Origin of the sequence: Hungatella hathewayi WAL-18680 (genome assembly GCF_000235505.1) — a bacterium.
In the GTDB taxonomy this organism is placed as follows: domain Bacteria; phylum Bacillota; class Clostridia; order Lachnospirales; family Lachnospiraceae; genus Hungatella_A; species Hungatella_A hathewayi_A.
Genome location: NZ_JH379029.1, coordinates 53,788 through 111,458, shown reverse-complemented (window position 1 = coordinate 111,458; position 57,671 = coordinate 53,788). Strand labels below are relative to the sequence as shown.

The following is a 57,671-nucleotide window of genomic DNA, read 5'->3' as shown; positions in this document are numbered from 1 at the left end:
GTTATGGGTATCAAGACCGGTCTGATGGGACCGTTCGCCGGAGTGGGCGATACGCTGTTTATCGCTATCTACCGCGCAATTGTGTTCTCCATCGCGGCTTACATTGCGCTGGAAGGCAATCCGGTGGGACTTCTGGTTCCGTTGATTGCATGTGCCGGAGTCTTATGGGTTCGCTATAAATTTACAACCGTTGGTTACAATTCCGGGCGGAAGCTGGCAACTGGGTTTGCAGACAAGATTGCACCTATCACGGAAGCGGCCAGTATTTTGGGCCTGACGGTAGTGGGCGCGTTGATTCCGTCCGTTATCAAGTACAATACGGATTTACAATTTACATTTAATGAGGTAACATTTACTTTACAGGAAATGTTAGACAAGATTCTTCCGTGCATGCTGCCGTTAGGCATTGTAATGCTTTCCTACTGGCTGCTGGGCAAGAAGAAAATTGACTCTACCAAGTTGATATTTATTCTGATTGGTCTGGGAATGATTCTCGGCAACCTTCAGAGCATGCTGACATTTGTGGCAGGATTGTTTTAAATAAGGCGGGGACTTTGAGTTCCCTGGTGTTCAAGTGGAAAGAGGTATGATATGATAGGAATAATCGTTACAGGACATGGATTTTTCGCCACCGGAATCACAAGCGCGTTAAAGCTTCTGGTGGGGGAGCCGGAGCAGTTTGAGGCGGTGGATTTTGAGCCGGAGGATTCCATAGATATGCTGACAGACAAACTGAAGGCGGCTGTGGAGCGGTTAAAGGACTGTGAAGGAATCCTGCTTCTGACGGACCTTCGCGGCGGTTCTCCCTACAATGTGGCTTCCCGTCTGTGCATGTCAGGGAAGGAAGGGATGGAAGTCCTTGCGGGAACCAATCTGCCCATGCTGATTGAGGTTTATATGACACGGGGCATGGCGGCGGATGTGGTGGCGCTGGCGGATACGGCATTGAAGGCCGGAAGCAGCCAGGTGCTCCGCTTTGAGAGGGCGGCCGCATTCATGCCGGATGATGACGACGAGATTGAGATGGATTAAGGAAGATTGGTTTGATACCGATTAGAGGATAGCGCGGGATAGCGCATAAAACAGGAGGTGCTGATATGGCAATCGTACATGCAAGAGTAGATGAGAGACTGATTCATGGCCAGGTCGCTATGGTATGGACCAACACGGTAGGCGCTACCCGCATTATCGTGGTCAACGATGAGGCGGTGAAGGACGAGATGATTATCGCCGGGTTGAAGATGGCGAAGCCGGCCGGCGTGAAGCTGTCCATTCTGTCCAAGAAACGGGCGGTGGAGAAGTTTGCTGAGAAGACTTATGAGGATGATAAAGTATTCTTAATCACCAAAAATGTAGGTGATATGGCAGAGCTGGTAAAGGCGGGCCTTCCGGTTCCGGCGGTCAACGTGGGAAATGTAGCCAAGCGGGAGGGCTCCAGACCGATTAAGAAGTCTGTGAATCTGACAGAGCAGGACATCGCGGATGTAAAAGGGCTGATTGAGTCCGGTATACCGGTGACGGCCCAGATGATTCCCAACGAGTCGGACCAGACCATACTGAATTATTTATAACACAGGAACACAATAAAAGACTATAAACGCGTAGACAGAATGAAAGGGGAAACTTCATGGACAATATTAAGCTGGCAATCAGGGAGAAATACAATCAGATGAGCAAAGGGGAGAAATGCATTTCTGATTTTGTGCTGTCCAATGTGACAGACTGCCTGAGCATGACGGCCGTGGATATTGCCAAAAAGAGCGGGGTTTCCTCTGCTTCTGTCATCCGGTATGTGCAGAAGCTGGGATACGACGGGCTGGAAGGGTTCAAGTTAGCCCTGGCGGCCGCCAATTCCCAGGACAATGAGTGGAAGATGGTGGACCCCATCATTTCCACGGATGACAGCCTGGATGAGCTGGTAGACAAATTCGGGGTTCTGATTGACGGAGCCATGAAGGATTTTTTCTATCAGCTGGACAAGGATGCGCTGCAGGAAGCCATTGATGTGATAAAACATGCGAGAAGAATCTGCCTGATGGGCATCGGGGCGTCCATGCTGCCGGCCTATGATTTATTTCACAAGCTGAAACGAGCGGACTTTAATGCCAGCTACTATTTTGATGTGAATATGCAGGTGGAGTTTTTCAACTACATCGACGAGCGCGATGTGATTATCGCGTTTTCTTACAGCGGCCAGTCCCAGGAGATTTTGTATCCCTGCCGTATCGCGAAGGAAATGAAATCAAAGGTCATCGCCGTGACCAGAAACCGGGAGTCAGCCCTTCAGCAGATTGCGGATATCTGCCTGACGGTTCCCGACAAGGAGGCGGTGATGAGAATCGGTGCCTTTACCTCCCTTCACACGTCGATTATGATGGGGGACCTTCTGTATCTTGGCGTGATTCAGGAAGACTTAGAGCAGATTGAGGTGGAACTCATCAAGACGAGAAAGCTGGTAGAGGGACTTAAAACAGGACTTTAGGAGGGGAGCATATATGGTAAATATTGATGGCCTGACGACTGAGACAGTCAATGAAGCCACAAAAAATATCGACGAGCTGGATTCCCTTGGAATCGTGACGCTTATCAACAATGAGGACAAAAAGGTGGCGCTGGCGGTGGAGAAGGAACTTCCAAATATCGCCAGGGCGGTGGACGAGATTGCGGCCAGATTCAAACGTGGCGGGCGGATTATCTACTGCGGAGCCGGTTCTTCGGGACGTATGGGAACGCTGGACGCGGTGGAACTGACGCCCACTTACAGTGTGTCGCCTGACCGGGCCTTTGGCCTGCTGGCCGGCGGGGAGACCGCCATGTACAAGGCAGTGGAAGGCGCCGAGGACTCCAAAGAGCTGGCACTGGAAGACTTAAAGGGAGTTCAGATTACCAAAGACGACTGTATCATCGGCATTGCGGCCAGCGGGCGTACTCCGTACACCATATCGGCCCTGGAATATGCCAATGAGGTGGGAGCGCTCAGTATTTCCATCACCTGCAACGGGGAGAGCGAGATGGCAAAGATTGCGGACATCTCCATCGCGCCGGTTGTGGGAGCGGAGGCAGTCAGCGGCTCCACCCGCATGAAGGCGGGAACGGCGCAGAAGATGGTAGTCAACATGCTGTCCACAGCCACCATGATTCGTCTGGGCAAAGTGTACCACAACTATATGGTGCAGGTGCAGCCCACCAACGAGAAGCTGGTGGTCCGTGCCACCAAGATGATTGCCCAGATTACCGGCGTGGAGGAGGACAAAGCGCTGGCGGCTCTTGAGTCAGCCGGGCTCAACGTGCCGGAAGCGATTATCATGCTGGAGGGCAGCTGTGACAGAGAGACGGCCAGAAAAGCACTGGACCAGGCCGACGGCCAGGTCAGAAAGGCAATTGAGATTATTAAAAAATGAGACGTGCAGAACATCAGATTCATGGAATCATCAATGAGTTGATAGAACGCCGTATTTTGTGGGGAGCTTCTTACTCTTTCCTTTCAGGGGAGGGGCAGAAGCTCTTTTACAAAGGCGTACAGGGGGCCATGGAGCCCTATTCCGACAGGAAAATACTTCCGGGAATGTACTACGACCTGGCATCCTTAAGCAAAGTGGTGGGGACAACCACCCGCGTCCTCCAGCTGGTGGAGGATGGCCGGGTGAAACTGGAGACGCCGGTCTGTGAGATACTGCCAAGATTTTGCTATCCGGAGATAACCGTGGGCAATCTTTTGCTGCATGACAGCGGGCTGATGGCGGAGCTTTTGCACAGAGAAAGTCTGACAAAAGAAAATATTCTGGAGCGGCTGTATGAGACGCCCACCGTGAGACCTGCCGGAACCGGTTTTCTCTATTCCGATACCGGCTTTATTCTGTTGGGACTTCTGGTGCAGAAGTTAGACGGCGTGCTGCTGGAAGAGAGCTTTCGGACCCACATTTTCTCGCCCATGCATATGACAGAGACTTCCTATATAATAAATGGCAAGGCAGAGGAATGGTACATCCCCACAGAATGCACCGCCGCCCGCGGCTGTATCCACGGGGAGGTCCACGACGGAAAAGCTTATCTGCTGAGCCAGAACCACATTCAAAGCGGCAGTGCCGGTCTCTTCTCTACCCTGGAGGACATGACCCTTTTCGCCAGAGGATATCTGGACAGGAGCCCGCGCCTCTTTGGCGGGGAAGTCTACCGGCAGCTGTTAACGACGACCAGCTTCGGCAGAACCTACGGCTGGAGCAAGGAATACGGAGCCAGTACGCTCTACCACACCGGCTTCTCCGGCACCTCCATGCTGCTGGACATGGAGACAGGCCGCGGTTTCGTACTCCTCACCAACCGGATTCATCCCACCAGGGACAACCCGGAGTTTTTGGAGGCCAGGAAAGAGATGAATCGGATCTTTATGGAACCGGAAGCATAAAAAAAGCAGGGGACCAATCTTGGTTTCCCTGCTTTTCAATCATTTATTTCTTATCAGCTTTTGCTTTATCGCTCTTGGACTTGTCCTTCTTAAACCTTGCGAAAAAGCCTTTCTTCTTCGGAGCTGCCGGTACGGCGCCGCCGCGGATGCTCTTAATCTCCGTTATGTAGAGACCGCTGACAACCACCTTCGCCTCTGTCTTCACCGGAAGGGCCGCGAATACCTTCTCGTCGGCCATCAGTGTCATCACCTTTGGTCCAACCTTGGCTTTAACAACCGGAACCTTGGCCCAGCGCATGTACTTGGGTGTCTGCTCGTAGACCATCTTGGGAAGATTCGCTTCTTTAATCTTCATCTTTTTTTTATCAATGACCAGCATGGATACGGTCTGTGCCGCTGCCTCCAATGCCGCCTGCTGCTCAACCTGCCGCTTCTCCAGCTTCCTGCCGAGAAAATATAAAACGACTAAAATGACCGCCACTACGACAAGAATTACTAATAATACGTTTAAAAATGTGCTCACGTGGTAATACCTCCAATAGTCCTTATGCGCAGGCAGAGCCTACGAAAACAAGTATACCATTTTTTCATGGAAAGTGCAAGCAAAAAATCCTTGACACCTTGACATCGCTATGATAAGATGGAATGTGCACTATTGTGGCATCATGTGCTTTTACGGCACTTTTATGCCCAAAAATAGCATAGAAATGATAAAGAAAACAGGGGTGAAACGTCAATGGAGAAAAGCAGAATGCGTCCCGTAAAAGCCGGGAAGAGCGTAAGAATGAGCTACTCAAGACAGAAAGAAGTGCTTGAGATGCCAAACCTGATAGAGATTCAAAAAGACTCCTATCAGTGGTTCCTTGATGAGGGATTAAAAGAAGTTTTTGAAGACATCTCTCCGATCGCTGACTTCGCAGGGCACTTGAGCTTGGAATTTACCGACTTTACATTATGCAAAGACGACATCAAGTATACAATCGAGGAATGCAAGGAACGCGATGCAACTTACGCAGCACCTTTAAAAGTAAAGGTACGACTTTGCAACAAAGACAAAGACGAGATTAACGAGCATGAAATCTTCATGGGCGATCTTCCGCTTATGACAGATACGGGCTCTTTCGTCATCAACGGCGCAGAGCGAGTAATTGTCAGCCAGTTAGTACGTTCCCCAGGTATATATTATGGTATTGGACATGATAAGATTGGTAAGGAGCTGTACACATGTACCGTCATCCCCAACAGGGGTGCATGGCTGGAGTATGAGACCGATTCCAACGACATCTTTTATGTCCGTGTAGACAGAACACGTAAGGTTCCGGTCACTGTGTTAATCCGTGCCCTCGGCTACGGTACCAACGCAGAGATTATTGATTTGTTTGGCGAGGAGCCAAAATTATTAGCCAGCTTTGGTAAGGATATCTCCGACAATTACCAGGATGGTTTATTAGAGTTATATAAGAAGATTCGTCCAGGTGAGCCTTTATCCGTTGATAGTGCAGAGAGCTTGTTAAACAGTATGTTCTTCGACCCGAGAAGATACGATTTGGCAAAAGTAGGCAGATACAAATTTAATAAGAAACTTCATTTCAAGAACCGCATCACCGGACATGTTCTGGTTGAGGACGTTATCGACGTTTCCACCGGAGAGATTCTGGCGGCTGCGGGTACCACCGTGGATAAGGAGCTGGCGACAGCCATCCAGAACGCGGCGGTTCCATATGTGTGGATTCAGGGCATCGAGCGCAACGTGAAGGTGCTGTCCAACATGATGGTAGACTTGAGGTCTTATGTGAACTTCGAGCCCTCCGAGGCTGGTGTTACGGAATTAGTATTCTACCCGGTGCTGGAATCTATCCTGGCAGAAGCTGGTGAAACGGAAGAAGAGTTAAAGACAGCGATCCGCAAGAACTTAAGTGAGCTGGTGCCAAAGCACATCACCAAGGAGGATATTCTGGCTTCTATCAACTACAACATGCATCTGGAAGAGGATATCGGAACCTCCGATGACATCGACCATTTAGGCAACCGTAGAATCCGTGCGGTTGGCGAGCTGTTACAGAACCAGTACCGTATCGGTCTGTCCCGTATGGAGCGTGTGGTTCGTGAGCGTATGACCACCCAGGATATGGATGGCATCACACCGCAGTCCCTGATCAACATCAAGCCGGTGACCGCGGCGGTCAAGGAGTTCTTCGGAAGCTCCCAGCTGTCCCAGTTCATGGACCAGAACAACCCTCTGGCAGAGCTGACCCACAAGAGACGTTTATCCGCCCTGGGCCCAGGCGGTCTGTCAAGAGACCGTGCCGGATTCGAGGTTCGAGATGTACACTACACCCATTACGGACGTATGTGCCCGATCGAGACTCCTGAGGGACCCAACATCGGTCTGATTAACTCTCTGGCGACCTACGCGAGAGTCAACGAGTACGGCTTTATTGAGGCGCCTTACCGCATAGTCGATAAGACGGACCCCAACAACCCGGTTGTCACGGACGAGGTGGTTTATTTAACCGCTGACGAGGAGGACAATTTCGTGGTTGCCCAGGCGAATGAGCTGCTGGACGAAGACGGACATTTCGTACACAACAACGTATCCGGACGTTTCCGCGAGGAGACTTCCGAGTTTATGAGAAAGAACATTGATTTGATGGACGTTTCCCCGAAGATGGTATTCTCCGTGGCGACCTCCATGATTCCTTTCCTGGAAAATGATGACGCCAACCGTGCGCTGATGGGTTCCAACATGCAGCGTCAGGCCGTTCCGCTTCTGATGACGGAAGCTCCGGTGGTTGGTACCGGTATGGAAGCCAAAGCTGCGGTTGACTCCGGTGTCTGCCAGCTGGCGAGAAATGCAGGCGTGGTGGAGCGCTCCGCTTCCAACGAGATTATCATCAAGAGAGACTCTGACGGCAACAAAGATGTTTATCATCTGACTAAGTTCAAGAGAAGCAACCAGAGTAACTGTTACAACCAGAAGCCAATCGTGTTCAAGGGTGACCATGTGGAGGCCGGCGAGGTGATTGCCGACGGTCCGTCCACCCAGAATGGTGAGATTGCCTTAGGCAAGAACCCGCTGATCGGATTCATGACCTGGGAGGGTTACAACTACGAGGATGCGGTACTCCTTAGCGAGCGTCTGGTACAGGAGGATGTCTATACTTCCGTTCATATCGAGGAGTACGAGGCGGAAGCCCGTGACACCAAGCTGGGGCCGGAGGAGATTACCCGCGACGTTCCAGGTGTCGGTGAAGACGCTCTGAAGGATTTGGATGAGAGAGGTATCATCCGTATCGGCGCTGAGGTTCGTGCCGGTGACATCCTGGTGGGCAAGGTGACTCCGAAGGGAGAGACCGAGCTGACTGCGGAGGAGAGACTGCTTCGTGCTATCTTTGGCGAGAAGGCCAGAGAGGTGCGTGATACTTCCCTGAAAGTGCCTCACGGCGCTTACGGCATCATTGTGGATGCCAAAGTATTTACAAGAGAAAATGGCGACGAGTTGTCACCTGGCGTGAACCAGACTGTCCGCATCTACATTGCCCAGAAGAGAAAAATCTCCGTGGGTGACAAGATGGCCGGCCGTCATGGTAACAAGGGTGTTGTGTCCCGTGTGCTTCCGGTAGAGGATATGCCGTTCCTTCCGAATGGCCGTCCGCTTGATATCGTGTTAAACCCACTGGGCGTGCCTTCCCGTATGAACATCGGTCAGGTGCTTGAGATTCACTTGAGTCTTGCAGCCAAAGCTCTTGGATTCAACATCGCGACTCCTGTCTTTGACGGAGCCAACGAGATTGACATCATGGATACCCTGGATGTGGCAAATGACTATGTCAACTCATCCTGGGAAGAGTTCCAGGAGAAATACAAAGATACTCTGAAACCGGAAGTGATTGAGTTCCTGGGCGAGAATCTGGAGCACAGAGAACTGTGGAAGGGTGTTCCGCTGAGCCGTGATGGTAAGGTGAGACTCCGCGACGGTAGAACCGGCGAGTATTTCGACAGCCCGGTTACCATCGGACACATGCATTACCTGAAACTCCATCATCTGGTTGACGATAAGATTCATGCCCGTTCCACAGGCCCATATTCACTGGTAACACAGCAGCCTCTGGGTGGTAAAGCCCAGTTCGGCGGACAGCGTTTCGGTGAGATGGAGGTTTGGGCGCTGGAGGCTTATGGCGCTTCCTACACGCTGCAGGAGATTCTGACGGTGAAGTCGGATGATGTTGTGGGTCGTGTGAAGACATACGAGGCGATTATCAAGGGTGAGAACATCCCTGAGCCAGGTATTCCTGAGTCCTTCAAAGTACTGTTAAAAGAGCTTCAGTCCTTAGGTCTCGATGTGAGAGTTTTAAAAGACGACAACACCGAGGTGGAGATGACAGAGAGCATTGATTACGGTGATACCGATCTGCGCTCCATCATCGAAGGCGACAGACGCTACAACAGAGAAGAAGAGCCTCTTGGCGAATTCGGATATCAGCGTCAGGAATTCAAGGGTGACGAACTGGTTGCCGTGGAAGCAGAGAGTGAGGAAGAGGATATCGAAGACGATTTGGATTTCGTGGAAGATGAGTTGGACTCTTCTGATGATGATGAATAAGGTTAAGTCCCCTCTCATGATTTTGGGGGAATAGAATAGAAGGGAGTATCACTGATGCCTGAGACGAACGAAACTTATCAGCCAATGACATTTGACGCTATTAAGATTGGCCTGGCCTCTCCTGAGAAGATTCTGGAGTGGTCTCACGGGGAAGTTAAGAAGCCGGAGACCATCAATTACAGGACTTTGAAACCGGAGAAGGATGGTCTGTTCTGTGAAAGAATCTTTGGACCCAGCAAGGACTGGGAGTGTCATTGTGGTAAATATAAAAAAATCAGATACAAAGGCGTGATCTGTGACCGCTGTGGCGTTGAGGTGACCAAGGCCAGTGTCCGTAGAGAGCGTACAGGACATATCCAGCTGGCTGCGCCGGTATCCCATATCTGGTATTTCAAGGGGATTCCCAGCCGTATGGGTCTGATTCTCGATATCTCTCCGAGAACACTGGAGAAGGTATTGTACTTCGCTTCCTATATTGTACTGGATGCCGGTGACACCGGACTTCAGTACAAGCAGGTGCTGTCTGAGAAGGAGTACCGGGAAGAGATTGACAAGTACGGCTACGGTACATTCCGTGTTGGAATGGGAGCCGAGGCGATTCAGGAGCTATTGCAGGCCATTGATCTGGAGAAGGATTCTGAGGAGTTGAGAAAAGCCCTGAAGGAGTCCACCGGCCAGAAGCGTGCTAGAATCATCAAGAGACTGGAAGTCGTTGAGGCGTTCCGCAACTCCGGCAATAAGCCTGAGTGGATGATTATGACCGTGATTCCGGTGATTCCGCCGGATATCCGTCCTATGGTTCAGCTGGACGGCGGCCGTTTTGCAACCTCTGACTTAAATGACTTATATAGAAGAATTATCAACCGTAACAACCGTCTGGCCCGTCTGCTGGAACTGGGCGCGCCGGATATCATCGTCCGCAACGAGAAGCGTATGCTTCAGGAGGCGGTTGATGCCTTAATCGACAACGGCAGACGTGGAAGACCGGTTACCGGACCTGGCAACCGTGCATTGAAATCCCTGTCTGACATGTTAAAGGGTAAACAGGGACGTTTCCGTCAGAACCTGTTAGGAAAACGTGTGGATTATTCCGGACGTTCCGTTATCGTCGTGGGACCGGAACTGAAGATTTACCAGTGTGGCCTTCCGAAGGAGATGGCGATCGAGCTGTTCAAACCTTTCGTGATGAAGGAGCTGGTTTCCAACGGAACCGCTCACAACATCAAGAATGCCAAGAAGATGGTGGAGAGACTTCAGTCTGAGGTCTGGGATGTGCTGGAAGAGGTAATCAAAGAGCATCCGGTGATGTTAAACCGTGCTCCTACTCTGCACAGACTTGGTATCCAGGCGTTCGAGCCGATTCTGGTAGAGGGTAAGGCCATCAAGCTGCATCCTCTGGTATGTACCGCGTTTAACGCCGACTTCGACGGCGACCAGATGGCGGTTCATCTGCCACTGTCCGTAGAGGCCCAGGCAGAGTGCCGGTTCCTGCTGTTATCTCCGAACAACCTGCTGAAACCTTCCGATGGCGGCCCTGTAGCCGTGCCATCCCAGGATATGGTTCTGGGTATCTACTACCTGACCCAGGAGAGACCTGGCGCCAAGGGCGAGGGCATGATATTCAAGAGTGTCAATGAGGCAATTCTGGCTTATGAGAATGGGGCGACAACCCTTCATTCCAAGATTAAGGCCAGAGTGCAGAAGACCATGCCGGACGGAACAGTGAAGAGCGGTATCATCGAGTCTACCGTGGGACGTTTTATCTTTAATGAGATTATTCCGCAGGATTTGGGCTTTGTGGACAGAAGCATTCCAGGCAACGAGCTTCTGCTTGAGGTTGATTTCCATGTAGGTAAGAAACAGTGTAAGCAGATTCTGGAGAAGGTTATCAATGTTCATGGCGCAAGCCAGACCGCTGAGACGCTGGATGATATCAAGGCCATCGGCTATAAGTACTCCACAAAAGCGGCTATGACCGTATCCATCTCCGATATGACGGTGCCTGAGAGCAAGCCGCAGCTGATTGCGGATGCCCAGGAGACGGTTGACAGAATCGCCAAGAACTTCCGCCGTGGTCTGATTACGGAGGAAGAGCGTTACAAAGAGGTAATTGAGACATGGAAGAACACCGATGACCAGCTGACCCATGATTTGTTGACCGGACTTGATAAGTACAACAACATTTTCATGATGGCTGACTCCGGTGCCCGTGGTTCCGATAAACAGATTAAACAGCTGGCAGGAATGCGTGGATTGATGGCCGATACAACCGGCCACACCATCGAACTTCCGATTAAGTCCAACTTCCGTGAGGGTCTTGATGTACTGGAGTACTTCATTTCCGCTCATGGCGCCCGTAAAGGACTTTCCGATACGGCGCTTCGTACCGCCGACTCCGGTTACCTGACGAGACGTCTGGTTGACGTTTCCCAGGATTTGATTATCCGTGAGGTGGACTGCTGTGAGGGCAAGGATATTCCATTTATGGAAATCAAGGCGTTCATGGACGGCCAGGAGACGATTGAGAGTCTGGAAGAGAGACTGACAGGCAGATATATCGCCGAGACCATCGTTGACCCGGATACGGGAGAGGTGGTCGTGAAGGCAAACCATATGTGTACTCCGAAGCGTGCGGCGGCCGTTATGAAGGTGCTGAACAAGCTGGGACGCGACTCTGTGAAGATTCGTACTGTCCTTAGCTGTAAGTCCCATATCGGTGTGTGTGCCAAGTGCTACGGCGCCAACATGGCGACCGGCCAGGCCGTTCAGGTTGGTGAGGCGGTTGGTATCATTGCAGCCCAGTCCATCGGTGAGCCAGGTACCCAGCTGACCATGCGTACCTTCCATACCGGCGGTGTTGCCGGTGGCGATATCACACAGGGTCTTCCCCGTGTGGAGGAGCTTTTCGAGGCGCGTAAGCCAAAGGGTCTTGCCATCATTGCCGAGTTCGGCGGTGTTGTGAATATCAAGGATACCAAGAAGAAGCGCGAGATTGTGGTGACGGACAACGAGACTGGCAACTCCAAGACTTACCTGATTCCTTACGGTTCCAGAATCAAGGTGACGGAAGGTCAGGTGCTGGAGGCCGGTGACGAGCTGACCGAAGGTAGTGTAAATCCACACGATATCCTGAAAATCAAGGGTGTCCGCGCGGTTCAGGATTACATGATTCAGGAAGTTCAGCGTGTTTACCGCCTTCAGGGTGTTGAGATCAATGATAAGCATATCGAAGTCATTGTGAGACAGATGTTAAAGAAGATTAAGATCGAGGAGAGTGGAGACAGCGATGTACTGCCAGGTGTTTCCATGGACGTTCTGGATTACAACGATATGAACGAGGCGCTGATTGCAGAGGGCAAGGAGCCAGCAGAGGGCAAGCAGGTAATGCTTGGTATCACCAAAGCTTCCTTAGCAACCGATTCCTTCTTATCCGCCGCATCCTTCCAGGAGACCACCAAGGTTCTGACCGAGGCCGCCATCAACGGCAAGGTAGATAACCTGATTGGACTGAAGGAAAATGTTATCATCGGTAAACTGATTCCGGCCGGTACCGGTATGAAGAGATACCGCAACGTGAAGCTGGATACGGACATCACCATGGAGGACGAGATTTTATTCTCCGACGAGGATGAGGTGATTCTTCCGGAAGAGCAGATGATGGAAGCGGAAGAAGTGCTGGATTTTGATGACACCAGTGATGAGATGTGATGAGTTAGAGAGACAGGACCTGACTGTGAGATAACAGATAAAAAGAGATGTTCGAGAAATCGAATGTCTCTTTTTTTATGCTTTGTGGTGACATTTGTAAAATAGTACAAAAAATATATAAAAACAGGTTGACAATTATACACTTTTATAATAGAGTATATGTAAACAGTTTTATAAAAGATGTTTATAAAACTACATATCAAAGGAGGAAGGTTTATGAAACGCAGGAACGTAATAGCAGTGGCAATGACGGCGGCATTGATGATGGGGACACTGGCAGGATGCAGTATGGATGGGAACGGCAGCAAGACGGAGACAGGAAAGACGGAGGTATCTCAGACAGATACCAGCGCAGAGGGAACCGACAAGAGCCAGACATCTGAGCAATCCAAGGATGAGGGGGAGAAGGCGCTTATTGGTTACAGTCTGAACTCCATGGACAGCACCATGAAGGTGATGGCGGATTATTTTGAACAGACAGCCATTGAGATGGGATGGGAACCGGTAGTACAGAATGCCAACGGCGATGTGAGTACGGAGCTTAACAATGTGGAATCTCTGATTAACATGGGGTGTAAGGCAATCGTGATTATGGGCTGCGATACGGAAGGCTCCGCGGCTTCGGTTCAGGCCGGAGCGAAGGCGGGTGTACCGGTAATCGTCTGTGGCCGCTCCATTAACACGGATGAGAATGATTATTATACCTATGTGGCTGGTGATCATCATCTGGCCGGTGAGGTGCAGGGGCGGTTCGTCAATGATTACCTGAAAGCCAATCCGGACAAAACGCTGGAAATGGCATTTATTTACGGCCAGTCCGGCTCTGCCAGTGTGGCGGCCAGGTATGCCGGATTTGAGGATACCTGTTTAAAAGGCGAATATGCGGACCGTGTGAATCTGTTAGCTTCCCAGTATGCGGAGTTTGATGCGGAGAAAGCCTACAACATCACCACCGATATGCTGACCACCTATCCGGAGCTGAACTGTTTTGTCACACAGACTGACGACCAGGCTGGTGGAATCATAAACGCGATCAAGGCGCAGAATCGACCGATTGAGGATTATTTGATTGTATCCATCGACTGTTCAGCTACGGGACAGACTTATCTGGAGAGTGGGGAGCTGGACGCGACCGTGCTAATGGCCATGCGCCAGCTGGCGGTGACAGCAGCGGATTATGTACAGAAGTCCATGGATGGGGAGACTGTGGAGAAGGCCAACAGTGTGCCGGATTATTATCAGCTGGCCACACCGGATAATTACAAAGAGGTGCTGAAAGCAAACGGCATGTGACATGTGGAGATGATGGAATGAAGATTTTAGAAGCGAAGGGAATCAATAAGAATTTTTATTCGACACACGCGCTGAGCAATGTTGATTTTGATTTGGAAGCGGGTGAGGTGCTGGCCCTGGCAGGGGAAAATGGTGCGGGGAAGTCCACGCTGATGAATATTCTGCTTGGAATTCACAAGCCCACCAGTGGCAGTATGCAGCTGGATGGAAAGCCTTACACGCCGAAGAATCCTCATGATGCGTTACAGCAGGGGATATCCATGATACACCAGGAATTGCGGCTGGTTCCCAGCATGACGGTTGCCGACAATGTGTGGATTGGGCGGGTAAAGGAGTTTTCCACCGGAGGGCTCTATTTCCCGGAACGGTGTGTGGAAGCTACGAAGAAGCTGTTTGAGGAGTATGGGATAACCTTAAATCCCAGGGAGACAGTAAAGAATTTGAGTGTCGCCCAGATGCAGATGGTGGAGATTGCCAGAGCAATCTCCTACCGCTCCAGAATTGTAATCATGGATGAGCCAACCAGTGCCTTGTCTGACAAGGAGGTCTCGGTTCTCTACAAGATTATCCGCCACTTGGCAAAAGAGGGAACCGCCATCGTGTTTATCAGTCACAAACTGGAGGAAGTGTTCGAGGTGGCCGACAGGGTGACCATCTTCCGGGATGGCCAGAAAATAAGCACCAGGAAGGTCAGCGAGATTACCATGGACGATTTAATTGACGGGATTGCGGGGAGAAAGGTGGAAAATCTCTATCCCAAGCTGGACATCCCGGCCGGCGATGTAGTGCTGGATGTGAAAAATATCAGCAGAACCGGCGTGTTTGAGAATGTCAGTTTCCAGGTTCGGGCTGGTGAGATACTGGGATTTGCGGGCCTGGTCGGCTCCGGGCGGACTGAGATTATGAACGGCATTTACGGAATCGACCCGGTAAACTCTGGGGAAATCTGTCTGGAGGGGAAGCGGATTCAAAATAAAACGCCCAGGCAGGCGTTGAATAACGGTGTGGCCATGGTGACGGAGGACCGTCTGCGGCGCGGCGTGGTAGCCAAGATGGACGTCAAGATGAATATGACGCTGGCATATTTTTACAAGGTGTGCAAAGCCTCGTTTATCAACACCAGGAAGGAAAATGAGGACGCAAAAAACATGGTTCAGAGTCTCCATGTGAAAACCGCCGGCATCCACATGCCAATCTGGTCACTGTCCGGCGGAAACCAGCAGAAGGTGATGGTGGGGCGGGCATTGCTCACAAGCCCCAAGGTGCTAATCCTGGATGAGCCGACCCGCGGCGTGGATGTGGGTGCAAAAAGTGAAATTTATGATTACTGCAATCAGCTGGCGAAACAGGGGATGGCGATTATTCTGATATCCAGCGATTTGCCGGAAGTGATGGGCATGAGTGACCGTATGCTGGTGGTGAGGGAGGGAAAGATTGTAGGCCGTCATAACCGGGGAACGGTGACGGCTGAGCAGGTCATGGGCGAGATGTTTGGTTTGACAGACCATAAGGATATGGAGGATGAGGAGTAGTTATGGATACAAAAGCGCAAAAAAGATTTTCCAAGGATGATGTTCTGGTATTTTTCTTAAAGAACCGCTCGCTGCTGCTGGTGCTGGTTTTCAGCACGCTGCTGACTATTTTCACAAATACATTTCTGACGCAGAACAATCTGATGAGCCTTGCCAGACAGATCAGCGCCAATGCCATCATCGGCGTCGGCTACACCCTGCTTCTGGCGTCGGACAGTGTGGATTTGTCGGCCGGGTATATGATGTGTATGATTGGCATTATTTCCGGACTTCTGTCCCAAGCGGGACTGCCGTTTCCGGTGATTTTGATTCTCTGTATTCTGGTGGGAGTGGCCTGTGGGGCCTGGAACGCGACGATTGAGAACAAATTCAAGCTGCCGCCGTTTCTGGTGACGCTGGCGATGCAACAGGTGTTCCGCGGGTGCCTGATGCTGCTGTCCAACGGCTCTCCTATCGGGGATTTGAATAAGGGGATTCTGTTTATGGGACAGGGCTACATCGGTCCTATCCCCACACCGGTTGTGCTGATGCTGAGTTTCATCGCGGTGGGAGCGCTGATTTTCAGCCGGACCCAGTTCGGCCGCAATGTGATTGCAGTGGGTGGAAACCCGGAGGCGGCCAGGGTGTCGGGAATCGACGTGGGCAGAACCAGGGTGCTGGTGAATATGGTTTTGGGCGCCACCATTGCCGTGACGGCTCTGGTATCCTGCGGACGTGTGGCATCGGCCCAGACAACGCTGGGAGGCGACACGGTCATGGATATCATCGCGGCGGTTGTCATCGGAGGAACTCCTATGGGAGGCGGTTCCGGAACCGTGGTTGGAACCTTCTTCGGCTGCCTGGTTATCGGTCTTATCAGCAACGGACTGAATCTTCTCAGGGTCAGCAGCTACTGGCAGATGGTTTCAAAAGGAGTCATCATTCTGGTGGCAGTAATTCTGGATGTGTACAGCGAGAAAATATATGAGCGTATGAGAAATAAAGAATAGTGGGAGAAATAACATGGTTGATTTAAAGGCAAAGCCGTTTTATCTGGATGAGGAGAGCTGTGAGTGGGTAGAACAAACCCTGGCACGGATGACAAGGAAAGAAAAGGTGGGACAGCTGTTTTGCGAGATTCTGTGGGACAGGCCGGATTCCAAACCGGAGGACCTGTTTGAACATATCCAGCCAGGCGGTGTCATGTACCGGCCGTTTTCCGGGAAACGCATGCATGAGGTGTCGGAAAAACTTCAGTCCATGGCCAGGATACCTCTTCTGGTTGCCTGTAACCTGGAACGGGGCGGTAGTGGAGGAAATGGAGGTCTGACGGATGGCGTCTACGTGACAAGTCCCATGGGAGCAGCGGCAACAGGTGATGCGAAGGATGCGTATCTTCTGGGGCGGGTTGCTGCCGAGGAGGGGGCGGCTGTCGGGATTAACTGGACGTTTGAGCCGATTATTGATATTGATAGGAACTGTGAGAATCCGATTACCAATGTCCGGACCTACGGATCGGATGTGGACAGGATTATTGCGTGTGCGAAAGGGTACATGGATGCCTGCCGGGAGAATGAAATTGCGGTGACTATCAAGCATTTTCCCGGAGACGGAGTGGATTACCGGGACCAGCATCTGATGGCCAGTGTCAACAGTCTGCCGGCGAAGGAGTGGTATGAGAGCTATGGCCGCATCTACCGGACGCTGATTGATTACGGCGCACAGACGGTGATGTCGGCCCATATCAAGCAGCCATATGTGACAAAGGATGTGAATCCTGATATTCGGGATGAAGAGATTATGCCCGGCTCCCTGAGCAGGGAATTGAACGAGGGGGTTTTGAGGGAAAAGTTTGGCTTTAACGGGGTGATTGTCACGGACGCCACCCAGATGGTAGGCTTCACCAGCTCTATGCCCCGGGCTCTCGCGGTTCCCACGGCCATAGCAAACGGGGCGGATATGTTTCTGTTTACCATCAACCAGAGGGAAGATGTCGGATATATGATGGCCGGAGTTGAGGCGGGCATTATCAGTGAAGCCCGCTTGGATGAGGCTGTGACCCGCATACTGGCTTTGAAGGCCAGCTTAAACCTGCACCGGAAAACGGCGGTGCCGCCGGTGGAGCAGCTGGATGTGATTGGTTGTAAACAGCATGTGGCTTGGGCCAGAGAAATCTGTGACAGGAATGTGACCCTGGTAAAAGATAAAGAAAATCTTCTGCCCCTGTCCCCCCAGCGCACAAAACGCGTGAAACTGATACAGATTACCAATGAGCGGATTTCGGAGGGAGAATATCTCCCGGAGGTAATGCGGTTTAAGGAACTGCTGGAGCAGGAAGGATTTTCAGTCACCTATTTTAAAGACGGGAAATATCCCGGGTGCGGTTACTCCCTGGAGGAGTTCAAGAAAGAGACGGATTTAATCATCTATTTTGCCAACATGAAGGTGGGCAGCAATCAGACGACCATCCGCATCGTGTGGGACGATTTCCTGGGGGAAGATTCCCCCAAGTATGTAAATGACATCCCCACCCTGTTCGTCTCCTTCTCCAACCCCTATCATCTGGTGGATGTGCCGATGGTTAAGACCTACATCAATGCGTACGCCTGCAACAATTATGAGGTCGAAGCGGTGGTGGAGAAATTGATGGGGCGTTCCGAGTTCCGGGGGGTCAGTCCTGTGGATGCATTTGCCGGACTCTGGGATACCAGATTATAAGAAAGAAGTGTCAAAAATGTCCATATATGAAGTGTTGATGATTGTGTGCTTTGGTTTCGCCTGGCCGATTAATGTATATAACAGTGTGCGGACCGGCTCCACAAAAGGGAAAAATCTGTTGTTTCTTCTGATGATTGTGCTGGCCTATGTGTTCGGTATTCTGCACAAGCTGATTTATTCGAGAGATGGGGCCGTCTATTTTTACGTGCTCAATGCCTGTATGGTGCTGGCGGATGTGGCGCTGTATGTCAGGAACCGCCACAGGGAGATTGAACAGGGAATTGCCGTCTCTTACGGCCAGGTGATGATGTGAAAGGTTCTTGTGAAAAAAAGAAAAAGGCAGCCTCACGATGGGAGGGTGTCTTTTTCATAAAGAATATGCTATAATAAAAGTACTTTAGTAAAGGTGCGGAAGCTGAGGGAGAGTGTGGCGATGGCTTACAGACTAAACGGCAACAAAATCTTAAATACGATGGCGGTGAAGAAAATCAATGAATCCCGGATTCTGGAATTGATTTATTGGAATCAGGGGTTGACACAGCAGGATATTAAGAACGAATTAGGACTCAGCGCGCCTACGGTGATTCAGGCCCTCCAGCAGTTTCGGGAGCTGGGGCTGATTGGCGACGGTGGAGAACTGGTGTCCTCCGGTGGAAGAAAACCGAAGACTCTGCAGTTTTATTACGATGCCAGGGTGGCGGCGGGGGTAGAAATCCGGCGCAGTCACATTGAAGCAGTAGTGATAGACTTAAAGGGAAATGTTCTCTGGTCGGAGACACAGGAGAAGAAGTTTGAACATGTAGACGCCTACTGGGAGTGGCTGAACCAGTATCTGAAGGAGAATGTAGTGATTCCTTACGGGAAGGAAATGCTGCTGGGGGTTGGGATAGCGTTCCCGGGTGAGGTTTCCCCAGATGGGACATCGATCAGCAGGTCCACGGTTCTGGGTATTCAGAACATGCCTTTAGCCAACATTAAACAGCATTTTGATTATCCCGTTTATATCGAATATGGAGCCAACGCGGCCGGATTTGGGGCCGTGTGGAGCCGGCGGGGAGAATATGATATCAAGGATGCGGTATATCTCATCGTGACCAATAACGGTGTGGCCGGCACGGTGATTCAGGATAACCACATCTTTAAGGGGAGCCGTGGAAGGGCTGCGGCCTTTGGCCATATGACACTCAATCCTAATGGCAGACAGTGCTTCTGTGGCGCCAAAGGCTGTTGGAGCGCTTACTGCGGACTTCACAATCTCTCTGATGGAACCGATGGAAGCCTGGAACGTTTTTTCGAGGAACTGGATGCCGGGAAGGAAGAGGCCCGGAAGCAGTGGGAAGAATATCTGACTTATTTTGCCCAGGCGCTGGTGAATATCAGATTGAGCTTTGATTTGAATATCATAATCGGTGGAAAGCTGGCGGGATATCTGGACAGCAGACTTGAGGAGCTGTATCGGAAAATCTTTTCTCATCCCACCATGGCGGATGAAGGGAAATTTATGGAATTGGACACCATAGAAGAAAGCGCCCAGGCTGTGGGCGCGGCATTAATATATGTAGAGAAACTGTTATCAGGGGAATTCTAAGACCGTTGAAAGAGACCGGGTGATTTTTTCTTCTGGCTGTAACAATCATTTGCCATCAGGTTTTCTGCCGTCTCCTTTACCCGAGACAGGAAAATCGGCTGCTCACAAGAGGGGCGCTCCATATCCGCAATTGCGAGAGCAAGGATATGGAAGCGCTCCTTTTTTGTAAACTGGGGGCAGAGGGAGGAGTTGAACCAGTGGCGGAGCGCCTTGTCTCTGTCCTCCTCCTCCGCCTCAGCGGAGAGCCAGGTGTCTTTGACCGTTATAAACATATAAAGCAGTGTTTCGTCTTTCCAGTTTTTCGAAGGCTCCGTCAGCTGGCGCAGCAGGGACAGTATCTCCTTTCGCTGGCTGGCTCCGCCGGGGAAAATCCGGTTTTTCAATGCTTCCTCCCGTTTTCTCTGCTCTCGTGGCGGGATAAAGGCGAAAAGATTCTGTATTGACATGGCTACCTCCTGTTCTGTGGCAATTGGCGGATAACATCTTCGACTGTGAGGCCGGACAGGGAGGGAATGGTAAATTCCGCTTCCGGAAGATGGCTGGGAAGACCGATTCCCACAGCGGGCATACCGGCGGCGTGAGCGGCCTGAATTCCAGCCACGGCGTCCTCAAATACGAGACACCGGAAAGGGGAAAGATCGGCTGCCTGGGCTCCTTTTAGAAAGACTTCCGGGTCCGGTTTAGCGTTCGTAATGTCATTGCCGTCGACGATGACATCAAATAGGCCGGTGATACCGAGCCGGTCCAGGATGAACCGTGCGTTTTTGCTGGTACTGCCAAGGCCGACCAGATAGCCGCTTTGACGGGCATTTTCCAGAAAGCCACGGACGCCGGGCAGAAGGTCATCGGCGGTCAGCCGGTTAATATAGTCAAGATAGATATCATTTTTTTCCTTGCAGGCCCGCTCTTTTTCTTCCTGCGTCATGGTTCTGCTTCCAAGGGAGAGAATGATGTCCAGACTGTCGGTCCGGGACACCCCTTTCAGCCGGTCGTTGTCCTCCAGGGTAAATGGGATATCCAGCCGGTCGGCCAGCTGCTTCCATGCCAGAAAGTGGTATCTTGCAGTATCGCAGATTACTCCATCCAAATCAAATAATAATCCTGTTACAGACTCCATAGGAGCCTCCTTTCACTGATTAGTAAAAAACATTTATAAAAGTATCTTATCATAAACCAAGGGAAAATACAATTGTTTTTAAGGTGTTTTCTTAATAGAAGAACAAAATATATATTGAGAATCATTATCAAAAACATTGACAGAAGGATTCCATAGGAGTATAATGCGAGTAAAGAGAGATAGATACGAGATTCATCCTGTATTTGGAAAGGAGTGTTTTGAGATGATAGATTGGATTATCGGAATCGTGATTGCAGCGGCTGTTGTGGCGGTGATTGTAAAAAAGGTGAAAGACAAGAAGGCAGGAAAGTCCGGCTGCGGGTGTGGGTGCGGATGTGAAGGCTGTGCTTCCAAGGGGCAGTGTCATTGACAAAAACTGAAGAGGATATTGATAAGAATGCAGGACCCGGTGCGGGGCCTGCATTTTTTGATGGCTTTGGGAGAACTGTTTACAGCAAAATTCTGCAATTATTGCAAAAGAAACAGAAAGAACTTTTCTGCTATTTGTGATAGGATAGGAACATGATATTGAAACAGGAAGGGATAGGATGATACATTATGAAGTATTTTATCTATCAGTTACAAGAGGATGGCTATCTGAACCGCTTTATTACAACAGGAACCTTTACACAGCGGCAGGAATTCAAGAGGGTGGTTCTGTCGGGGAAAGTGAATGAATGGCTGAAGCAGGACTTTTCCATCTATGAGAATCCGTGCCGGAAGGAATTTCTGGCAAAACGGCGGGAGGAGCGGCCGGATTATCTGGATATCAGCCAGTATACGATGCAGGACGAGGTGACAGTATTTGGGCAGAAACGGAAACTGGCGCTTTACTATCCGTTTGGCAATCAGGGAGTGGACTTTTCGGAGTTTTATTTTAATCCAACTTATCTGCGCTGTTACAGCTATGCCTATCTGCTGGCGGAGCGGGAGGAGGAGACGGAGTTTCTGCTGGAGACCTGCGGAGGAATGACTCTGTGGCTCAATGATGAGCTGGTCACTGACTTTATCCCGTTTACCAGAAACAAAAAGGCCGGGACTAAAGTGGCGGTAACACTGCGGCAGGGGTTCAACCGGCTGGTGGTGTGTCTGGATGATCTGGCGGAGCGGGATACGGATTATTATTTCCGCATCAAATACCTGGGAAATGAGCGCCTGAAGCTCTGCCTTCCCGTGAGCGAGGATGTGGATGTAGAAGCCATGGACCAGGTGGAAAAAGCTCTCTCGGAGTGCAGCTTTGATAAAGAGACTTATCTCAGCGAGCCGGTGGTTTTGAATTTGAGAAATCCTCTCAATATGGATTTGGAGGTTCAGGTGACGTACAAACCGGTGGCGGACAAGATGTCGCACCCGGAGCGGCTGGCCGTAACCCGTGTCTATCAGCTGGAAGCTGGGGCGGAGCGTGTGAAGCTGTTCACGGCGGATGAGGTGATTCCTGGATTCTATTATTTCCGGGTGCGGGCCGGCGTGAGCGGAGTGTGGGCGGAACGCACCATTGCCACCCAGGTTTTTCACTGGGAGCTGCTTGAACGAAAAGCGGGGACGCTGTCCCAGCGAAAACAGGAAGCCATTCACTATCTGGCAGAGCATGAAGTGGAAAATGTGTACAAGGCGGCCGCCATTCTGGCAGGAAACGGAGACCAGGCGGAGGCGGAACGCATAATCCTGGAGGAACTGGAAGGGATTCGTGAGAGAAAAGACTGCAGCGATTTTCACCTGATTGTAGTGCTCCAGATCATGAAACTGTTTGGCGGTCGATTGACAGATGAATGGAAGGAAGCAGTGAAACAGGTGGTTCTCCAGTTCCGCTACTGGATAGACGAGCCGGGAAATGATGTGATGTGGTTCTTCAGTGAAAACCACGCCCTGCTGTTCCATATCTGCCAGTATTATGCGGGAAAATTGTATCCGGCGGAGGTCTTTGAAAACAGTGGCCTGACAGGCGCCAAGCAGTCACGAAAAGCGGAAGCGCTTCTGGAGACATGGTTCGATTCTTTTGAGAAGGAGTACATTACGGAGTGGAATTCCAACGCCTATATTCCAGTGGATGTGCTGGGGCTATGCGGCCTTTATAATCTGACGGAGAAGGAGGACAGATGGCATGAAGCCGCCGCAAAGGCGTTAGACAGAGTCTTCCGTGATTTGGCCCTCTGTGCCCACAAAGGAGCGGTGATGACCACATTTGGCCGAAGCTATGAGAAGGAATCGAAAGGGAACTATGCGGCGGGAACCACATCCCTGCTCTATATCGCCTACGGGGCCGGATGCCTGAACCGGGCGGCGCTGGCGTACATATCCTTTGTGCTTGGGGAATACGAGCCGCCGGCAGAATATAAAACCTGGCTGTCGGTAAAGGACGGACAGGCAATGATTTACAGGAAGACCCAGGGATACGAAGGGCATGTCAATCTGTATCACTACAAGAATTCTAAAGTCCAACTTTCCACAGCGGTGGCCTTTCATCCATTTACTCCCGGCTATCAGGAGCATATCATGCAGGCGACGCTGGACGCCGTGGCCCAGATGTATGTGAACCATCCGGGCGAGGTGCAGCCCTATGGCAATGGCCGTCCTAACTACTGGGCTGGCAACGGCAGCCTGCCACTGGCCGTGCAGTACCGGAATCTGGGAATCATGATATACCATATCCCGGAGGACCATCCTGTCGGTTTCACCCATGCCTACGTGCCGCTGATGGAATTCTCCGGCTACATGGGAACGGCGGATACAGCCGCGGCGGAAAAGGATGGTGGCTATATCGGTGTCAGGGCGCTTAACGGTCTGCAAATGCAGAAAAGCGGTCCCTGCCGCGACAGAGAGTTTCAGAGCATCGGCCGCGACAATGTATGGCTTGTAAAGGTTGGAACCACACAGGAGTATCCAACCCTGGCAGACTTTCTGAAATCCCTGACAGCAATTACACTGGACTGGGAGATGGGAATAAGTCTTACGGTAACGGACCCCAGTCTGGGCGTATTGACAGTGCTTGAGAAGGAGAAGGAACTGCTGGCAGACGGCCGTCCGGCCGATACCTGGCCCCTTTCCTGTGAGGGAACGGTTACTATTATTTAGCAGAAAGAGGATTTAGGAAATGAGGAAGAGAGAAGCGTTAGAACAGATGCTGGAACAGGTAACCGCCTGTATGATGTCCATGAAAAATCCGGGGATGGAGGAAAAGTTCCCTATCAGTCTGATAGATATGGAGTGCTGGGAATGGCCGCAGGGAGTGGGGCTTTATGGTTTGTTCCTGCGCTACCGCTCCTCAAAGGATGAGGAGATATTAAACTTTTTAATCCGCTGGTTTGACAGCCGTCTGAGCGAGGGTGTCAGGGAGCGGAATGTAAATACCACGGCCCCCATGCTGACTCTCAGCTATCTCTACGAGATAACCGGCAAACAGGAATACCTGGATTACATCGCCGCCTGGACCGACTGGATGATGGATGGGAAGGGGCTGCTCCGCACTGGCGACGGCTGCTTCCAGCACATGATAACCGGGGATGCCAACGATGGGGAGATGCTGATTGACACCCTGTTTATGGCCGTCCTGTTCCTGGCCAGAGCCGGTCATATTCTCGGAAGAGAGGACTGTATTCAGGAAGCGGAGTACCAGATGTTGAACCATATCAAATATCTGTACAACCGGGAGACCGGTCTGTTTTACCATGGCTGGAGCTTTCACGGAAACCACAATTACGGAAAAGTGATGTGGGGAAGAGGAAACAGCTGGTATACCATAGGACTGATGGAGTATCTGGAAGAAAACCAGGTGCCGGACAGCTTGAAACGATATCTGCTCAGTGTCTATAATAGCCAGGCGGAAGCATTAAAACGGTACCAGGACAAGGAAAACGGTCTGTGGCACACGGTGATTACAAACCCGGACACCTACGTGGAGATTTCCGCCAGCGCAGCGTTTCTGGCCGGCATCATGAAGGGCGTCCGGCTGGGGGCGCTGAACGATGAGGAATACCGGGATACCATCAGGCGGGGCGTTGCAGGAATCCTGGACTATGTGAGGGAAGACGGAACCGTGGAGCAGGTTTCCTACGGAACGCCCATTGGCTGGGATGAAGAGTTTTATCAGCAGATTGTCTGCTGTCCCATGACCTACGGCCAGGCGCTGATGATATTCCTTCTTCAGGAACTGTTGGAACCATACTGGGCCGGACTTTCGGAATAAGGGGAACCGGGATTGGATATTGGGGGACTGTGGATGAAACAACAGATATTTTATGAGGATTTTGATTCCTTTTATTATTATAGCGGCAGCTCCCGGAATTGGGAAATGAAGGGATTTCATTTTCACAAAGAGTATGAGGTGATACTGTTTCTCAGCGAGGGGGCGGTTATCTCGATTGGAAACCGGGTGTATGAGGTGGAGCGGGGGGATTTATTTCTGATACCCAACCGGGAGTACCATAAGACAGCCGGGGCCGACGGACAGGAATACCGGAGATATGTGCTGATGTTTGAGCCGGAGCCGGTCTGGCGGGCCAGCGAGGCGCTGGGCTATCCGTTTATGCGGTATTTTGAGCATGGGACGGAGGCATTTCCACACAAGCTGCATCTTACTGGGGAAAGGCTGGAGAATACGGTGGCTCTGTTTGAGCGGATAGGGGAGCGGTGTCACGAGAGAGAGACAGCGGCGGGGCAGACTGGTATCCGGCTTGGAATTCTGGAACTGTTACTTTATGTAAACCAAATGTTTGATTTCTTTGGGGAGAAAGACTGCATTTTGGAGGAAGAAATGCCGGAAGCTGATGAAAATGCGGCCGTGGTACAGGAGCGCATCAGCCAGATTAAGAAATATATCAATGCTCATATTGATGAGAAACTGGAACTGGAGCAGATTGCGGAGCATTTTTATATCAGCCGCCACTACTTGAGCCATTATTTCAAAAAAGCCACCGGCTTCACGCTGGGGCAGTATATCATGGACAGGAAGATGGACCGGGCCAAGCAGCTGCTGCGGCAGGGGCTGTCCGTGACGGAGACGGCTGTCGCCCTTTCCTATCACAGCGACAGCCATTTTATCAACACCTTCAAACGGATGACAGGCACTACTCCGAAGAGGTACGCGGCGGAAAAACCGACATAACCGGATTCTTCCGGAAGTCCGACGGTGACACGCCGCAGAATTTGCGGAAGACACGGTTAAACTGGGAGAAGCTGGTGAAGCCGTTCTGCTCGGAGATGTCCGTTATCTTCTCGCTGGAGTTGATAAGGGCGTACTGGGCGTTTCGGATGCGGGTCATCTGGATGTAATGAATCAATGTGTAACCGGTGACATTGCGGAATTGATGGGACAGATAGCAGGTGCTCATGTAAAACTGCCTGGCCAGGGATTCTAACGTCAGTTCTTCCTGATAGTGGGTGTGGATGTAGGCGGTTATCCGGTATATTTTTTCCGACTGCTCGCTGTCAAATTCTTCCGGGATATATAGATTATAGTTTTTCAGCTCCCACAGTTTATATAAGAAAGCCTGGAAGCGGTTATGAATCATCATCATTTTCACATCGGATGGCAGCTGCTGTTTGGAAAACAGATAGATTTCATTGATAATCTGGTTTAACACAAGTTGCTTGTCCCGCTCGAACCGATAGATGGGAAGCGCTTCGGAAAAAGGGTCCAGCAGCAGGCGGAGCGCCGGGTGGGAGTCTAAATATTCCTGGGGATACAGGAAATTGATGATGAGTCTCTTGCTGGGCGCGCCTTCCGGGTAGGTGGTTTTGTGAAGCAGGGATGGGCGCAGAAGAACAAAGTCATTGGTCTCGATGGAATAGGGAATGCCTTCCACCAGATGGCTGGCTTTGGGACTTAACAGCAGATGAATCTCATGGAAACTGTGAAAATGCTGAAAGTCCATATTCACCTGATAAGAACGCTCATCATAGTCAAAATAGTAGTAGATGGAATCCGGCATGTTGTTGATGATAATCTGATAATTCTGCTCATACGAGAGACCGTGAATGGATTCACTCAAGGCGATACCTCCTCCGTTCTGCCTGATGATTCCAGGCGTTAAATATTACTATACCTATAAAAAGCAAAAAATGCAATGTATTCTTGAGAAATGCGCAAAAAACAAGTAGAATTTGAACACAAAAACCTTATATACTATATTCGTGATTGACAGAGAAAAGCAGGCATGGAGGGACAAGTGGAAAAGAGAAAATCCGGCCGGATACTGGTTGCGATAAATTTTATGATTCTCATGGCGGCCCTGGGGGCCAGCGATTCGCTGAGAGGCATCTTTGCCCCGGCGTTTCAGGAGCATTTTTCCTTGAGCGCCATGGAGTTGTCGGTGATTATCATGGTGAGCTATGTCGGCAATCTGGTGTTTTTATGCCTGGGAGGAAAAGTCCTTGATAAGTACAACCGGAAGCTGGCGGCCATGGGCGTGACGGTTATCTGGATGGCGGCGCTGCTGCTCTACGTGTTTACGGACAACTATTACTGTCTGCTGGTGGGCATGTTTTTCGCCATGGGAACCTCAACGCTGTTAAATACGGCCATCAACATTTTGACCCCGGCCATATTTATGACGGCGCCGGGAATGATGGTAAACATCTTCTTTTTTGTCCAGGGGATTGGCACCAGCGGGAGCCAGAAGCTGGCGGGAAGTGTGGCCGGGAACTATGGGGCTTTTAAAGCCGTGAATCTGCTTCTGGCGGCCATGGGTCTCATCAGTCTGATTCTCCTGTGGAGGGCGGATATCCCGGACGTGAGAGCGTGGGACAGCGGGGAGACGGTTGAGGATTCGGAAAACGGCGGAAAAACCGCCTTCCTGGATGCGGTAAAGCGAAAGGGATTCTGGCTTCTGGTACTCATCTTCGGTTTGTATTTCATCGGTGAACATGGAATCATGAACTGGCTGGTATCCTACGGAACCGGCGCCCTGGGGATGGAAACTTCCAGGGCGGCAGCCTACCTCTCCGGTTTTTACGGAGGCATGACCGTGGGGCGGCTCCTGTTTGCACCGGTTGTGACAAAGGCGGGAGCGTTTCGCAGTATCCGGTGGTTTGGCGGAGTGGGAACGGCGCTGTTTGTGCTGGGACTGGTACCGGGCGGTCCGGGACTGTGGCTTTTGAGCCTGTCAGGACTGGCGGTGTCCATCATCTATCCCACACTGGTTTATCTGGTGCGCTACATCTACCCGGTTCACATGCTGGGGGCCGGACTTGGAGCCGTCATCAGCACGGCCACTCTGTTTGACATCGGTTTCAACGTGCTGTTTGGCCGGATGATAGACGTGGTGGGATATGGGACCAGTTTTCTGGTGATACCGCTTTGTATGGCCGGTTTTTATATCTGCTATCTGTTTTTTGCCGGGAAATATGGACGGCGGGAAGAGAATATAAAGTAGCTGTGAGGAGAAAAAAATGAATCAAGAGACCATTGAACAAGCATTGACATTGTATGCGTCCAGTTTTGAAAAGGTGCTGTATGAAGAGGACACCACCTTTCTGGATGGAATGAAAGAGCACAGTCTGGCCTGCGATGATATCCGGAAGTATCAGTTCTGGGAATGGACCCAGGGCGTGGGGCTGTTCGGTTTTTGGAAAATGTTTCAGGCAACCGGAGATGAAAAATATCTGTCCGTGCTGGTCCGGTATTATGAACGACAGTTTCAGATAGGGCTTCCTGCCAAAAATGTAAATACGGTCACACCGATGCTGGCGCTGTCATTTCTGGCGGAGTATCTGGAGGATAGCCATTACCTGGAGATCTGCAGGGAGTGGGCCGAGTGGATTGTGGTGGATTTTCCCAGGACGAGAGAAGGCGGGTTTCAGCATATCACGTCGGACAGCCTGAATGAAGGAGAACTGTGGGACGATACCCTGTTTATGACAGTGCTTTTCCTGGCCAATATGGGACGGATACTGAAGAATGAGACATTTACCCAGGAAGCAAAATATCAGTTTCTGGTGCATGCCAAATACCTATGTGATAAAGAGACAGGGCTGTGGTACCACGGATGGACCTTCCTGGAAAACAATAATTTCGCGGGGGCCTTCTGGGGAAGGGGAAACTGCTGGATTACGGCGGTGATACCGGAATTCCTGGAGATTTGTCCCTGTGACGAGAGTATGACAAAGTTTTTAAAGGTGCTGTTAAACCGTCAGGCGGAAGCACTGGTGAAATATCAGGAAGCGGATGGTATGTGGCATACGTTGATAGACGATAAGACGTCCTATGTGGAGTCCAGTGCCACCTGTGGATTTGCCTACGGACTGCTGAAGGCGGTGCACGCGGGTCTGCTGGATGAGACATACAGGGAGGCGGCCATGAAACCGCTGGAAGCCATCCTGAATTATACGGATGAAGAGGGAGTGCTCCAGCAGGTATCCTACGGGACACCGATGGGGCGGAAGGATAAACAATTCTACAAAGAGATTCCCTTAAAGCCCATGCCTTACGGGCAGGCGCTGGCAATGCTGTATCTGCTGGAGATAAAAGCGGGGGATACAGAACGTTAAGTGATAAGCAATAGTAACATATTACATATTTATTTATGAAAGAGAGGCAGGATTATGAAAAAGACAACAAAGAAAGTAATGGCAGGATTGATGGCTGCGGCAATGGCCGTATCGCTGAGCGCTTGTGGAGGCGGCGATTCAAAGGAGGCGACAACGGCAGCAGCAGGTGTTCAGGCGGCTGAGGCGGGAAGTCTTCAGGGTAAGAGCATCAAAGTTCTGGCGCCGGAGGAGCCAGGCTCCGAGGATGCGTTAAACAACGCTATTGACAAGTGGGCGGCTGAAGAAGGAGTGAAGGTGGAGCGCATCATCATTTCCCATGATGACCAGCTGACCAAATTCCCGGCCATGGCAAAGAACAAGGACCTGCCGGACCTGATTCAGACAACACGTCTTCATCAGCTGTATCCGGAGGAGTTTGTGGATATGAGCACGGTTGTGGATTTGGATTTATTTGAGGAGTCCGCATTGAAGATTGTGGGTAAGGATTACAAGTCGGACAAGATTTCCGGACTTCCGTCCCAGTTTACCACAACCAATATGTATTACAATATTGACGCGTTCGAGAAGGCAGGCATTGAGGCTCCGACGGTGGACAATCCTTGGACCTGGGATGAATTGTATGAGAATGCAGCTAAACTTCAGGCATCCGGCGGTGTGAAATACGGGTTTGCGGCCGATGTGTCGAGAGCGAGATATGATATCTTAATGTATGCCAACGGCGGTTCCCTGGTAGTTCAGGATGGCGACACCTTCAAGGTAAATGTGAACTGCCCGGCCAATGTATCCACACTGGAAACCTTTGTGAAGGCCAATGAGGACGGCGTGATGCCAAAGGCCATCTGGGCAGGCGGCTCCACGGACAACCCGGTGGAATACTTTAAAAACGGCGACGCGGCAATCCTGTTATCCGGTTCCTGGAACTATAACTCCATGACCACGGATGTGACAAAATTCCAGTTTGGCGTTATGCCATCTCCGAAGGGTACCTCCTCACAGGCGGCCATCATCGGCGGCAGCGCGCTGGCGATTCCGGAGAACGCGGCCAACAAAGACGTTGCGGCGGCATTTGTAAAATGGTTCTACACTGAGGAGAACTTCAAAGAGTACCTTCAGAATGACAAGGGTCTGTCTTCCTTAAAGAGTGTCGTATATGAGCCAAGTGATGAGAAGGCGGCAGCAGATTACAAGATTCTGCAGAACGAAGTAAGCTATGTGACAGATACCTTCATGGTGGATGAGAGCTCCGCATGGAGAACCTACAAAGACAATGAGTACAGAGATTACATCAAACGTGCGGTCAGCGGCGAGATAACAGCCAAGGACGCGCTGGATGCATTTGCAAAAGAGCTTTCCGAGTCTTCCAAGTGGGAGATTGCAGAGTAAGCGCCAAGGTGTGGCATTATTGACACGGATATGAGATATAAGATAAGAAGGAGAGGAACTCAAAATGGGAAAGAAGAAAGGGGTCACCGGTCATACAAGGGCATTCTGGCTGTTTGTAGCGCCAGCGCTGCTATTGTTCTCCGTATTTTTTATACTTCCGCTGATTTTAAGCGTTGGGTTTTCCTTTACCAACTATGACGGATGGAAGACCATGGAGTTTGTGGGACTGCAAAACTACATGAAGCTGCTTTCTAGTGCGGATTTTTATAAGACGTTGGGGAGAACCTTTGGCTATGCCTTGTTCAGTCTCCCATTTAAGGTAATTGTCCCTCTTTTAATTGCGGTTTTGGTTACATCCAAGTATTGTAAGGGAATTACGGCTGTTCGTACTATCACCTATCTGCCAGTGCTGATTTCAGCGCTGGTAGTAGGTATCACCATCAACTGGATGTTTGGGCAGGAATATGGACTGATTAACTTTATCATCCAGTCCCTGGGAGGAACGCCTATGGAGTGGGCGCTGAATTCCAAGCTGGCGACCTTTGTCATCAGCTTTGCGTCCAACTGGGCGTCCACGGGATTTTATATGATTATGTTTATCGGCGGGATCAAGAACATTTCCCCGGACCTGTATGAGGCGGCGGCTGTGGACGGAGCCAGGGGGTATCAGGCGTTCTTCAAGCTGACGCTGCCGATGCTGTCACCGACCATCTTTATCGTACTGCTGCTGTCCACCGTAAATCTGTTGAAGGAATACGCGCTGGTACAAGGTATTACATCAGGCGGGCCGGGAACATCCACCACCTACATTGTCCAGTATATGTTTGACCAGGGCTTCACCCAGTACCGGTACGGTTACGCGTCGACTATTGGTGTTGCCATGAGCATTGTATTTATTATCATTGCGGCTGTTCAGTTTAAAATAACAAAAGGAGGGGAAGTAGATTGAGTGCGACTAAGAAAAAAACACTGCTGACAGTGCTGGTGACAATCATCGGCGTCCTTGTGGCTTTTGTTATGGTATTTCCGATTGTGTGGCTGTTGATGAGTTCTTTTAAGGATTCTACAGAGCTGTTCGCCTATCCGCTTCATTTTCTGCCGGAGAAGTTCAGCCTGGATTCCTATGCGAGTGTGATTAAGAGCGGGTTCTTCCAGTATGTGAAGAACAGTCTGTTCCTGGCAGTGGTCGGTACGCTGATTACCCTGGCGATCAGCTCCATGTGCGGTTATGCGCTGGCTATCTACCGCCATGAGATTCCCTATACGAACAAGGTGTTTGCCGTGTTTCTGCTGGGGACTCTGATTCCGGGCGAAATACTGACCATATCCCAGTTTACGGTTATCAGCGAGATTGGGTTGTACAATAACATCTGGGGTGTTATACTTCCGGTAGTTACGACCACCACGGGTATCTTTATGTATCGTCAGCATTTTATGACCATACCGCTGTCACTGGCGGAGTCGGCAAGGCTGGATGGGGCAAGCGAGTTTAAGATTTTTACATCGATTATGATGCCGCTGGCTTCCTCGGTTACGGTTTCGCTGACCATCTTCTCCTTTGTTTGGAGATGGAATGACTACATCCTGCCGCTAATGGTATTGTCTGACCAGAAGAAGTTTACGATTCAGATTGCAATCAAGAGTTATATCGGCACCATGGGAGTGAACTGGAATGCGATTCTGGCATCCTCGATTCTCTCCATACTGCCTATCATTATTATATTTATCTTCCTTCAGAAGTACATCACGGGAGGAATCGCCGCAACCGGTGTAAAGGGGTAAACAGGAGGCTTTGGCACAATGGAACGTTATATGAAGCATATCATCCGCGGAGCGGAAATGCGGGTGGAGAGATTCTTAAAGACACAGGTCCTGGACGAAACGCGGATGGATTACGGTTCTATGGACGGGGAGATGGTGGAGGCGAAGCCGGTGATATACCGGCTGGCTGACGCCGTGGCCGTCTATGCGCATCCGGACAGCCGGTATTATCACGATGAGAAACTGCTGGCGGCTATGAACCTGGCTATGGATTTTGTGACGCGGTGCCAGAGGGATAACGGGGGATTTGATTATCCTTCCTGCAATTTCAATTCGGCGGCGGACACCTCGTTTTGCTTTAAACGGCTGATTGGGGGCTTCCGGGTGCTGGAAAAGCGGGAGAAGGACAGTGAGATTCCGGGCGTGAGGGCGCTGAGAGAGAAGTATCTTCTGGTGATGAGGAAGGCTCTGGATATGATATGCAGCGGCGGATTTCACACGCCGAACCACCGCTGGGGGATTACGGCCGCACTGATGCAGGGGGCGAATCTGTTTGGGCCTGAGTCACCCTATGCTTCTTATGCAGGTATGGGTGTGGTAAGCGGCGCCGCTTTAGATGCCGGTGCGTTTGCAGAGAAGCTGATGAGGCGGGCCGGACAGTATCTGGCGGAAGGCATTGACGGAAGTGAGGAGGGGGAGTACGCGGAGCGCTCCACCGGGAATTACAATGCCGTGGTGAACAATGCCATGATGGCCATGTATGAGGAATCCGGGGACAGCTCCTATCTGGGGTATGTGGCGAGAAATCTTCACATGATGCTGACCTATATTGACCCGGATGATACCATATTCACCCAGAATTCCACCAGGCAGGACCAGGGGAAAGCGGATTACCCGGATAAATATTTCTATCAGTATCTTTATATGGCGTCTATAACCCAGGAGCCGGGAGCGCCTTATGCAGGGTACCATGAGGAGTTTGACCGGGCGGCCCATAAAATCATCCGTGACAATCAGGAGCGGGGGGATATGGCGCCGGAATGCCTGCATATTATCATGGGGCATGAGGCCATGGAGAGTTACCACTTTCAGGGTTATGGATTTATGGAAACATACCGGAAGTTTTACCGGGAAGCGGGAGTGCTTCGGGTGAAGACGGAGAAGTTTGGTTACAGTGTTCTGAGGGGTAAGAGCGCGTTTCTGTTTCTGAAGGCCGGTGAAATGCCGGTTACTGTAAAGATAGGAGAAAGCATCGGAAGCGTCCGGAATTTTATTCCTGAAACCATGGAGGTGAGGGACGGGGAATGCGTGCTGGAGTCCACGGTGAGTGCCAGCTATTATCTGCCGTTTCAGGAGCCGCCGGCCACCAGTGACTGGTGGAAGATGGACCATGGAAGCCGGGAAATTCTGGTGAACAGTGAGCTTCATATGAGGGTTACGGTGAAGGAGGAGACGGATGGACTGAAGGTGAGCGTCCGCACGGAGGGCCTTGACCGGGTTCCCATCCGGATTCAGGTGTGCATTCCTGCCGGAGCTGTGCTGGAACATCCCTGTTTCCGGCTGACAGCTGAAAAGGGCGGGGACATGATTTTGAAAGATGGAAATCTGGAGGTTCATCATGACAGCCAGGTGCTCTGTGTGGGACCGGGATTCGGAACCCATGCATTCCGTGGGCATTACAGCGGGGAGGAGAAGAACGAGGCAGGGTATACGGTTCTTCTCAATGATTATACTCCGTTTGAGCGGACATTTTGGTTGAAGATGAGATAGAAGCAGATAGAAGGACAGGGCTGTGTTTTGCGGCCCTGTTTTTCGTATTAGATAGAGGAAACGAAAGGATGGCAGAGGGAGAATGAAACTGGGAGTCAGGGCACATGATTATGGGAGACACAGCGCGGCCGAGCTGGCCGGGATTTTGAAGAATGAGGGATTTGGAGCGGCACAGCTGGCGGTACCGAAGGCGATAGTTGGAATTGAGAACTATGAGCATATGGCAGAGCGGGATGTGGAGGAAATCCGGACACGCTTTGAAGAACATGGAGTGGAGATTACGGTGCTTGGCTGCTATATTGATATCAGTTCCACCGATGGGACGGTCCGGGAAAGTCATCTGAAGCAGTTCGGGGAGGCCCTTAAACGATGCAAAATGCTGGGGGCCGGGATGGTGGGAACGGAATCCTCCTACGGTATTCTTGACATGGCGGCGAAAGAAAGAACCTGGAATTTGGTGGAGGACGGTGTGAAACGGCTGGTGGAGCTGGCGGAAAGGTATGGCGCGGATGTGGGGATTGAGCCGGTGGCGGCCCATACGCTGTACAGTCCGGAGTGGACCGCCAGACTTCTGGAGCGGGTGGGAAGTTCCCGATTGAAGGTGATATTTGACCCGGTGAATCTGTTGACCGGGGAGATGATAGAGCGGCAGGAGGAATTGTGGGAGACTTGTTTTTCTCTGTTTGGAGAACAGATAGCGGCGGTTCATCTGAAGGACTTTGTGGTTGGAGAGGAAGGAGTATTCCGTCCCTGCCTGCTGGGAGAAGGCCTGATGAAGTTTGATAAAATTTTCACATGGCTTCACCGGGAAAAACCGGATATCAGTATCCTGCGGGAAGAGATAAAACCACTCACTGCCCACAGAGATATTGCGTTTATGAAGAAATTGACAGCCAGTGGCGGAGGGATGAAATGATGATGACGGAGCAATACAGAAAACGGGTGAAGGCCATACTGGAAAGTCTCAGTACCCTGCGGTATTCCCAGGTGCGCCCGGCGGGCAGTGTTTCCGTGGCGGAGGGAACTTATGAGTTAAAGCCGGAATTTCGGAAAGAAGAATATGTATGGCAGCCTTTTGAGCCGGGAGATACCTGGGGCGGGCGGGATAAGCATTACTGGTTTTATGGTCCGGTTGAAATTCCAGTAGATTATGAGAACCAGCCAGTGGTACTGATGTTGAATACCGGGGCAGTGGATATCTGGAACACGGACAATCCGCAGGTGCTGGTATATCTGAACGGGAAGCTGGCGTCCACTATGGATATGAACCATACCAGAATGACGCTCGTGGAATGCGGGAAAGCCGGGACGGTACTGGAAACTGCTTTCTATGCCTATTCCAACAGCGCCGGAAAGACCAACTTTTTTGACGTTACCATAGGGATATTAAACCGGGATGTGGAGGGACTGTATTATGATATGAAGGTTCTGTGGGAGGCCGCGGACCTTCTGAAGGAAGATGACCTGGAACGGCTCCACCTGTTTGAACTTTTAAATAACTGTGCCAGCTGCCTTGATCTGCGGCGGACGGATAACACAGAGTTTTTCCGGTCAGTTGCCGCCGCCCGGCAGTTTCTGGCGGAGAACTACTATGATGTGGAGCATGGGATATCCCCGGTGACCGTTCATGGGGTGGGACACACCCACATTGATGTGGCATGGAAATGGCCGCTGCGGCAGACGAGGCAGAAGGCAGTGAGAAGTTTTCTCACCGTGCTGAATCTCATGAAAGAGTATCCGGAGTACCGTTTTATGTCCAGCCAGCCCCAGCTTTATGAGTTTGTGAAGGAGGAGGCACCGGAGCTTTATGAGCAGATAAAGGAGCGGGTACGGGAGGGCCGCTGGGAGACGGAAGGCGCCATGTGGCTGGAGGCGGACTGCAACCTGATATCCGGGGAATCCATGATACGGCAGATATTATATGGAAAACAGTTTTTTAAACAGGAGTTTGGAACCGGCGATGACGAGGTGATGTGGCTGCCGGACGTGTTTGGGTATAGTGTGGCCATGCCGCAGATTCTGAGAAAGTCCGGCGTAAAATATTTTATGACGACGAAAATTGGCTGGAATGAATATAATCAGATACCTAATGACACCATGATATGGAGGGGGCTGGATGGGAGCGAGGTGCTGACGCATTTTATCACAACCAGCGCTTACTGCAAAAATCCGGAGCTGAACCCGAACCGTTCCTTTGGCACCACCTACAACGGACTGATGAATGCCAGCCAGGTGATGGGGACATGGCAGCGGTATCAGAACAAGGATATCAATGGGGACGTGCTGACCTGCTATGGGCATGGGGACGGTGGCGGTGGAACCACTCCGCAGATGCTGGAGGAGGGCCGGAGACTGGCAAAAGGCGTGGGACGCTGTCCGGTGGTGAAGCAGACGGGGGTCAGAGAATTCTTCCACCGGCTGGAGCAGAACCTGGAGGGGAAGAAGGTGCCCAAGTGGAGCGGAGAACTATATCTGGAATTCCACCGGGGAACGTACACCTCCATGGCGAGAAATAAGAAACAGAACCGGAAGAGTGAGTTCCTGCTGGGTGAGGCGGAGCTCTGGCAGGTACTGGCCGGGGAGTTGAAGGCTGAGAAAATGTATCCGGCGGAAGAACTGGAACGGGCGTGGAAGCTTTTGTTGTTAAACCAGTTCCATGATATCCTGCCTGGCTCCTCCTGTAAGGATGTTTATGAGGATTCTGATATTCAGTATCAGGAGGTGCGGCAGATTGGAGAACGTCTGGTGGAGTCGGCCAGGGAGGATATTCTGGTAGCGGCGGGAGAGGATGCAGCAGGAGAGGATGTGGCAGGAAAGAAAGCAGCAGGCGAGAAGAAATCAGGTAGGAAAGAATCAGTGCTTGCCGTATTTAACCAGCTGAGTTTTGCCCGTACTGGAATTGTGGAGGTGCCGGAAGGTGAAACACTTCCTGACAATGAGAACGGCCGGAGAGCATGTCAACAGGGCTGGGACGGCTCGCTCCTGTACCTGGTAGAAACTATCCCGGCAAAGGGCATCCGCATGGTGAATCCGAAAGAGACGGCATGTCCGGCTGAGCCTGTCATCCTGCATATGGAGGAACATGACGGCCGGCTGACCGGCATTGAGACCGGATTTTATCAAATTCAGTTTAACGAAAATGGGGAGTTTTCTTCCCTATATGATATAGAAGAAAGACGTCAGGTGTTAAAGCCGGGAGAGACTGGCAACCGCCTGATTGCCTTTGAGGACAGACCAAAAGAGTATGACGCCTGGAACATTGACGCCTATTATGAGGAAAAACAGTGGGATGTTCAGGGGCTTTTGGAATTTAAAGTACTGGAAAATGTTCCCTTACGCGCCTGCATTTACGTCAAACGGCAGTTCCTGGAATCGGAGATAGAGCAGTACCTTTATTTTTATTCTCACACCAAAAGAATTGATTTCCGGACGCGGGTGGACTGGCGGGAGCATCAGATTTTGCTGAAGACGGCATTTCCGGTTGATGTGCTGGCGGATAAAGCGTCCTACGAGGTACAGTTCGGCAATGTGGAACGCCCCACCCACCGCAACACAAGCTGGGAGCAGGCGAGATTTGAGGTGTGCGCCCATAAGTGGGCGGATGTGTCCGAATATGGCTACGGAGTGGCCGTGTTAAATGACTGCAAGTACGGTATGGATATCCGGGAATCCGTAATGCGGCTCACACTGCTGAAGTCCGGCATTTTCCCAAATCCGGATGCGGACAATGAGGTTCATGAGTTTACGTACTCGCTCTATCCCCATAGAGGAGGATTCCGAGAGGGCCATGTGATTCAGGAGGCTTACGATTTAAACTGCCCCCTGCATGCCGTGTGGGCATCGGGGAAATGTGGCTGGAACTGTTCTTACTTAACCATAGAGGTGGAAAATATAATTGTCGATACCGTAAAACAGGCGGAAGACGGCGATGGAGTTATCATCCGGTTCTACGAAGCATACGGCCAAAGAACTGAAACCGGTATACTTCTGCCGTTTAGCGATGGCAGACAGGTGGAAGAGTGCGACTGTCTGGAGCGTCCCGTCGGAAAAGCGGTGGCGGTCCGGGAGGGAACGGAAGCCTGCGAAAAAGTGTGGAATCTGCAATTTTCACCGTATGAGATAAAAACATTGAGGGTACATTAAGGATTTCACAGGCTTTTCCTACATTTTTTAAAGAAATATGCCTTGACAGAAAAAGCCAGCATGTATATAATAATTAGGCGTGCATAAACGCGTTGTGTTTTTGTGTGCAAAAATCAAGCTGACTTACAGCAACCAACAGACAATATCACAGGAGGTGAAAAGAATGCCAACATTTAACCAGTTAGTGAGAAAAGGAAGACAGACATCCGTAAAGAAATCTACCGCTCCTGCTCTGCAGAAGGGATACAACTCTTTACAGAAGCGCGCCACAGACGTAGCCGCTCCTCAGAAGAGAGGTGTTTGTACAGCAGTGAAGACTGCTACCCCTAAAAAGCCTAACTCAGCTCTTAGAAAGATTGCCAGAGTACGTTTATCTAACGGTATCGAGGTAACAAGCTACATTCCAGGTGAGGGTCATAACTTACAGGAGCATAGCGTTGTTCTGATTCGTGGTGGTAGAGTAAAAGACTTACCAGGTACCAGATACCATATCGTCAGAGGTACACTTGATACAGCAGGTGTAGCAAACAGAAAGCAGGCTCGTTCTAAGTACGGCGCTAAGAGACCGAAAGATAAGAAATAAGATAATTTCTTAAATGGTCAATGTAACAATTGGAATCACAAACAGATTAAGATGATTAATTAGTGCCGGAATTGGTGATATTGGACCTGTGGTTGCAGGAAATATATTATGATTAGACCGAGCGCGAACACATTTTATGGAAACATGTGAGTACCGATGAATTAATGAAGAGCTGTACCGGGGGCAGGGGCCCTGTCCGGGCGGCGATATTAAGGAGGGAAGTAACGTGCCACGTAAAGGACATACTCAGAAAAGAGACGTATTAGTAGACCCAATCTACAACAGCAAGATTGTTACCAAGCTGGTTAACAGCATCATGCTGGATGGCAAGAAGGGTGTAGCTCAGAAGATCGTATACGGAGCATTTGACCGCATTGCCGAGAAGACCGGCAAGGACGCAATGGAAGTATTCGAAGAGGCTATGAACAACATTATGCCTGTACTGGAAGTTAAGGCAAAACGTATCGGTGGAGCTACCTACCAGGTGCCGATCGAGGTTAAGCCTGAGAGAAGACAGGCGTTAGCGCTTCGCTGGATTACTCTGTACTCCCGTAAGAGAGGCGAGAAGACCCAGCAGGAGAGACTGGCTAACGAGCTTATGGATGCAGCCAACAACACCGGAGCATCTGTAAAGAAGAAAGAAGACATGCATAAGATGGCAGAGGCTAACAAGGCATTTGCTCATTACAGATTCTAATAGGAGGAACCACAATTGGCTGGAAGAGAATATCCGTTAGAGAGAACCAGAAATATCGGAATCATGGCCCATATCGATGCTGGTAAGACCACATTGACCGAGCGTATTCTGTATTACACTGGTGTAAACTACAAAATCGGTGATACTCATGAAGGTACTGCTACCATGGACTGGATGGAGCAGGAGCAGGAAAGAGGTATCACAATCACTTCTGCGGCTACCACATGTCACTGGACTCTGCAGGAAAACTGCAAAGTAAAACCAGGCGCTCTGGAGCACCGTATCAATATCATTGATACTCCAGGACACGTTGACTTTACGGTAGAGGTTGAGCGTTCCCTGCGTGTACTTGACGGCGCTGTCGGCGTGTTCTGTGCAAAGGGTGGTGTTGAGCCACAGTCAGAGAACGTATGGCGTCAGGCTGACACTTACAACGTACCGAGAATGGCATTTATCAATAAGATGGATATCTTAGGTGCCAATTTCTACGGCGCGGTTGACCAGATTAGAACCAGATTAGGCAAGAATGCAATCTGCCTTCAGCTGCCGATCGGTGCAGAAGATGAATTCAAGGGAATCATCGACCTGTTCGAGATGAAAGCCTACATCTACAACGATGAGAAGGGCGAGGATATCAGCATTGTTGATATTCCGGAGGACATGAAGGATGACGCAGAGCTTTACCACACCGAGCTGGTAGAGAAAATCTGTGAGCTGGATGATGACCTGATGATGGAGTATTTGGAGGGTGAGGAACCATCCGTTGACAAGCTGAAAGCAGCCCTGAGAAAGGGAACCTGCGAGTGTACCGCTATTCCGGTATGCTGCGGTACTGCTTACAGAAACAAGGGTGTTCAGAAGCTTCTGGATGCAATCCTGGAATTTATGCCGGCTCCTACCGACATCCCTGCTATCAAGGGTGTTGATATGGACGGCAACGAAGTAGAGAGACATTCATCTGATGATGAGCCGTTCTCCGCACTTGCTTTCAAGATTATGACAGACCCATTCGTTGGGAAACTGGCATTCTTCCGTGTGTATTCTGGTTCTATGAACTCCGGTTCTTATGTACTGAATGCAACCAAGGGCAAGAAAGAGCGTGTTGGGCGTATCCTTCAGATGCATGCCAACAAGAGACAGGAATTAGACAAGGTATACGCTGGTGATATCGCGGCTGCTGTTGGTTTCAAGACCACTACAACCGGTGATACAATCTGTGATGACCAGCATCCGGTTATTTTGGAGTCCATGGAATTCCCAGAGCCGGTTATCGATATCGCAATCGAGCCTAAGACCAAAGCTGGTCAGGGCAAGATGGGTGAGGCCCTGGCAAAACTTGCTGAGGAGGATCCGACCTTCCGTGCGAAGACCAACCAGGAGACTGGCCAGGTTATCATTTCCGGAATGGGCGAGCTTCATCTGGAAATCATCGTAGACCGTCTGCTTCGTGAGTTCAACGTAGAAGCAAACGTAGGCGCTCCACAGGTTGCTTACAAGGAGACCTTTACCAAGGCTGTTGATGTAGACAGTAAGTATGCTAAGCAGTCCGGTGGACGTGGTCAGTATGGTCACTGTAAGGTTCACTTTGAGCCGATGGATGCCAACGGTGAGGAACTGTTCAAGTTTGAGTCTGCCGTTGTCGGCGGTGCGATTCCGAAGGAGTATATCCCGGCGGTTGGCGCTGGTATCGAGGAGGCTTCCAAAGCCGGTATCCTGGGTGGTTTCCCAGTGCTGGGCGTGAAGGCAACCGTATACGATGGTTCTTACCATGAAGTCGATTCCAACGAGATGGCATTCAAGATTGCCGGTTCTCTGGCATTCAAGGAAGCTATGCAGAAAGCTGGAGCTATCCTTCTGGAACCAATCATGAAGGTAGAGGTAACGATGCCTGAGGATTACATGGGTGATGTTATCGGTGATATCAACTCCCGTCGTGGACGTATCGAGGGTATGGATGATTTAGGCGGCGGCAAGATTGTAAGAGCGCTTGTTCCGTTGTCCGAGATGTTCGGATACTCAACAGATTTACGTTCCAAGACTCAGGGACGTGGTAACTACTCCATGTTCTTCGACAGATATGAGCCGGTTCCGAAGTCCGTACAGGAAAAAGTTCTGGCAGAGAAAAAAGGCAACTAATTTAGGTGTTATTTTATCGCCGGCGGGCAATACCGCCTGTCCGGCGATAGTAAAGAATAGGCTTGAAAATCATGCATAAATAGCATATAATATAAGACAGCCTAACATAAAATTCTAGCCCCCAAAGGGAGGCCCAATTAAGGAGGACGTTATAAAATGGCAAAAGCAAAGTTTGAAAGAAACAAAACCCATTGTAACATCGGTACCATTGGTCACGTTGACCATGGTAAAACAACTTTAACCGCAGCTATCACAAAGACACTTCATGAGAGATTAGGTACCGGTGAAGCAGTTGCATTCGAGAACATTGATAAAGCTCCAGAGGAAAGAGAGCGTGGTATCACCATCTCTACTGCTCACGTTGAGTACGAGACAGAGAAGAGACACTATGCACACGTTGACTGCCCAGGACATGCTGACTACGTTAAGAACATGATTACCGGTGCTGCTCAGATGGACGGCGCTATCCTGGTTGTTGCTGCTACCGATGGTGTTATGGCTCAGACAAGAGAGCACATCCTGCTTTCCCGTCAGGTAGGCGTACCTTACATCGTAGTATTCATGAACAAATGTGATATGGTTGACGACCCAGAGCTGCTTGAATTAGTAGACATGGAGATTCGTGAGCTGTTAAACGAGTATGAGTTCCCAGGCGATGATACACCTATCATCCAGGGTTCCGCATTAAAGGCTCTTGAGGATCCGACCAGCGAGTGGGGCGACAAGATTCTGGAACTGATGAAGGCCGTTGACGAGTGGGTACCAGACCCAGTTCGTGAGACAGATAAGCCTTTCCTGATGCCAGTTGAGGACGTTTTCTCCATCACAGGCCGTGGTACTGTTGCTACCGGTAGAGTAGAGCGTGGTACACTGCACGTATCTGACGAGGTTGAGATCGTTGGTATTCACGAGGACGTTCGTAAGGTTGTTGTAACCGGTATCGAGATGTTCCGTAAGCTGTTAGACGAGGCTCAGGCTGGTGATAACATCGGTGCACTTCTTCGTGGTGTTCAGAGAACTGAAATCGAGAGAGGACAGTGTCTTGTTAAACCAGGTTCTGTAAAATGTCACAAGAAATTTACAGCTCAGGTTTACGTTCTGACAAAAGACGAGGGTGGACGTCATACACCTTTCTTCAACAACTACAGACCTCAGTTCTACTTCAGAACAACTGACGTTACTGGTGTTTGTGAGTTACCGGCTGGCACAGAGATGTGTATGCCTGGCGACAACGTAGAGATGACCGTAGAGCTGATTCATCCAGTAGCTATGGAGCAGGGACTTCGTTTCGCTATCCGTGAGGGTGGACGTACCGTTGGTTCAGGCCGTGTTGTTACCATCATTGAGTAATCAATAGACTTTTATATGCAATCCTCTGGTAATCCGGAGGGTTGCATTTTTTTAGGAGAAAAACTATGAAACAGAATAAATATGATGACGAAATATTTTTTGAAAAATACAGTCATATGGACCGCTCGGTGAAGGGGCTTTCGGGCGCCGGAGAGTGGGAGACCCTAAAACGGATGCTTCCGGATTTTCAGGGGAAACGTGTTCTGGATTTGGGGTGTGGGTTTGGCTGGCATTGCCAGTATGCCATGGAGAATGGGGCGGCGTCTGCTGTGGGGGTGGACATCTCCGAGAAAATGCTGGAGGAAGCCAGAAAGAAAAACCAGTATTCCCAGGTGGAGTACCAGCGATGTGCCATGGAGGATATCGAGTTTGAGGAGGAGTCCTTTGACTGTGTCATCAGTTCCCTGGCGTTCCATTACCTGGAATCTTTTTCCGATATTGCCGAGAAGGTATACCGGTATCTGGCGCCGGGCGGTGATTTTGTGTTCTCCGCGGAGCACCCGGTCTTTACGGCCTACGGAACACAGGACTGGATCTATGATGAGGACGGGAAGATTGCCCATTTCCCGGTAGACAATTATTTTATCGAGGGAAAACGGGACGCTGTCTTTCTGGGGGAATCGGTGGTGAAATACCATAAAACCCTGACTACCTATCTGAACACACTCCTGAAGCTGGGATTTATCATCACCGGGATTGAGGAGCCGCAGCCTGCGGAGTGGATGATAAAAGAGATTCCGGGGATGGCCGATGAGCTTCGCCGGCCGATGATGCTGATTGTATCAGCCAGGAAAGGAAAATGACAGAATGCATTATGATACCTTATTGTTTGACGTGGACAATACACTGCTGGACTTTGACGCCAATGAGGCGGAATCATTCCGGAGTATGCTGAAGGAGAAGGGGGAGCCCTTTTCCGAGGAGTTGTTTTCCACATACAAGACCATGAATGAGCAGATGTGGCGGGCCATAGAGCGTGGTGAGGCCACCACGTCGGAGGTGCTGAACACCCGGTTTTCCAGGCTGATGTCCAAATATGGGAAGCAGGTGGATGGTATGGAGTGGGAGAACTGTTACAGAAGCTATTTAAACCATGGCATTCAGGAAATGCCCGGTGTCCACCAGATTTTAAAGCAGCTGAAAGAGAGGTTCCGCCTCTATGTCATCACCAACGGCGTGGAGGAAACCCAGCATTACAGGCTGGAAGGCGCCGGTATGATGGAATATTTTGACGGGATATTTATCTCGCAGAGTATTGGGGCGGGGAAACCGACGAAAGAATTTTTTGATTACGTGAAAGAACATATCGAAAACTTTGACGCTGGCCACTCCCTGGTAATCGGTGATTCTCTGACATCCGATATTCTGGGCGGACAGATGGCCGGGATGGATACCTGCTGGTTCTGCAAAGAGGGAAGTGAGAATCTGCTGGACGAAGAACCGACCTATGTGATTCATGATTTGCAGGATTTACTGGAGATACTGGAACGATAAAAACAGAACGATAAGAAAGCCCCGGCTCACATTGATATGATTAGCCGGGGCTTTTTAATGTTTGCAGTTAGGGTAATATTTATTTACTGATAGCTCAGCGCCGCATAGGCATCCAGCATTCCACCGGTTGCTACCTTGCCGTTTAAACCATCCACCTTCCGGGCAGAGTTTAAGATGATCTGTTTCACATCCGTGAGAGAGATGTCCGGGCGGTAGGAGTAGAGCATGGCCGCCACTCCCGTCACCATGGGAGCCGCCATGGAGGTTCCGGTCATAAATCCATACTGGTTGCCGGGAACCGTACTCAGGATGTAGCTTCCCGGCGCCGCTATATCGACGCTGACGGGGCCAAAGTTGGAGCTGCTGCTCAAGTTGCCGTCGAACAGCAGATTCGCCACGGAGATAATATTGCCGGAGGTAAACGAGGCCGGATAAATCGGTGACTCGTCGGTGCTGTACCCAGTGCCGGAGGAATCCCCGTTGCCTGCCGCGATAATAAACAACATTCCGGAGTTGGCGATAGCCGCCTCCAGCCGGGCATCATAGATATCGGTACCAAAGCTCAGGTTGCAGATGGAAGCGCCCATGGTCTCCGCATAGTGGATGGCTTCCACCACCGCCTCCACGGAGCCGGAGCCGTAATATCCGCCCAGCGCCTTTAAGGACATAATCTTCACGTAGTTGTTGTCCGTAATTCCCACAATACCGGATTCTCCGCGGTTGGCGGCGATGGTTCCTGCGGCGTGGGTGCCGTGGCTGTCCTCGTAGCCTACGTAGGTCCGGTTATTGTTGTAATAGAAATCCCAGCCATAGATGTCGTCGATATAACCGTTGCCGTCGTTGTCAATGCCGTCGCCGGGGATTTCTCCCGGATTCACCCAGAGGGCGTTGGACAACTCCGGGTGGGTGTAGTCAACGCCGGTATCGATGACGGCGACAATCACCTGACGCTTGTTGGCCGCCGCGTTGTAGAGGTCCCAGGCGGGTAAAATGTTGATATCGACACCTGGAACCGCGGAAGTCACAACCGATTCAAATGCCCCAGGGCCAATCACCCGCGGGATTCCCACCTGCCCGGATTGGGCCTTGTCGGGAGTACTGCCTATATTGTCACCGATGGACTGAAATGCTTCCTGCAGCTGTGTCAGACGGAACTCTCCGTCATTTTTCAGGCCCCACTGGTAGATGGCGTAGGCATCTCCGAGCGACAGGTTGTCGATTCCAGGGCCCATGGCAAAGGTCCGCAATGGCTCCGAAGCGGACCTGGTAGTATCGTTCGAAACGACAGCCTGGCTCAACGGCATCACTGCGGCCGAGAGCGCCAGCGCTATCGATAAAGTGCGTAATCGTCTGCGCATAATTTCTCCTCTGCTCTATATAAAAAGGTATGATCTTCCAAATCATTATACCATATATCATACAAGACAGGCTTGAAAATTATGTGAAATATTCTTTAATTCTTTAGGACAAATTACGACAAACCGGGGATGAGTACGGCCAGCGCTTCGGCCAGCTCCCGGTGGCCTTCTTTTGTCAGGTGCATAAAGTCAACGTGGTTCTGCTCCGTCACCACCGTGTTGGCATCCAGGAAGGCGCAGCCCATCTGCTCCGCCATTTTTCGAAATTCCTCCGGTACCAGGGCGGATTTTTCCGCACATCCGTATCCCATGGTTTGAACCACCACGGTTTCCTCATACCGTTTGTCAATATTCTTGGGAGCGATAACCAGAATATTGGGTTTCCCATCCTTCCATGCCTCGTTGGCGGCCTTGGCCTTGTTAATCAGCCGTTTCAGCCCCAAGGCAATGCAGGCGGCGGAAGAGCCAAACCGCTCCTTCGTATCGTTGGTCCCCAGCATGATGATAAGCAAATCCACAGGCTTGTGGCTCATCAGACAGGGATGGATGTACTCAAGTCCGGACATGCTCTCATGAATCGGGTCGTCAAAGCTGGTGGTCCTTCCACCCAGCCCCTCCTCGGTAATCAGAAAGCTGTCCCCCAGCTTATCCTGAAGCAGTCTGGTCCACCGCTCCGTCTCATCAAAACGGCCGCCGGTTTCGGCGCAGTAACCGTGGGTGTTGGAGTCGCCAAAGCACACGATATGTTTCGCCGCCCTTCCATTTAAAACCGGATGACCAAGCTCTGCCCCACCTGAAATCTTATCTGCCATAATTTCAAATCCCCCCAAAATAATTTTATGAAATAAAAATGCAGTGGTATAAAAAACATCTGTTTGAATCATAACATGATAGATAGTATAAATCAACAAAACAAAATAAATTTTTTATTATATTTTAAAGATTGAAAATATTTTCCGAACATGATATAGTTAAGATAGTTTAGATTCGGTAACCAGCTATAAAAAATCATATTTCAGGAGGTTGTAAACCATGGAAAATTCAGTAATGGAGCGTATTAAAGGAGGATTAATTGTTTCCTGTCAGGCATTGAAAGAGGAGCCGCTGTACAGTTCCTATATCATGTCACGTATGGCATATGCGGCCATGCTGGGCGGAGCTGTCGGAATCCGCGCCAATACCGTTGTGGATATTGAGGAGATTAAGAAGACGGTAGACTTGCCGATTATTGGCATTATCAAGGAAGTGTACGGGGACTGCAGTGTGTTTATCACACCTACCACGAAAGAGATAGAGGCGCTGATCGCCTGTGGCGTGGACATTATCGCCACGGATGCCACCAACCGAATCCGGCCGGATGGCAGAACTCTGGACGAATTTTTCGGGGAAATCAGGGTGAAATATCCGGACCAGTTGTTTATGGCTGACTGCTCCACCTATGAAGAGGGAATGCACGCGGCAGAGATAGGTTTTGATTTCATTGGAACCACCCTGCACGGGTATACGGAGTACACGAAAGGCGCCGAACTGCCAAACATTGATCTGGTTGGCCAGCTTGCGAAAGATTGCGGGAAACCGGTGATTGCCGAGGGCGGCATCTGGCTGCCGGAGCAGTTGAAGGCAGCTCTTGATTCCGGCGTCTGGGCCGCGGTGATTGGCGGAGCCATCACAAGACCGATGGAGATCACCAAGAGATTTGTGGCAGCGATTCAGTAGGAGGTTACTATGAAAATTGTGGCGCTTGATATCGGCGGTACGTCCATAAAGTCCGGAATCTGGAATGGCACAGGAGTGGAGGAAGTGCGGGAACATGACACGAATGCGGCCCGGGGCGGCGCTTATGTGATGGAGCGGGCGAAAGAGATTCTTCACACCTATGACGGTTTTGAGGCCATAGGCATCAGCACGGCGGGACAGGTGAATTCCGAGGAAGGGTATATCCGCTATGCCAACGAGAATATCCCCGGTTATACCGGCACCAGAATCCGTGATATCCTGACAGGCGAATTTGGAGTCCCCGTAGCGGTGGAAAATGATGTGAATGCTGCCGCCGTCGGCGAAGGCCAGTTCGGCGCAGGGCGGGAGTTTGATGATTTCCTGTGCATCACCTACGGAACCGGAGTTGGCGGCTCCGTGGTGATAGACAAGAAGATATACACAGGCAGTGCATTTTCCGCCGGGGAATTTGGAGCCATGATGCTTCATCCGGAGGACAGTGTGGTTGGCGACCCGTTTCGTGGCTGCTATGAAAAATACGCGTCCACCACGGCGCTGGTTGCCAGAGCGAAAGAATATGACAGCACGCTTGACAATGGCAGAGCCATCTTTGCACGGCTGGAGGAGGAACAGGTAAAGGAGATTGTGGATAGCTGGACCGATGAGATCGTGTACGGTCTGGTGACGCTTATCCATATTTTCAATCCTCCCTGTGTGGTGCTGGGAGGCGGTGTTATGGCGCAGCCCTATATTTTGGAAGAAGTAAGGCGAAAGACTGCCGCGCGGATTATGAGCAGTTTTCGCAATGTGACTATCAAGCAGGCCCAGCTTGGCAATATGGCTGGCATTATGGGGGCCGCCTATCTGGCCAGCCGTATGACAGAATAAGGGGAAAGTTAATTTTTTGGCAATTCGAACACAGTTATGCTTGAATGGTGGGCGGCTGCAGATTATACTATATCTGTGGGCGCCCATTGCGCATAGGGGCGTACGAGGAGAAGGGGAAAGGAGATACGGGGATGAGTTATATGAATGTGCCGAATCGTATCGCAGAAAAATACAGCAAGATGACGAAGGCCGAAAAAAGAATTGCCGATTATTTCATGAAGCAGAGCGGAAATTTACAGCTGGTATCCATCACGGAGCTGGCAGAGCAGTGCAAGGTGGCGGACAGCACCATATTCCGGTTCTGTAAAATGCTTGGTTATAAAGGATACAATGACTTTAAACTGGCGCTGGCCAAGGAACAGGGAAGCGCCATGGGAGCCTCCGCCCGCCCGGACGACGAACTGGATGTGTACAGCAGCATCACCCGGAGCGACGACATTCCCACCACCGGACAAAAATTGAAAACCATGTATTTTGCGGCTATCGAGCAGACGCTGGAGCTTTTGAAGCCGGAGAGCGTGGCGCTGGCGGCCCGAATCCTGAAAAATTCGGAGCGTGTCTACTGTCTGGGGCAGGGAGGCAGCCTGATAACGGCCATGGAGGCGTGGGTACGGTTTGCGACGGTGGCCAGAGAGTTCACCACGGTTCAGGACACCCATCTCCAGATGATAGCGGCCTCTCTTTTGACGGAGCGGGATACCATCTGGTTTTTCTCCTACTCAGGCGCCACCAAGGATATGGTGGATATTCTGACGCTGGCCAGGGAGCGGGGGGCCCGGATTATCGTTGTGACAAGATATGCCAAATCTCCGGCAACCCAGTTTGCCGACGTGGTGTTGATCTGCGGTTCCAACGAGAGTCCGCTTCAATCCGGCACCGTGGTGGCAAAGCTGGCGCAGCTGATGGTGATTGATATGGTTTACCAGGAATACATCCGACTGGATGCGGATGCAAGCGAGGAGAACCGCGATATAACGGTTAAGGCTATTTCGAACCGGTTGTTATAGACAGTCAGAGGGGCGTTTTGATTACTTGATGGGGACAGCGTTTTACTTACGGAAAGGGGAACTATCGTTATGCAGGGGGATTTTTTAGTAAAAATAAGAGCGGGATACAATCAGTTCACGAAAGCGGAGAAGAAAGTAGCTGATTTTATTTTGCAGAATCCGAAGGATGTATTGTTTATGTCCATAACGGATTTGGCGGAAGCGTGCAAGGTGGGGGATACCAGCGTGTTCCGTTTTTGCAAGACCATGGAACTGAAAGGGTACCAGGAGTTTAAGATGCTGCTGTCCCTGAGCCTTCATGACGGGGATGAGCGGGGGCTGGACCAGTATACCAGCAACATTTCCCTGGATGATTCGTTTCAGGAGCTGGCGCAGAAGGTGCTGAATACCAATGTGAACGCCTTGACAGAGACCTTCGCGATTCTGGACGCGGAGGAGTTCACGAAGGCCATTGACATGCTTCATGAGGCGGGCAGAATCTGCTTCTTTGGAGTGGGGGCCAGCATTCTGACTGCGATGAAGGCGACGAACAAGTTTTTAAGAATCGAACCGAAGGTATACTGTGTACAGGATTCCCATATGCAGACCATGATGGCGGCTACCATGTCGGAGAAGGACGTGGCGGTGATATTTTCCTATTCCGGCGCGACCAAGGATACCATTCACATTGCGGAGGTGGCAAAGCGGGCTGGGGGCCAGAGTGATCTGCGTCACCCGGTTCGTCAAATCACCGCTGACGGCCCATGCGGACGTGGTGCTTTTGAGTGCGGCCAACGAGGGTCCCCTTCAGGGCGGTTCCACGTCCGCAGAAATCTGCCAGCTGTTTCTGGTGGACCTGATGTACACGGAATACTACCGGCGGTATTTTGAGCGATGTAGCAAAAATAACGAAAAAACCTCGGCTTCGGTCCTGGAAAAACTGTACTGATGTAGCAATATTCCTAAAAATGCAAGAAAAAAATATTTTTTTTATTCATGTTGACAAAATAATTTTTCCATTATATAATAAGCACATAACAGCAAAGGCGTGGCAGAGTCAAAAAATTTCAGTTGATTCGGGTGCGCCTTTTCTATTAAGGGCTTAAGTAAAAGTATGTTTAAGGAGGAAAAGTAATGAGAAAAATTATGTCATTAGGTTTGGCTGCCGCATTGGTGGCAGGTACTCTGGCAGGATGCGGAAGCAAGACATCAGAGAACGCGGCGACGGTGGCTGACACCACGGCGGCGAAGACAGAGACGGCAGCGGTTTCCACGGAAGCTCCGGCCGGCGGCGTTACCGAGATTGTATGGTGGGCGTTCCCGACATTTGGCGTTGATACCGGTTATGAGCAGGAGGTTGTGGATGCGTTCAATGCGTCTCATCCTGATATTAAAGTAAAAGTTGAATACATAGATTTCACATCCGGTCCGGATAAGCTGACAGCAGCGCTCACATCCGGAACCGCGCCGGACATTTTGTTTGACGCACCAGGACGTATCATCGAGTTTGGCGACGCCGGTTATCTGGTTCCGCTGGATGATATGTTAGGGGAGTTAAAGAGCGATTTGACCAGCCAGTCACTGGTGGAGACCTGTGTAGGCGCTGACGGCACCGCATGGATGTATCCGATTTCCTCTTCTCCGTTCTACATGGGACTGAATAAAGAGGCGCTGGAAAAGGCAGACGCACTTCAGTATGTGAACCTGGAAGGCGACCGCACCTGGACAACTGACAACTTTGTGAAAATGTGTGAGGCGCTCCGTGACGCGGCTCCGACTCAGGTTCCGGCTATCGTTTACTGTGGCGGACAGGGCGGCGACCAGGGTACCCGTGCTCTCGTGAACAACTTATATGGTTCCTCCATTGTGAATGCGGATGGAAAGTGGAATATCGATGCCAATGGCGTGAAAGCGTTGACCCTGTTACAGGATATGTACAACAACAAGTCTATCGACGCTGGTTTTGATATGGCGGCGGCCGACGAGTTACAGAAGTTCCAGCAGGAGACCTGTGCTATGACATTCTGCTTCGGTACCTCCAACGAGGTAACCTATGCATCGGAAGATTATACCCAGATTGCAGTTCCGTTCCCGTCTGAGAGCGGCAAGCCATCCTTAGAGTATCTGGTAAATGGTTTCTGCGTATTTGATAACAAGTCCGACGAGCGCGCGGCAGCAGCCAAAGAGTTCGTGAAGTTTATCTGTGACGACTCCGAGTGGGGACCAAAGAGTGTTGTGAAGACAAACGCATTCCCGGTACGCGCATCCTTCGGCGATTTGTATCCTGGCGATGAGCACAAAGCTATGCTGGCTTCCTGGAGTCAGTACTACGGACCTTATTACAACACACGGGCTGGATTTGCAGCTATGCGTCCACTGTGGTTCAATATGCTTCAGCAGGTATTTAACGGTACCGACCCGCAGGCGGCAGCTGATGAGTTTAACTCCTCTGCAAATAACTAATTGATTTTGTGATGAACAAGTGAGACACTTATGGCTCCCTTCCTCTGCCGGTAGCGGGGGGAGGGAGTCTCAATGTAAAAGAGGGAGTGAGAATATATGGCAAGTGCTACACAAAAGGCCGGACGGCCGAAGAAGCAGAAAGCCCCCGCGCGCAGTCTTGTGCTTCAGCGGAGAGAGACCATGGTTTCCTATCTGTTTCTGCTTCCGGCGCTGTTTTTCTTTATCGGATTTGTGATTACCCCTATGGTGATGGGCGTGATTACCAGCTTTACCAATGCCAGCTTTACGGACCCCAAGGGGACCTTCGTGGGCTTTTCCAATTATGCCAGGCTGTTTAAAGACAAGATATTCTTAAAATCAGCCGTGAACACTGTGATCATCGTGGCGGTTTCCGTGCCGGCGGTTACGGCATTTTCCCTGTGGGTGGGTTCTGCCATCTACAAGATGCGCTCCGGTATCCGCTCCTTCTTCCGCTGTGTCTTTTATCTGCCGGTTGTCACCGGTTCCGTGGCGGTAGTTGTCGTTTGGAAATGGATGTTTGACAAATATGACGGTCTTCTCAACTATATTATCAGAGGCTTCGGCGGCCAGCCGCTTCCCTGGACGGCCAGCGAATCCATGGCGCTGTGGTGTATTATATTGATTCTGTTCACCACCTCCATCGGCCAGCCTATCGTGCTCTACGTGGCGGCCCTGGGAAATGTGGACACCTCCTTGGAGGAGGCGGCCAAGGTGGACGGCGCCAACGATTTTCAGGTGTTCTGGAGAATCAAGTGGCCGTCTGTCATGCCGACAACGCTGTATGTGGCGGTTATCACCACCATCAACAGCTTCCAGTGTTTCGCGCTGATTCAGCTGTTGACCTCCGGCGGCCCCAATTACAGCACCAGTACGGTGATGTATCTGTTGTATGAAATCGCGTTTAAGACCACCAAGGAATTTGGCTATGCCGATGCCATGGGTGTGGTCCTTGCAATCGTCATTGCCCTGTTCAGCGCCCTTCAGTTTAAGGTGATGAACGGCGGAACGACAGAATAGGAGGAGAGATATGGTGAATCGGAAAAAAGCAATAACACCTTATTATGTGGTAACAATTCTCCTCCTTGCAGTAATGGCAGTGTTCTTTCTCTTCCCGCTATACTGGATTGTGACCGGTTCGGTGAAGATTAAGAGCGATATCATTATCAAGTCGGGGGAGATGGTGAAATGGATACCCACCACCATTTCCTGGGATAACTTTGCAAGGCTCTTTAAGAGCAAGACGGAATTCCTTGGAATGGGAATGCCGATGGCTATCCGGTGGCTGTTTAACAGTGTGTTTATCTCCGTGGTGGCCATGGTATTGACCTGTATTACCGCGTCTCTGGCAGGTTATGTGCTGGCGAAGAAACGGTTCTGGGGAAAAGGACTGATATTCGGACTGTTCGTGTGCGCCATGGCGCTGCCAAAACAGGTAATCTTGATTCCTCTGATGAAGGAAATGTCGGATTTGGGGCTGTTAAAATCGGTGTGGGGCTCCATGTTCGCGGTGATTCTGCCGGTGGTTGGATGGCCGTTCGGCGTGTTTATGATGAAGCAGTTTTCGGAAAATATTCCAAGCTCGCTGCTGGAGGCGGCCCGCATTGACGGCGCTGGGGAGCTGACGACATTTATCAATGTGGCGTTCCCGATTATCAAGCCGGGATTTGGCGCGCTGGCAATCTTTACGTTCATCAACTCCTGGAACGAGTATCCGTTGCAGCTGGTTATGCTGACGCAGAACGAGTCCAAGACCATAGCCCTCGGTATCGCCAGTAAACTGAGCGAGATGTCCAATGACTTCGGTCTTATCATGGCAGGCGCGGCGCTGGCCTCTGTGCCGATTATCATCGTGTTCCTGTGCTTCCAGAGGTATTTCACACAGGGAATTACCATGGGCGCGGTAAAAGGTTAAGAAATTCAAGGTTCTTTCAAGGTGGGGATTGTAAGATAGGTCTTGTAATCGAACAGCAAATTCCTTTATTCCCTTTTTGAAAACTTTATGAAAATGAAATTGGAGCGGGAGACCGCTCCTTTTTCGCGTCTCCTTTTATCTGTTAGCTGGTGGCGGAAATCCATATTTTTGAATTTTCACAGAAAAAACATAAAATATTCAAGGTTTTATCAAGGGTTTTGTGTTAAATGATGGAAAGGAGGATATGACTGTGAAATTATTACTGGTGGAAGATGAGAAGGCGCTGGCGGTGGCTGTGGCGGAGGTATTGCGGCAGCAGAAGTATGGCGTGGATGTGGTGTATGACGGAACGGATGGGCTGGACTATGGGCTGACCGGCCTTTATGATTTGGTGATTCTGGACGTGATGCTGCCGGGGATGGACGGTTTTTCGGTGCTGGAAGGGTACCGGAAAAATGGAATTTCCACGCCGGTGCTGATGCTGACGGCCAGGAGCCAGGTGGAGGATAAGATAAAGGGACTGGATATGGGGGCGGACGATTATCTGGCGAAGCCGTTTGATATGGGAGAACTGCTGGCCAGAGTCCGGGCCATGGGGAGAAGAAGACCGGAATTCGTGGGGGACGTGGTGAGCCAGGGCGGACTGTCCCTGGATAAGAATGCGGGAGAGCTCTGTTATAAGGAAGAGAGAGTAAAACTTGGGGCGAAAGAATACCAGATGATGGAACTGTTCTTTGCCAACCCCAAGCAGGTGATTACGAAGGAGTTGTTTATGGAAAAGATATGGGGATATGACAGTGAGGCGGAGTATAACAGCGTGGAGGTGTATATCTCATTTTTGAGAAAGAAGCTGGCGTTTTTAAAGAGTGATGTAACGGTGAAGACGATTCGCGGGAGAGGATATCTGTTGGAGGAGACGGCATGATTAAGAACATGAGGCATAAGTTTGTGTGGATTACCATGCTCAGTCTCGGCGTGATACTGTGCCTGAATCTGCTGGTCATCTACCAGTCTATGACCGTCAGCAACCGGAACGCCGCGGAGGCGGTGCTGCGGGGCGTGACGGAGGCGGACGGGCGGATAGATTTTAAGAATCCACCTATGCCTGGGGAGAGCCGCAGTGAGCAGCCGAAACGGAAATACCGGCAGCCGGAGCAGCTGACGCGGCTGGCCAATTTAAAGCAGACTTTTGCGGTCCGCCTTGACACGGAGGGAAATGTGCTGGAGGTGATTGACAACGGCCGCTCTTCCTTTGAGGAAGAGGAAATCCGGGCGATGGTATCATCGATTCTGGCGAATGGCTCCGTCTCCGGAATGGTGCAGAGCCACCGGTATCTGGTGGCGGATAAACCCTACGGAAAAATCATCGCATTTCTTGACTGCTCCCATGAACAGGACAATCTGTCCCGCCTTCTGACCATCTGTCTGGCGGCTGGAATCTGCTGCATGGCTGTCCTTCTCGGCGTGGTCGTCTGGCTGTCCTACTGGGCGGTCAGGCCGGTGGAGGAAGGCTTCAAACGCCAGAAACAGTTTGTGGCGGACGCCAGCCACGAGTTGAAGACGCCGCTGGCTGTCATCTCCGCCAACACCAGCGTTCTGGAGAATCTCCACGGCCGGAGCCAGTGGACGGAGAATATTCAGTCGGACATCTCCCGCATGAGCCGCCTGATTAACGATATGCTGCGCCTGGCTCGTCTGGAGCAGCCGGAGGCGGAATTAAAACTTGCATCCTTCGATATGAGCCAGATGGTTTCCGGCCTTCTGCTCTCCTTTGAGAGCATGGCATTTGAGACGGAGAAATCATTTTCCTATGACGTGGAGCCGGGGATTTTGTACCGTGGAAATCAGGAGGAGCTGCGCCGCATGCTGTCCATTTTCCTGGAAAATGCATTTAAATATTCCGAAGCAGGCGGCCGTGTGACCTGCTCCGTGAAGAAGGAAAAATCGAAAATTCACATCGAGATTTACAATACCGGCAGCGGCATTTCCCTGGAGGCCAGGGAGCACATTTTTGAGCGGTTCTACCGGGAAGAAAACTCCCATTCCAGGGAAAAGGAAGGCTACGGTCTTGGACTTTCCATCGCAGGCCGGATTCTGGAGTGCCACAGAGGAAAAGTCAAAGTGGAGAGCGATGGGGCCAGCTATACCATGTTCCGGATAACTTTGTGAAGAATTTGTGTTTCAAGGTTCCTTCAAGGTTTTTCAGATAAGATACAGTTATCAGTCAGGATGATGGCTGGAAAAACAGGATAACGATAAAGGAGTGTGTATCTTATGACAAGAAAAACAAAACTGGCAGCAGTCCTGTCAGCTGCAGCGTTACTGACCCTGGGAGGAGCCGCCACGTCCATGGCCGCCACAGCCGGGTGGAGTATGGAGGAAGAAGGCTGGGTCTATTTAGATTCCAACGGAGACCGGGTGACAGACGCCTGGAAAAAATCGGGGGAGAATTATTATTACCTGGATTCCGACGGCTCCATGGCTCTTGACCAGTGGATTGACAGCACTTACTATGTGGACAGCAATGGCGTGATGCTGAAGGAACAGTGGGTAGAGGTTGCGGAAGGCGACGAAGGCCCGTCCGGGGATGAGGAGGGCGGCTGGTATTACCTGGGAAGCGCAGGCAAGGTGTTGACAGAATCCTGGAAGAGCATTAACGGAAAATACTATTACTTCGACAGTGATGGGAAAATGCTGACCGGCTGGCATATGGACGGCGATTACACGTATTACCTGGGCGATGAAAATGACGGCGCGAGAGCCACCGGATGGATGCTTCTGGAATACGACGAGGACGAAGTGCCGGAGGAGGGAGACATCAGCTATGCCACCGCGGCAGGTGATGACGCTTACTGGTTCTATTTCCAGACAAACGGCAAGATGGCATGTGCCGAAGATGGGGAATCCTATGTCTCCAAATCCATCAACGGTTCCAAATATTATTTCGATGAAAATGGACGCATGGCCACCGGATGGGCGGCAGTGGCCTCCAATTCCGATGCGGACGGGGACACCACCGGCATCAGCTGCTTTAAATACTTCGGTGATGAAAATGACGGCTCCATGGCGAAGGGATGGAAATATTTAACCATCCATCCGGGCGATTCCGATGACGCCGATGCGCTGACAGGCACGGCCGGACCGGAAGAGGGCGACGGATACTGGTATTACTTTGATTCCAACGGAGTACCGAAATATCTGGATGCCGGGGCCACAACATTGACGGAGGCCACAGGCAGAGTCAACAGCTATTCTTACTTCTTTGATGAGTATGGCTGTATGCAGTCAGGACTTCTTAGCATTACGCTGAATGGAAGCGAGGATGCGGTAACGGCATACTTTGGCGCCACTGACAGCGATGGCAAGATGAAGACGGGTAGACAGACTTCCGTTTATGATGGAGACGACGAGAGAGGCACTTATTATTTTGGAAGCTCCGGCTCCACAAAGGGAGTAGGGCTGACGGGAACCATGAATGGATATCTGTATTATAATGGGATTCTTGTGGAGGCCGAGGATGACAGCGATTATCAGGTATTTAAAGTGAATGATACCTACTATCTGGTAAATGAGACAGGTAAGG

The 57,671-nt window shown here is 50.8% G+C and carries 48 protein-coding genes and 1 pseudogene (2 of these 49 only partly in view); 43 read left to right on the top strand and 6 right to left on the bottom strand.

Annotation, left to right across the window (positions count from 1 at the left end):
* The 6 genes from HMPREF9473_RS21330 to HMPREF9473_RS21305 form a co-directional block, all read left to right on the top strand.
* A protein-coding gene (locus tag HMPREF9473_RS21330; RefSeq protein WP_006782291.1) for a PTS system mannose/fructose/sorbose family transporter subunit IID crosses the window boundary here: on the top strand, positions 1-540 show its 3' portion. Its footprint begins 276 nt before the window's first position; 540 of the gene's 816 nt are visible here — the last part of the coding sequence; its start codon lies off the left edge, out of view; the stop codon is at positions 538-540.
* A 51-nt stretch (positions 541-591) separates the two neighbouring features.
* A complete protein-coding gene (gene agaF / locus HMPREF9473_RS21325) occupies positions 592-1,032 on the top strand; it encodes a PTS galactosamine/N-acetylgalactosamine transporter subunit IIA (protein WP_006782290.1) in 441 nt (146 codons plus the stop codon).
* 65 nt (positions 1,033-1,097) lie between these two features.
* Positions 1,098-1,571: a PTS system mannose/fructose/N-acetylgalactosamine-transporter subunit IIB gene (locus tag HMPREF9473_RS21320; protein WP_006782289.1), complete on the top strand. Its 474-nt coding sequence runs from the start codon at positions 1,098-1,100 to the stop codon at positions 1,569-1,571.
* Between the two features lie 56 nt (positions 1,572-1,627).
* Positions 1,628-2,482, top strand: a complete 855-nt coding sequence (locus tag HMPREF9473_RS21315; RefSeq protein ID WP_006782288.1) for a MurR/RpiR family transcriptional regulator — start codon at positions 1,628-1,630, stop codon at positions 2,480-2,482.
* Positions 2,483-2,495: 13 nt separating this feature from the next.
* A complete protein-coding gene (murQ, locus tag HMPREF9473_RS21310; protein ID WP_006782287.1) occupies positions 2,496-3,401 on the top strand; it encodes an N-acetylmuramic acid 6-phosphate etherase in 906 nt (301 codons plus the stop codon).
* On the top strand, positions 3,398-4,405 hold the full coding sequence (locus tag HMPREF9473_RS21305) for a serine hydrolase domain-containing protein (protein ID WP_006782286.1): 1,008 nt from the start codon (positions 3,398-3,400) through the stop codon (positions 4,403-4,405). Before murQ ends, HMPREF9473_RS21305 begins: the two co-directional genes overlap by 4 nt.
* A gap of 43 nt (positions 4,406-4,448) precedes the next feature.
* Here HMPREF9473_RS21305 and HMPREF9473_RS21300 read toward each other — a convergent pair whose 3' ends face one another.
* Positions 4,449-4,928, bottom strand: a complete 480-nt coding sequence (locus HMPREF9473_RS21300; protein WP_006782285.1) for a hypothetical protein — start codon at positions 4,926-4,928, stop codon at positions 4,449-4,451.
* A 213-nt stretch (positions 4,929-5,141) separates the two neighbouring features.
* Between HMPREF9473_RS21300 and HMPREF9473_RS21295 the strand changes: the two genes are divergently transcribed.
* The 8 genes from HMPREF9473_RS21295 (at position 5,142) to HMPREF9473_RS21260 (ending at position 19,826) form a co-directional block, all read left to right on the top strand.
* Positions 5,142-9,008 carry a DNA-directed RNA polymerase subunit beta gene (locus HMPREF9473_RS21295; RefSeq protein ID WP_034859938.1) on the top strand — a complete coding sequence of 1,289 codons (3,867 nt, stop codon included), beginning with the start codon at positions 5,142-5,144 and terminating at the stop codon, positions 9,006-9,008.
* Positions 9,009-9,062: 54 nt separating this feature from the next.
* On the top strand, positions 9,063-12,716 hold the full coding sequence (gene rpoC / locus HMPREF9473_RS21290) for a DNA-directed RNA polymerase subunit beta' (protein WP_006782283.1): 3,654 nt from the start codon (positions 9,063-9,065) through the stop codon (positions 12,714-12,716).
* Between the two features lie 216 nt (positions 12,717-12,932).
* The gene (locus HMPREF9473_RS21285; protein WP_006782282.1) at positions 12,933-14,009 is read left to right on the top strand and encodes a sugar ABC transporter substrate-binding protein; all 1,077 of its coding nucleotides are present in this window, start codon (positions 12,933-12,935) and stop codon (positions 14,007-14,009) included.
* 17 nt (positions 14,010-14,026) lie between these two features.
* Entirely contained in the window at positions 14,027-15,541 is a 1,515-nt protein-coding gene (locus tag HMPREF9473_RS21280; protein ID WP_006782281.1) for a sugar ABC transporter ATP-binding protein, read from the top strand.
* A 2-nt stretch (positions 15,542-15,543) separates the two neighbouring features.
* Positions 15,544-16,530 carry an ABC transporter permease gene (locus tag HMPREF9473_RS21275; protein WP_006782280.1) on the top strand — a complete coding sequence of 329 codons (987 nt, stop codon included), beginning with the start codon at positions 15,544-15,546 and terminating at the stop codon, positions 16,528-16,530.
* A 13-nt stretch (positions 16,531-16,543) separates the two neighbouring features.
* Positions 16,544-18,238 carry a glycoside hydrolase family 3 protein gene (locus HMPREF9473_RS21270; protein WP_006782279.1) on the top strand — a complete coding sequence of 565 codons (1,695 nt, stop codon included), beginning with the start codon at positions 16,544-16,546 and terminating at the stop codon, positions 18,236-18,238.
* A gap of 16 nt (positions 18,239-18,254) precedes the next feature.
* Positions 18,255-18,551: a hypothetical protein gene (locus HMPREF9473_RS21265; protein ID WP_006782278.1), complete on the top strand. Its 297-nt coding sequence runs from the start codon at positions 18,255-18,257 to the stop codon at positions 18,549-18,551.
* A gap of 120 nt (positions 18,552-18,671) precedes the next feature.
* Positions 18,672-19,826 carry an ROK family transcriptional regulator gene (locus HMPREF9473_RS21260; RefSeq protein WP_006782277.1) on the top strand — a complete coding sequence of 385 codons (1,155 nt, stop codon included), beginning with the start codon at positions 18,672-18,674 and terminating at the stop codon, positions 19,824-19,826.
* Here HMPREF9473_RS21260 and HMPREF9473_RS21255 read toward each other — a convergent pair.
* Together HMPREF9473_RS21255 and pgmB are read right to left on the bottom strand one after the other, a co-directional pair.
* Positions 19,823-20,272 (bottom strand): hypothetical protein, encoded by a 450-nt coding sequence (locus HMPREF9473_RS21255; RefSeq protein WP_006782276.1) that lies wholly within the window; start codon positions 20,270-20,272, stop codon positions 19,823-19,825. The two genes, HMPREF9473_RS21260 and HMPREF9473_RS21255, sit on opposite strands and share 4 nt — an antisense overlap.
* Before the next feature lie 2 nt (positions 20,273-20,274).
* Positions 20,275-20,943: a beta-phosphoglucomutase gene (gene pgmB / locus HMPREF9473_RS21250; RefSeq protein WP_006782275.1), complete on the bottom strand. Its 669-nt coding sequence runs from the start codon at positions 20,941-20,943 to the stop codon at positions 20,275-20,277.
* Between the two features lie 223 nt (positions 20,944-21,166).
* Between pgmB and HMPREF9473_RS27045 the strand changes: the two genes are divergently transcribed.
* The 5 genes from HMPREF9473_RS27045 to HMPREF9473_RS21235 are packed head-to-tail and all read left to right on the top strand — an operon-like array spanning position 21,167 to position 26,044.
* Complete coding sequence (locus HMPREF9473_RS27045) at positions 21,167-21,313, top strand: FeoB-associated Cys-rich membrane protein (RefSeq protein WP_080568908.1); 147 nt, start codon at positions 21,167-21,169, stop codon at positions 21,311-21,313.
* Positions 21,310-21,453 (top strand): hypothetical protein, encoded by a 144-nt coding sequence (locus HMPREF9473_RS27975; RefSeq protein ID WP_157140235.1) that lies wholly within the window; start codon positions 21,310-21,312, stop codon positions 21,451-21,453. Before HMPREF9473_RS27045 ends, HMPREF9473_RS27975 begins: the two co-directional genes overlap by 4 nt.
* A gap of 48 nt (positions 21,454-21,501) precedes the next feature.
* Complete coding sequence (locus HMPREF9473_RS21245; RefSeq protein WP_006782273.1) at positions 21,502-24,015, top strand: hypothetical protein; 2,514 nt, start codon at positions 21,502-21,504, stop codon at positions 24,013-24,015.
* Between the two features lie 19 nt (positions 24,016-24,034).
* Entirely contained in the window at positions 24,035-25,126 is a 1,092-nt protein-coding gene (locus HMPREF9473_RS21240) for a glycoside hydrolase family 88/105 protein (protein WP_006782272.1), read from the top strand.
* A 33-nt stretch (positions 25,127-25,159) separates the two neighbouring features.
* Positions 25,160-26,044: an AraC family transcriptional regulator gene (locus tag HMPREF9473_RS21235; RefSeq protein ID WP_006782271.1), complete on the top strand. Its 885-nt coding sequence runs from the start codon at positions 25,160-25,162 to the stop codon at positions 26,042-26,044.
* Here the strand turns inward: HMPREF9473_RS21235 and HMPREF9473_RS21230 are convergent.
* Complete coding sequence (locus HMPREF9473_RS21230) at positions 26,007-26,930, bottom strand: helix-turn-helix transcriptional regulator (RefSeq protein WP_006782270.1); 924 nt, start codon at positions 26,928-26,930, stop codon at positions 26,007-26,009. The two genes, HMPREF9473_RS21235 and HMPREF9473_RS21230, sit on opposite strands and share 38 nt — an antisense overlap.
* 177 nt (positions 26,931-27,107) lie before the next feature.
* On the opposite strand from HMPREF9473_RS21230, the gene HMPREF9473_RS21225 reads away from it, so the two are divergent.
* From HMPREF9473_RS21225 to HMPREF9473_RS21160, 14 genes are all read left to right on the top strand, one after another.
* Positions 27,108-28,313, top strand: coding sequence for an MFS transporter (locus HMPREF9473_RS21225; protein WP_006782269.1), 1,206 nt, complete (start codon positions 27,108-27,110; stop codon positions 28,311-28,313).
* A gap of 16 nt (positions 28,314-28,329) precedes the next feature.
* Positions 28,330-29,427, top strand: a complete 1,098-nt coding sequence (locus HMPREF9473_RS21220; protein WP_006782268.1) for a glycoside hydrolase family 88/105 protein — start codon at positions 28,330-28,332, stop codon at positions 29,425-29,427.
* 54 nt (positions 29,428-29,481) lie between these two features.
* Positions 29,482-30,810: an ABC transporter substrate-binding protein gene (locus HMPREF9473_RS21215; protein WP_006782267.1), complete on the top strand. Its 1,329-nt coding sequence runs from the start codon at positions 29,482-29,484 to the stop codon at positions 30,808-30,810.
* Positions 30,811-30,874: 64 nt separating this feature from the next.
* The gene (locus HMPREF9473_RS21210; RefSeq protein ID WP_006782266.1) at positions 30,875-31,759 is read left to right on the top strand and encodes a carbohydrate ABC transporter permease; all 885 of its coding nucleotides are present in this window, start codon (positions 30,875-30,877) and stop codon (positions 31,757-31,759) included.
* Positions 31,756-32,592, top strand: coding sequence for a carbohydrate ABC transporter permease (locus HMPREF9473_RS21205; protein ID WP_006782265.1), 837 nt, complete (start codon positions 31,756-31,758; stop codon positions 32,590-32,592). The genes HMPREF9473_RS21210 and HMPREF9473_RS21205 overlap by 4 nt, the downstream gene beginning before the upstream one ends.
* 18 nt (positions 32,593-32,610) lie before the next feature.
* Positions 32,611-34,341: a hypothetical protein gene (locus HMPREF9473_RS21200; protein WP_006782264.1), complete on the top strand. Its 1,731-nt coding sequence runs from the start codon at positions 32,611-32,613 to the stop codon at positions 34,339-34,341.
* A gap of 82 nt (positions 34,342-34,423) precedes the next feature.
* Positions 34,424-35,257, top strand: a complete 834-nt coding sequence (locus HMPREF9473_RS21195) for a sugar phosphate isomerase/epimerase family protein (protein ID WP_006782263.1) — start codon at positions 34,424-34,426, stop codon at positions 35,255-35,257.
* Entirely contained in the window at positions 35,254-38,484 is a 3,231-nt protein-coding gene (locus tag HMPREF9473_RS21190) for an alpha-mannosidase (protein ID WP_006782262.1), read from the top strand. Before HMPREF9473_RS21195 ends, HMPREF9473_RS21190 begins: the two co-directional genes overlap by 4 nt.
* A gap of 163 nt (positions 38,485-38,647) precedes the next feature.
* Positions 38,648-39,067, top strand: a complete 420-nt coding sequence (gene rpsL / locus HMPREF9473_RS21185; protein WP_006782261.1) for a 30S ribosomal protein S12 — start codon at positions 38,648-38,650, stop codon at positions 39,065-39,067.
* A gap of 226 nt (positions 39,068-39,293) precedes the next feature.
* Positions 39,294-39,764, top strand: a complete 471-nt coding sequence (gene rpsG, locus HMPREF9473_RS21180) for a 30S ribosomal protein S7 (RefSeq protein WP_006782260.1) — start codon at positions 39,294-39,296, stop codon at positions 39,762-39,764.
* A 15-nt stretch (positions 39,765-39,779) separates the two neighbouring features.
* The gene (gene fusA / locus HMPREF9473_RS21175) at positions 39,780-41,900 is read left to right on the top strand and encodes an elongation factor G (RefSeq protein WP_006782259.1); all 2,121 of its coding nucleotides are present in this window, start codon (positions 39,780-39,782) and stop codon (positions 41,898-41,900) included.
* Positions 41,901-42,056: 156 nt separating this feature from the next.
* Positions 42,057-43,250 carry an elongation factor Tu gene (gene tuf, locus HMPREF9473_RS21170; RefSeq protein WP_006782258.1) on the top strand — a complete coding sequence of 398 codons (1,194 nt, stop codon included), beginning with the start codon at positions 42,057-42,059 and terminating at the stop codon, positions 43,248-43,250.
* A 65-nt stretch (positions 43,251-43,315) separates the two neighbouring features.
* Positions 43,316-44,053, top strand: a complete 738-nt coding sequence (locus tag HMPREF9473_RS21165; RefSeq protein ID WP_006782257.1) for a class I SAM-dependent methyltransferase — start codon at positions 43,316-43,318, stop codon at positions 44,051-44,053.
* A 4-nt stretch (positions 44,054-44,057) separates the two neighbouring features.
* Positions 44,058-44,744 (top strand): YjjG family noncanonical pyrimidine nucleotidase, encoded by a 687-nt coding sequence (locus tag HMPREF9473_RS21160; RefSeq protein ID WP_006782256.1) that lies wholly within the window; start codon positions 44,058-44,060, stop codon positions 44,742-44,744.
* 83 nt (positions 44,745-44,827) lie between these two features.
* Here HMPREF9473_RS21160 and HMPREF9473_RS21155 read toward each other — a convergent pair whose 3' ends face one another.
* Positions 44,828-46,102, bottom strand: coding sequence for a S8 family peptidase (locus HMPREF9473_RS21155; RefSeq protein WP_006782255.1), 1,275 nt, complete (start codon positions 46,100-46,102; stop codon positions 44,828-44,830).
* 113 nt (positions 46,103-46,215) lie between these two features.
* Positions 46,216-46,914 carry an SGNH/GDSL hydrolase family protein gene (locus HMPREF9473_RS21150; RefSeq protein ID WP_006782254.1) on the bottom strand — a complete coding sequence of 233 codons (699 nt, stop codon included), beginning with the start codon at positions 46,912-46,914 and terminating at the stop codon, positions 46,216-46,218.
* 220 nt (positions 46,915-47,134) lie between these two features.
* Here HMPREF9473_RS21150 and HMPREF9473_RS21145 point away from each other — a divergent pair, with 220 nt between their 5' ends.
* From HMPREF9473_RS21145 to HMPREF9473_RS21100, 10 genes and pseudogenes are all read left to right on the top strand, one after another.
* The gene (locus tag HMPREF9473_RS21145) at positions 47,135-47,818 is read left to right on the top strand and encodes an N-acetylmannosamine-6-phosphate 2-epimerase (RefSeq protein ID WP_006782253.1); all 684 of its coding nucleotides are present in this window, start codon (positions 47,135-47,137) and stop codon (positions 47,816-47,818) included.
* A 9-nt stretch (positions 47,819-47,827) separates the two neighbouring features.
* Entirely contained in the window at positions 47,828-48,706 is an 879-nt protein-coding gene (locus HMPREF9473_RS21140; protein ID WP_006782252.1) for an ROK family protein, read from the top strand.
* 131 nt (positions 48,707-48,837) lie between these two features.
* The gene (locus tag HMPREF9473_RS21135) at positions 48,838-49,713 is read left to right on the top strand and encodes a MurR/RpiR family transcriptional regulator (RefSeq protein ID WP_006782251.1); all 876 of its coding nucleotides are present in this window, start codon (positions 48,838-48,840) and stop codon (positions 49,711-49,713) included.
* 69 nt (positions 49,714-49,782) lie between these two features.
* A pseudogene (locus tag HMPREF9473_RS21130) lies at positions 49,783-50,641 on the top strand (MurR/RpiR family transcriptional regulator).
* A gap of 185 nt (positions 50,642-50,826) precedes the next feature.
* Positions 50,827-52,155 (top strand): ABC transporter substrate-binding protein, encoded by a 1,329-nt coding sequence (locus tag HMPREF9473_RS21125; protein ID WP_006782249.1) that lies wholly within the window; start codon positions 50,827-50,829, stop codon positions 52,153-52,155.
* Between the two features lie 96 nt (positions 52,156-52,251).
* Positions 52,252-53,193, top strand: a complete 942-nt coding sequence (locus HMPREF9473_RS21120; protein ID WP_006782248.1) for a carbohydrate ABC transporter permease — start codon at positions 52,252-52,254, stop codon at positions 53,191-53,193.
* A 10-nt stretch (positions 53,194-53,203) separates the two neighbouring features.
* Positions 53,204-54,088, top strand: a complete 885-nt coding sequence (locus HMPREF9473_RS21115; protein WP_006782247.1) for a carbohydrate ABC transporter permease — start codon at positions 53,204-53,206, stop codon at positions 54,086-54,088.
* Positions 54,089-54,338: 250 nt separating this feature from the next.
* On the top strand, positions 54,339-55,013 hold the full coding sequence (locus HMPREF9473_RS21110; RefSeq protein WP_006782246.1) for a response regulator transcription factor: 675 nt from the start codon (positions 54,339-54,341) through the stop codon (positions 55,011-55,013).
* Positions 55,010-56,257: a sensor histidine kinase gene (locus tag HMPREF9473_RS21105; RefSeq protein ID WP_006782245.1), complete on the top strand. Its 1,248-nt coding sequence runs from the start codon at positions 55,010-55,012 to the stop codon at positions 56,255-56,257. Before HMPREF9473_RS21110 ends, HMPREF9473_RS21105 begins: the two co-directional genes overlap by 4 nt.
* Positions 56,258-56,362: 105 nt before the next feature.
* Positions 56,363-57,671 carry the 5' portion of a hypothetical protein gene (locus tag HMPREF9473_RS21100; protein WP_006782244.1) on the top strand. Its footprint extends 176 nt past the window's final position, so the window shows 1,309 of its 1,485 coding nt (coding positions 1-1,309); it begins with the start codon at positions 56,363-56,365; the stop codon falls past the right edge of the window.

Excerpts from the sequence above, each read along its gene's own strand:
- agaF (WP_006782290.1), top strand. The coding sequence starts at position 592 with ATGATAGGAATAATCGTTACAGGACATGGATTTTTCGCCACCGGAATC.
- HMPREF9473_RS21320 (WP_006782289.1), top strand. The coding sequence starts at position 1,098 with ATGGCAATCGTACATGCAAGAGTAGATGAGAGACTGATTCATGGCCAG.
- HMPREF9473_RS21315 (WP_006782288.1), top strand. The coding sequence starts at position 1,628 with ATGGACAATATTAAGCTGGCAATCAGGGAGAAATACAATCAGATGAGC.
- murQ (WP_006782287.1), top strand. The coding sequence starts at position 2,496 with ATGGTAAATATTGATGGCCTGACGACTGAGACAGTCAATGAAGCCACA.
- HMPREF9473_RS21305 (WP_006782286.1), top strand. The coding sequence starts at position 3,398 with ATGAGACGTGCAGAACATCAGATTCATGGAATCATCAATGAGTTGATA.
- HMPREF9473_RS21295 (WP_034859938.1), top strand. The coding sequence starts at position 5,142 with ATGGAGAAAAGCAGAATGCGTCCCGTAAAAGCCGGGAAGAGCGTAAGA.
- rpoC (WP_006782283.1), top strand. The coding sequence starts at position 9,063 with ATGCCTGAGACGAACGAAACTTATCAGCCAATGACATTTGACGCTATT.
- HMPREF9473_RS21285 (WP_006782282.1), top strand. The coding sequence starts at position 12,933 with ATGAAACGCAGGAACGTAATAGCAGTGGCAATGACGGCGGCATTGATG.
- HMPREF9473_RS21280 (WP_006782281.1), top strand. The coding sequence starts at position 14,027 with ATGAAGATTTTAGAAGCGAAGGGAATCAATAAGAATTTTTATTCGACA.
- HMPREF9473_RS21275 (WP_006782280.1), top strand. The coding sequence starts at position 15,544 with ATGGATACAAAAGCGCAAAAAAGATTTTCCAAGGATGATGTTCTGGTA.
- HMPREF9473_RS21270 (WP_006782279.1), top strand. The coding sequence starts at position 16,544 with ATGGTTGATTTAAAGGCAAAGCCGTTTTATCTGGATGAGGAGAGCTGT.
- HMPREF9473_RS21265 (WP_006782278.1), top strand. The coding sequence starts at position 18,255 with ATGTCCATATATGAAGTGTTGATGATTGTGTGCTTTGGTTTCGCCTGG.
- HMPREF9473_RS21260 (WP_006782277.1), top strand. The coding sequence starts at position 18,672 with ATGGCTTACAGACTAAACGGCAACAAAATCTTAAATACGATGGCGGTG.
- HMPREF9473_RS21255 (WP_006782276.1), bottom strand. The coding sequence starts at position 20,272 with ATGTCAATACAGAATCTTTTCGCCTTTATCCCGCCACGAGAGCAGAGA.
- pgmB (WP_006782275.1), bottom strand. The coding sequence starts at position 20,943 with ATGGAGTCTGTAACAGGATTATTATTTGATTTGGATGGAGTAATCTGC.
- HMPREF9473_RS27045 (WP_080568908.1), top strand. The coding sequence starts at position 21,167 with ATGATAGATTGGATTATCGGAATCGTGATTGCAGCGGCTGTTGTGGCG.
- HMPREF9473_RS21245 (WP_006782273.1), top strand. The coding sequence starts at position 21,502 with ATGAAGTATTTTATCTATCAGTTACAAGAGGATGGCTATCTGAACCGC.
- HMPREF9473_RS21240 (WP_006782272.1), top strand. The coding sequence starts at position 24,035 with ATGAGGAAGAGAGAAGCGTTAGAACAGATGCTGGAACAGGTAACCGCC.
- HMPREF9473_RS21235 (WP_006782271.1), top strand. The coding sequence starts at position 25,160 with ATGAAACAACAGATATTTTATGAGGATTTTGATTCCTTTTATTATTAT.
- HMPREF9473_RS21220 (WP_006782268.1), top strand. The coding sequence starts at position 28,330 with ATGAATCAAGAGACCATTGAACAAGCATTGACATTGTATGCGTCCAGT.
- HMPREF9473_RS21215 (WP_006782267.1), top strand. The coding sequence starts at position 29,482 with ATGAAAAAGACAACAAAGAAAGTAATGGCAGGATTGATGGCTGCGGCA.
- HMPREF9473_RS21210 (WP_006782266.1), top strand. The coding sequence starts at position 30,875 with ATGGGAAAGAAGAAAGGGGTCACCGGTCATACAAGGGCATTCTGGCTG.
- HMPREF9473_RS21200 (WP_006782264.1), top strand. The coding sequence starts at position 32,611 with ATGGAACGTTATATGAAGCATATCATCCGCGGAGCGGAAATGCGGGTG.
- HMPREF9473_RS21195 (WP_006782263.1), top strand. The coding sequence starts at position 34,424 with ATGAAACTGGGAGTCAGGGCACATGATTATGGGAGACACAGCGCGGCC.
- HMPREF9473_RS21190 (WP_006782262.1), top strand. The coding sequence starts at position 35,254 with ATGATGATGACGGAGCAATACAGAAAACGGGTGAAGGCCATACTGGAA.
- rpsL (WP_006782261.1), top strand. The coding sequence starts at position 38,648 with ATGCCAACATTTAACCAGTTAGTGAGAAAAGGAAGACAGACATCCGTA.
- tuf (WP_006782258.1), top strand. The coding sequence starts at position 42,057 with ATGGCAAAAGCAAAGTTTGAAAGAAACAAAACCCATTGTAACATCGGT.
- HMPREF9473_RS21165 (WP_006782257.1), top strand. The coding sequence starts at position 43,316 with ATGAAACAGAATAAATATGATGACGAAATATTTTTTGAAAAATACAGT.
- HMPREF9473_RS21160 (WP_006782256.1), top strand. The coding sequence starts at position 44,058 with ATGCATTATGATACCTTATTGTTTGACGTGGACAATACACTGCTGGAC.
- HMPREF9473_RS21155 (WP_006782255.1), bottom strand. The coding sequence starts at position 46,102 with ATGCGCAGACGATTACGCACTTTATCGATAGCGCTGGCGCTCTCGGCC.
- HMPREF9473_RS21150 (WP_006782254.1), bottom strand. The coding sequence starts at position 46,914 with ATGGCAGATAAGATTTCAGGTGGGGCAGAGCTTGGTCATCCGGTTTTA.
- HMPREF9473_RS21145 (WP_006782253.1), top strand. The coding sequence starts at position 47,135 with ATGGAAAATTCAGTAATGGAGCGTATTAAAGGAGGATTAATTGTTTCC.
- HMPREF9473_RS21140 (WP_006782252.1), top strand. The coding sequence starts at position 47,828 with ATGAAAATTGTGGCGCTTGATATCGGCGGTACGTCCATAAAGTCCGGA.
- HMPREF9473_RS21135 (WP_006782251.1), top strand. The coding sequence starts at position 48,838 with ATGAGTTATATGAATGTGCCGAATCGTATCGCAGAAAAATACAGCAAG.
- HMPREF9473_RS21125 (WP_006782249.1), top strand. The coding sequence starts at position 50,827 with ATGAGAAAAATTATGTCATTAGGTTTGGCTGCCGCATTGGTGGCAGGT.
- HMPREF9473_RS21120 (WP_006782248.1), top strand. The coding sequence starts at position 52,252 with ATGGCAAGTGCTACACAAAAGGCCGGACGGCCGAAGAAGCAGAAAGCC.
- HMPREF9473_RS21115 (WP_006782247.1), top strand. The coding sequence starts at position 53,204 with ATGGTGAATCGGAAAAAAGCAATAACACCTTATTATGTGGTAACAATT.
- HMPREF9473_RS21105 (WP_006782245.1), top strand. The coding sequence starts at position 55,010 with ATGATTAAGAACATGAGGCATAAGTTTGTGTGGATTACCATGCTCAGT.